Origin of the sequence: Rhodococcus sp. MS13, assembly GCF_013277835.1 — a bacterium.
Lineage (GTDB): Bacteria > Actinomycetota > Actinomycetes > Mycobacteriales > Mycobacteriaceae > Rhodococcus_F > Rhodococcus_F erythropolis.
The window spans coordinates 228,928-286,598 of the sequence record NZ_VBTL01000003.1 but is presented as its reverse complement, the minus strand read 5'-3'; the positions used below and the strand labels follow the sequence as shown (position 1 = coordinate 286,598).

The window sequence follows — 57,671 nt, the reverse complement described above, 5'->3', positions numbered from 1 at the left end:
AAGGTGAACTGATGCCAGACATGTCCACGACCGGACAGTTCGCTCGGCAGGATCAGTCCTTCGACGTCCTTCAGGCCGACACGCAAGGCCTCCGCATTCCGGCGGCGCGCCTCGACCTGCTGCATGTACGTCGCCATCTGGGGCAGAGCCAAGCTCGCCTGGAGGTCAGTCATCCGGTAGTTCTGGCCGACCATCTCGTACTGGTAGCGCGCCCGCATGCCCTGGTTGCGCAGGACCCGAAGTCGATCGGCGATCGCGTCGTCGTCGGTCGTGATCATTCCGCCCTCGGCGGTCGTGAGGTTCTTCGTTGCATAGAACGAGAAGCAACCCACACCGAAACTGCCGGCGCCTCGCCCGTCGTACGTCGCTCCGTGGGCCTGAGCGGCGTCCTCGACGACAGTCAGACCGTTTTTCGATGCCAGCGGCATCAATGCGCCCATATCCGCCGACTGTCCGTACAGATGAACCGGCATCAGAACCTTCGTGCGGTCCCCGATTCGATCGGCAGCGACCGCCGGGTCGATATTGAAATCGGACTCGGAGATATCGGCGAACCTCGCCGTCGCGCCTGCCTCGAGGATCGCGTTGAGCGTGGCCACGAACGTGAACGGCGTGGTCAGAACCTCGTCACCTGGCTGAAGATCCTGGACCTGCAGAGCCGCGATCAACGCCGTCGTGCCGTTGTTCACCGCCACCGCGTGTCGCGTCCCGACCAGCGCCGCGAACTCGTCCTCGAGCCGCTTCACCTTGGGTCCCTGCGCGACGATCCCCGATCGCAGAGTGTCCAGCACCTCGCGCTCGACTTCTTCCCCGAACGAGATACTGGATATCGCGATCACTGAGTTACCTCCGATAGATTCATCCGACCGTCGTCGGAACGAAATACCCCGACAACCCAGGAAGCGTATCGAAACACGATTCGATACTTCGAGAGGATTCCGGAACCCGCATGTCTGAACGAGCCGACTGCCACATCCATCCGACCGCCGTCATCGGCGCCGACGTACTGATCGGGGCAGGGGTCACGGTCGGACCGAACGCCGTGCTGACCGGCCCACTCGAGATCGGCGACGATTGCTGGATCGGCGCGGGAGCGGTCTTGGGAGCTCCCCCCGAGATCCTCGGCGCGCTACACCCGACATCCTGGTCGGTCAGCGCCGGTCTGGGAATTCGAATCGGTGCTCGAACGACGATTCGCGAATTGAGCACCGTCCATCAGGGCAGCGAACGCCGCACCGAGATCGGCGAAGACTGCTTCGTGATGAACAGAGTGGGAATCGAGCACGACGTGCAGATCGGTGACCGATGCGTCGTGTCATCCGGCACGACGCTTGCCGGGCACGTCAGCGTCGGAAACAGCGTCAACCTAGGCATGCACACTGTCGCGCACCAACGCCGCATCATCGGCTCCGGATCCATGATCGGGATGGGAACCGTCGTGGTCAAGGACGTTCCACCCTTCTCGAAGGCATTCGGCAACCCGGTGTCGTTGAACGGTGTCAACCGGATCGGAATGAGCCGATCGGGTATCTCGGACGCGGATATTTCCGAAATCGAAGACCTCTACGCCGCCGGCAGCTTCGGCACGTCACCGGCCATTCCGGACTCACTCTCGGAAGCCTTCACCTGGTGGCGGGAACGCGCCGACAAACCGCTCGTGGTTTAGCGAGACAAATCCTGGTTGGTATCGTCTGCGAAATGACGAACGGGCGGGATGCAGGCGCGTGAGTACCTCTCCCGAATCTGAACAACCGGTCGAAGACGTCGAACCGGCCGCACAGCCGAACGCTCTGCGCGGCCTTCTCGTCAACGGGTTCAAGGTGCTCGTCACCCTCGCGATCGTCGTCGCGATCATCTTCGCGGTGAAGTCCCAATGGTCCGAGGTCAAGAACACGATCACCGAGCTGAACTGGTGGACGCTTGCCGCCTCGTCGGTGTTCATCTTCCTCGGTATGGGTGCCGCAGTGCGGGCCTGGCAGCACGCACTCGGCGCCCTCGAACAACCGATCCCGGCCTTCGACGCCGCTCGCGCTTATCTGGTCGGCCAACTCGGCAAGTACCTTCCCGGCAGTGTCTGGGCCTTCGTTCTGCAAACGGAACTCGTCAGGCGCGCCGGTGTGTCCCGTGCCGCAGGCTTTGTCGCAGTGCTGGTCACGGTGGGGTTGAGCACAACTTCGGCGCTGGTCGTCGGCCTCTTCGGTCTACCTGCCCTGTTCGAGGTCAGCACGGCGGCAGCGGTCGGCGTGATCATCCTCGTACCGATCGCATTGGTCTGCGCCTACCCGCCGGTGCTCACACGCCTGGTGAATCTCGCGCTGAAACTGCTCCGCCGCACGCCGCTGCACAAGCCGCTCACGATGCACAAGATTGCGCTCGCTTTGGGCTGGTGCGCAGCAAGCTGGGTGCTCTACGGCATCCAGTTGTGGCTGCTCGCGTCCAGTTCGGCGGGCTTCGAAATCCGTGGGCTCGTCCAGTGCATCGGCGCTCTCGCCCTCGGTATGTGCGCGGGGGTCCTCGTCTTTGTCGTCCCGTCCGGAATCGGTGTCCGCGAAGCCGTCATCGTCGCAGCGCTTTCACCGTTCATGGATGCCGGCGTCGCGCTCGGCCTCGCACTGGCGTCGAGGCTGCTGTTCACCCTCTGTGAGGTCTTTGCCGGCGTCGTGGCTGCGTTGTCGGGATCACGGGGCCTGCGCAATGCACTCGTGCACGAGCGCTCGCGGGTGCCGGACCCCACCAAAGCCTGACGTTCGGTCAGACCACTTTCTCGGACGCGGAATACTGCGTCTCGACGCCGGCCTTCTGCGGACGCCACCACTGCTCGTTGTCGCGATACCACTCGACGGTGGCTTCCAGTCCGCTTCGGAAATCGCGGTACTGCGGCTTCCACCCAAGTTCCTGCTGCAGTCGCGTCGAGTCGATCGCATACCGCAGATCGTGACCAGGGCGGTCGGTAACGAAGTCGAAATCGTCCGGCTTGCGTCCGAAAATTTCGAGCAGAGCCGCAATCACCGTCCGGTTGTCGGTTTCACCGTCGGCGCCGATCAGATAAGTCTCGCCGGACTTTCCGCGGTCCAGGATGTCCCAGACGGCGCGGTTGTGGTCTTCGACGTGAATCCAGTCGCGGACGTTGCGACCTTCCCCGTACAACCGCGGACGCACCCCGTCGAGCAGATTGGTGATCTGGCGTGGGATGAACTTCTCCACATGCTGGAACGGGCCGTAATTGTTGGAGCAGTTGGAGATGGTGGCCGCGATCCCGAACGAGCGCACCCAGGCACGCACGAACAGATCACTCGACGCCTTGGACGCCGAGTACGGACTCGACGGGTTGTACGGTGTCGTCTCCGTGAACTTCGCCGGATCATCCAGTTCGAGGTCGCCGTACACCTCGTCGGTGGAAATGTGGTGATAACGGACCCCGTGTGAACGCACTGCCTGCAGGAGCGAGAAAGTGCCCATGACGTTGGTGCGCAGAAACGGTTCGGGGTCGGCGAGGGAATTGTCGTTGTGGCTTTCGGCGGCGAAGTGCACGACTGCGTCGGAGCGCGAGACAAGATCGTCGACCAGCGGCTCGTCGGCCACGTTGCCGTGAACAAACGTGATCCGGTCCTCGACGGACGCCAGGGACTCGCGATTTCCGGCGTAGGTCAGAGCGTCGAGAACCGTGACTTCCACGTCGGGACGCGTCGACACCGTCTGATGAACGAAATTGGCACCGATGAAGCCGGCACCCCCGGTGACCAGTAGTCGCACTTCATCTCCTCAGGTTCATCGAACGAACTCCCACTTTAGCGGCAGAATTCGCCATGTCCCGTTTGCATCGGCGGGCAGGAGTGCAGGACACTGCACGCATGCGCGGAATCATTCTGGCCGGTGGCACCGGGTCGCGGTTGCACCCGATCACCCTCGGAGTGAGCAAGCAACTCTTGCCTGTCTACGACAAGCCGATGATCTATTACCCGCTCTCCACTCTCATGCTCGCGGACATTCGCGACATCTTGATCATCACGACTCCACACGACGCCGAGCAATTCCGACGAGTTCTCGGCGACGGCTCACAATTCGGTGTGAATCTCACGTACGCGATCCAGCACGAACCCAACGGCCTCGCAACGGCATTCACCCTCGGCGCGGATCACATCGGATCGGAATCCGTGGCGCTTGTCCTCGGCGACAACATCTTCTACGGCCCCGGCCTCGGAACCCAACTCAGGCGTTTCTCCGACATCGACGGCGGAGCCGTGTTCGCTTACTGGGTCTCGAATCCGACCGCCTATGGCGTTGTCGAATTCGACGACTCGGGTCGAGCAGTGTCCATCGAGGAAAAACCGACGTCACCGAAATCCAATTACGCAGTCCCCGGCCTCTACTTCTACGACAGCGACGTCGTGGACATCGCACGCACGCTGAAGCCCTCTGCGCGTGGCGAATACGAAATCAGCGACATCAATCAGCGCTATCTCGAAGCAGGCAAACTCACCGTCGACGTCCTCCCCCGCGGAACCGCGTGGCTCGACACCGGAACACCCGATTCCCTGCTCGAGGCTGCAAACTACGTGCGGACCATCGAACACCGCCAGGGTCTCAAGATCGGTTCACCCGAAGAGGTCGCGTGGCGTCAGGGATTCATCGACTCCGACCAATTGCGCACTCAGGCAGAAGCATTGGGCAAATCCGGGTATGGCCACTACCTACTCGAACTGATCGAGCACGGCAAGGAATGGTGACGTGGAAATTCGTCCACTGAAGATCGCTGGAGCGTGGGAGATTACGCCGAAGCAGTTCGGCGACCACCGCGGCGTCTTTCTCGAATGGTTCAAAAGCTCTACCTTCACCGCCGCAACCGGCCGCACACTCGATCTGGCCCAGGCCAACTGCTCCGTTTCCGAAGCCGGCAGCCTCCGCGGGATCCACTTCACGGACAATCCGCCCGGACAAGCGAAATACATCACCTGCGTGAAAGGTGCCTTCCTCGACGTCGTCGTAGACCTACGGATCGGATCACCGACCTTCGGCGAGTGGGATGCGGTGGTGATCGACGACGTCGATCGACGAGCAGTCTTCCTGGCGGAAGGCCTCGGCCACGCGATCCTTTCACTCGAAGACGGATCGACAGTGATGTACCTGTGCAGCATCGAATACTCCCCCAACCTGGACCGCGACCTCGATCCCTTCGATCCTGAACTCGCGATCGAATGGCCGAGGACGGACCGTAATGGCGACCCCCTGACCTACGAGCTCTCCGCAAAGGACGCCGCCGCACCGTCCCTGGCGACGCTCCGGACGAACGGCCTGTTGCCCGGTTTTGTGGCCGAAGATTCGCCGAATCGGTAATCTTCACCTTTCACACTCGATGGGATGACGACCGGCGGGACGGACGGCTGGATGACCACACGTGCGGGCAGACGCGGTCTGTGGACGGCCGCCGTTCTCGCAGCCGGACTCGGCGCCCTCGCACTGGTCGCACCGCCTCTGACTCCGGGCACGATCGAGTCCGCCCCCGTCACAGTCATCACCACCACCCCACCGGCGCCGGTTGTTCCGCTCAGCCCGGAGGAACTCTCGGCCCAGGTGGTCCCCACCATCGTCACCATCACCGCGCCGGCCGGATTCACCACCACCGCCGGAACCGGGATCGTGCTCTCCCCTGACGGAGTGGTGCTCACGAATCACCACGTCATCAGCGGAGCCTCGGACGTCACTGCCGTCAGCATGTCCAACGGACTGATCTACGACGCCGAGATCCTCGGGTACGACAGCGTCAGCGACCTTGCCGTCCTTCGACTCGCGGGCGCCACGGATCTGCCGGTGGCTGTGGTCGGCAAATCAGCAGAAGCCACTCGTGGGGATGCCGTCACCGCAATCGGAAATGCGGAAGGCGGCGGAGTACCCGTCCCAGCTCCCGGCGTCATCACCAACCTCGGTGTCACCGTCAACACCCGCAACGTGTCCGACGGATCGCGAAACCAGTTGAAGGGCCTCATCGAGGTGGACGCGGACATCCGGCCTGGCGATTCCGGTGGCCCCCTGGTCAATGCCGTTGGCGAGCTGATCGGCGTCAGCAGCGCGGGCAACGCCGTCACCGACCGCACCGAAACCTCGCCGGCGCCTCAGTCCTACGCGATACCGATCGACACCGCGCTGCCGATCGTCGAGCAGGTACTCGGTGGCCGCTCCTCCGAAACCGTGCGTGTGGGACCGACGCCCGTGCTCGGTGTCGCAGTCAAGGATCACGCGGAGATGCCGGCCGGCGCGGAAGTTGTTGCCGTGAGCTTCGATTCGCCGGCCGAGCGGGTGGGGCTGATCAAAGGTGCGGTCATCACCGAGTTCGGTGGCAGCCGGATCGCGTCGTCCGCTGATCTCAACGCGGCGATGAGCTCGCGCCGCCCCGGCGACACCGTCGCGGTGACGTGGGTGGACGCAACCGGGCAACCCGGGACCGGTTCCCTGGTCCTCGACGAGGGGCCACCTCGCTAGTCGTACAAGGCGCCAGCCGTGAAAGCATCGTGGCATGACCACGGTTCTCCTGCTCACCTGTGACGGCGCCGCCCGCGAGGCGGATGTCGAAAGCAAACTCGTCATGGAAGCTCTCACCTCCTACGGCATCGCGTCGACGATGGCGCCGTGGTCGAGCCGGTCCCTCCTCGATATCGACGCCGACCTGGTTCTGATCCGGTCGACCTGGGACTACACCCAGCGCCTCGACGAATTTCTTGCCGTTCTCGATCAGCTGACCGCCCCGATCGCCAACCCGCTCCCGATCGTCGAGTGGAACGCCCACAAGGGATACCTCACCGAACTTGCCGCGGCCGGCGTACCTATCGTTCCAACCGCTGTGATCGCTGCCGGAAAGCACGAAACACTCACCCTCCCTTCGTTCGAGGGTGCCGAGGTCATCGTCAAGCCTGCAGTGTCCGCCGGCGCTGTCGGAGTGGGAAAGTTTGCCGCCGGGTCCGAACAGGCCCACGCTCACCTCAGCTCAATCCTCGAGAGTGGCAACGACGCGTTGGTCCAGCCCTTCATCTCGGACGTCGTCGACGGCGAGCGCTCGATCATCCACCTCGGCGGACGCTACTCCCACGCCGTCCGGAAGATCCCGGCCACCAACGACTTCCGCGTGCAGGAATTCCACGGCGGAACCAACTACCTCCACGAGCCTTCCGCCGCCGAACTCGCGGTGGCCGACGCGGCACTGGCCGCGACCCCATGCGGCCCCGGCGAATTGCTTTATGCGCGTGTGGACGTCGTGGGGCCGGTGGATCAACCACTGCTCATGGAAGTGGAACTGATCGAGCCCGAACTCTTTCTGCCATTCGCCCCGGGATCTGCCGACGCCCTCGCACGGGCAGTTGTCGCGTCTCTAGGTCTGTGAAGCGCCTCGGAGTGCCTTCTTGTCGACCTTCCCCAAAGCAGTGAGCGGCAACGCTTCCACAATTGAAATCTCCTTGGGCGCCCAGATCGGGCCCTTGTGTGATCTCACGTGTGCGACGAGCTGCTCGGGCGTGACCAACCATCCCGTCTTCAGTACGACTGCCGCGGTAACCGCTTCTCCCCATTGAGGATCGGGGACACCGAATACTGCACAGGCGGCCACTGCGGGATGATGTCCGAGTGAGTCCTCGACTTCGCGCGGGTAGACGTTGAATCCACCACTGATGATCGTGTCCTTGATGCGGTCGACGATCGAGATGAGCCCAGTTTCGTCGATCCGAGCAACGTCGCCGGTGTGCAACCACCCATTCGCGAGCGCTGCAGCGGTTTGTTCAGGTTTGTTCCAATAGCCGTCCATCACGAGCGGACCTCGCACACAAAGCTCGCCGGGTACGCCCGTCGCGGTCTCGTTTCCCTGCTCGTCGAACAACACCACTTCGACACCTGGCATCGCGCGCCCACAACTCCCCAGAACCGCGGGATCGTCCGTGTGCTCACGTGTATCGAGCACCGTCAACGCATTCGGGGCTTCGGCCTGACCGTAGTGCTGGCTCAGGATCGGCCCGAACACCGCCCCTGCCTGCGCGAGCCTGGTGGGGTCGATGGGTGCAGCACCGTAAAGCATCCAGTTCAGCCCGGACAGATTCGCATCCGACAGGCGTGGATGGTCGAGCAAGGCGTAGAGCATCGTAGGAACGACGAATGTGGCTGTGACTCCGTCATTTTCGATTGCGTCGACAACCCTGTCCGGGTCGAACGACCTGTGCAACTCGAAGCTTGCACCTCGCTGCAGACCGGGTGCGACGAGCAGACCGGCAGCATGAGACATCGGCGTGGTGAGCAGCATGGTGGTATCAGCCGGCCACTCCCACGTGGTGCAGGCCCAGGCATTGGCGACCAAAGATCGGTCCCTGAGCATGACGCCCTTCGGCTCACCGGTAGTTCCACCGGTGTAGAAGAGATACAAAGCTCGACCCTGACCGCCGAAGCCTGAACCTGTTCCCGCCGTAGCCAATTCACACGCTGATTCGAGGGCTGACAGTGACATCACTCGAGTCTGCGCCGCTTCGGCGCGCGCCTGGAACTGTCCGTCGGCAACCAACAGGAGATCGGTACCACTGTCTTTCAGCACCATCCTGTCGTTCTCTTCGGTCGCGAGCGGATGGAGGGCCGTGTAGCGCACGCCTGCCAGACACGCCGCGGCCATGACCGTGAATGCTTCAGGACACGGACCCGCAAGCAGGGCTACCCCGCCTCCGTCCGGCAGAGCGAGGCTACTGAGGACACCTGCAATCCGCTCTATCTGTTCAGCGGTCTGCCGATACGTCAGCTCGGCCCGATCACCGTTCCGATCCGTGAATCGAAACGCGATGTGGTCTGGTCGGCGTCGCAGCGCCGACAGAATCAGATCCGCATATCCCGCTTGCTCGTGCAAGCCTGGCGCCATCGGTTCATCGTTCATCATGTCCGCGTTCATCGTGGCCCTCCCAAGATCGTGACCGCGGCGACGGCTTCCTCGATGCCGTAGAGACCTCCGCCGTTCTCTGCGACCGCGATTCGAGCCCCGGGAACCTGTCGCCGCGCTGCTTGTCCACGCAACTGCGTGACAAGTTCGAAGACCTGCGCTAGTCCCGTTGCCGAGACCGGATGACCACGGGATTCGAGCCCACCTGACGGATTGACCGGACGCACGCCTCCCAATGAACTCGCACCGGACGCAGACCACGCGCCGCCCTCACCGATCGGGCAGAACCCCAAATTCTCGACCTGCTGTACTTCACCGAAGGCCGTGGCGTCGTGGACCTCTGCCACATCCACATCGCCTGGCCCGACTCCGGCTTCCTCGTATGCGCTCATTGCCGCTCGGCGACCGATGTGACTCTCCACGTCATCTGCGGCCCGATCCGTGCCTGACACCAAGCTGCAACCGAGTATCCGCGCCGCCCGCCGAGAGGAATCATGCCTTCGCGCAAAGTCTGCAGTGGTCACAACAATTGCCGCCGCACCGTCACTGACGGGCGAACACATCGGAACGGTCAGAGGCCACGCGACTCGCCTCGCGGCAAGCACCTCGTCGACAGTGAAGGGTTTGCGAAAGTGCGACCACGGATTGTGCACGGAATGCGCATGATTTTTGGCTGCTACGGACGCGAGTTCGAACTCGGTCGTTCCGAATCTCTCCATGTGCGCCCGAGCAAGAGAAGCGTAGATCTCCATGAACACCGACCGCTCACCCTGCGATCCGAGTTCACCCGGCACCGGAGCGGAGAGTGAGGCAAGGCCGGCGAGCGTCTCGTCGCGATGCGCAACGTCGAGTGCACCGTCGAACACCTCCAGACTTCGAGCGGGATCCGAGCACACCAGCTTGTCCACCCCGACCGCCAATGCGACCTCGGACAGACCGGCGCGAACGTGGGCGATCGCCAGCCAGAGTGCCGTTGCCCCGCCGGCGCAGGCATTTTCGACATTGACGACCGGGACTCCACCGAAACCGTAAGGCCTCAAGGCAATCTGGCCTGGGATCATGTGCTGCCGGTCGATCGCCTTCTGACTGACGGTCGCGTAGAAGACTGCACCGACGTCACCGCGGGTCAGGCCCGCGTCTTCGACGGCGTCGATCGCTGCACGCCCCGCCAATTCCGAGGCCGAGGTATCCGCGTGCCGCCCGAAGGGAGTCGCGCCGACACCGAGAACCATGACTTCGCCGCTCACGCCACCACTCGATTCCTCAATACACCGAGGCCGGCGACCTCGAGTTCGACTACGTCTCCCGGTTCGAGGAACCGCCCGTGTTCCAAGCCGCATCCACTCGGCACGGTGCCGGAACAGAAGACTTCACCCGGGTACAGCCGCGTGGAAGTCGAGGCGAACGAAATCACGTCCTCGAAACGATGGTCCATGTCGGCGCTGGTTCCTCGGCTCACCTCGTCTCCGTTGATTCTCGCGGTCATCTCGAGCTGGTACGGGTCACCGACTTCGTCGGCCGTCACGATCCAGGGGCCGAGGACATTCGCGTTCGAAAAGTCCTTGCTCTTACTGAGACCGAGTCCGGTGGAGATCTCCTCGAGCTGAGTATCGCGGGCGCTGAAATCGTTGAAGATGGTGTAACCGAAGATATGCGCAGGGGCATCCGCTCGTGAGATGTCGCTTCCACCGCGCCCCAACACACAGGCGAATTCGAGTTCGTAATCGCGCAGGCTCGAGTACTCGGGCCACACGACCTCAGATTCGTGTCCGGTCACCGCCAATCGGTTCGCTATGTAATACAGCGGGCGCTCCAACTGGATCTTCGGCAGTTCGACGTCCTCGAGTGCGACCCCTTGAATTCGGGCGCGAGCGTTGCGGAAGTGATCCATGAAGCAGCCGAAGTCTCGGATCTGGACCGGCTGAGGAAGCGGCGACATCCAGCGCACATCACCCGCGTCGACGATCGCACTTGCCGGCTGCTCGTCTGCGAGCCGATCCAGGATCTCCCGTGCCGCCGGACCACCTTCGATGATGGTTTGCATGGTTTCCAGTTCTGGAGCCGGTTTTCCCGTCACATCATGATGAGCTCGCTCGAGTAACAACAGTTGCTCGCCGCTGCCCGTCACCAGAGCCGTCTGCTGGGTCTTTTCGTACTCGACGGTCGCAAGTTTCATTGTGAATCAATACCTTTCACTGAATTGTTCGTTAGGTGAGGCGGGAATTCTGCTCAGACGAACGCGACCACACGAGCCGGGGCAGCGCTGGCTCGCGCAAGCTTGATCGGGAAAAACGCCACGTGAAATCCCGAGGGCGGAAGCGCGGCGAGGTTCGACAGCTGCTGAACGATGAATACTTCACGTTCGCGTCCGGCCCGGTGCCCGTCCCAGAGAACCGAGTTGTCGCCGGTGTCACGAAATTTCTGCGCCATGACTGCAAAGCTCAAGTCCCAGCCGGCAGCGTCGGTGCCCAGCACCTTTGCGCCTTGCTCGGCGAGAAATAGCGTGCCTTCGCGACTCATCCCTGGATACTGAAAGAACCCTGGATCGGCCAAGGTGAAGCTCTCTTGTCCGGTACGGAGCAACACGGCACCACCCTGGGGAACGGACGCACCGTTTTCCGCCAGGGCAGCCTTCAGCGCGTCCACCGAGATCGGCTGATTCGCCTCGCACCGGCCGCGCAGGTCGAGCACCACTGTCTCGCAGAATAATTCATCCAACGCGATGTCTGTGATCGTGCGAGAAGGCTTACCCTCCGAGGTTGATCCGTAGTGCAACGGCGCGTCGACGTGTGTGCCCAGATGGCTGTTGAACTCACTCAACATCTCCGATCCCCACCCCTCACCGTCCGGAAGATCATGAACTCCGCACTGCAGTGCTGCCGCGAACTCGTCGCGTCCGGCACCTGCGGGGTGCGAGTAGGTCACCGAGGGGGCAACGACGGAAGCCAGTGCCTTCAAACCCTCGGGGAGCAGTTCCCGATCGGCCGGATCGAGAGTTCTAGTCAGATCGATGAGTTCCATGTCCGCCCATTTCCATTAAGTTATTGGACGCTCAGCATAGAACTGGACGATCAACATAGGCAAGAGGGTGTCGCGAGAGGAATACGGCCGTCCGATGACCGGCCTCGTAGCATGAGTGCCGGTGCGCAGGTCTCGGCCCCGACGGGCACGTCGACGTCACCGCGTGCCGGAATTGGCTGCACTCGAGAACGAAAGAAGGCAGGAACACCGAATGGCGTCGACACGCAAGCAGGAGATTTCCGAGGAAACCAGACGGCGACTGGTGAAGGCCGCGGCCGAACTGGCTGCGGAAGGCGGGTCGGCCGCTATGTCCGTACAAGCCGTGGCGGAAAGATCCGGCATCAGCCGAGGGTCTGTGGCCTGGCACTTCGGATCGAAAGACGGGCTTCTACGAGCCGTCGTCGAAGACGCATTCCGGTGGGGCATGGAGAAGTTGCGCGCAGAGTTGGCATCATCCTCGGCGACCGGAATCGAAGCATTGATCGAAGCCAACTTCGTGTTGATGTCGTACCCCGAGGCACGAATTTTCTCGACCATCCTGATCGAAGCCGTGATTCCCGGGTCCACCATCCGCGAGACCTACGCAGAGCAGTACGTCGCAATGCGAACGCTGTACGCGGACTACCTGCGTTCGATCGACACACCGGTCGCCAATCCGGAGTTGGTTGCCGTCACCCTTCTGGCCGGCACTCTCGGGATCAACCTCCAACATCGCCTCGATCCCGACAACGTCGATCGACGTTCGGCGGTAACCGAACTCGAATCGATCTATGCCCGCGCGATGGCATCTACCGCAACGTCAGGGCACGAGAATCCGGCAGCACACGAGAATCCATAGGCGAACCGGAAGTTCAACTTCCCGAACAACTTTCGCCCGCAGCCTGGGGTGGGACCGCATCGAGCCTGGTGCGAATGAACCTGGCGACGTCGCGTAACGCAGCCCGGCTCTCCGGCAAGCCAGGCCACACGGCGGGAAACGCGTGAACCTGGCCGTTCCAGATCTGCAGCGAGCACGGCACCCCCGCGGCGGCGAGCCGTTGCGCCATCACCTCCGAATCGACTCTGAGCACCTCGGATTCGGCGGCAATCAGCAACGACGGCGGCAAAGCTGCAAGATCGCCGTCGACGGGCGAGTTCGTCTGTCCGCCAAGCTTTCCGATCGCCATCAATGCCGACACCGGGGCGATCACGTCGCGTCGAGCGTTGGCATGGACCGATTTGGTGGTGCAATCGAGATCGAGGAGCGGTGAGAGCCCGACCAGGCCGGCCGGAACCTCGAGCCCCGCGGAAACTGCTGCAAGCGCCGTCGCGAAGACCAGGAAACCTCCGGCCGAATCACCAACGAAGACAACCTTTTCCGGCAAGGCTCCCTGTTCGAGGAGCCACCGGTACGCATCCAGGCAGTCGTCGACGGACCCGCTGATGCTCGTGCTCGGCAACTGCCGATATGCGATGTGCAGGACCGGAAGGCCGGTTCGCTTGGCGATGCCGGCAACGACCGGCCGATGCGTGTTGAGCCCGCAGCACATGAACCCGCCGCCGTGCAGGTAGAGAACTACACCCTCGCGCAGATCAGCCGTCGAGCCTGCCGTCCGGACGAGTTCACCGTCGAATCCTGGAAAACGAATCGCTTCCCGATCGATCCCGGACGGAATGCGTACACCCGCGGCCGAGTCCAGAACTGCGGCGCGGCGCATGGCGCCAGGCGTCAGCGGCGCGATCCCAACTACGGGCCGAAGCATCCATCGACACGCGTTGTAGAGGACCTGCGATTCGATACTCGGCCTGCCGTATCGAGTTCCGGTCCTACGACTGACTGTCGGCAACAGAGACATCTGTCCAGATTAGAAGCGATCAGGCACCGAAGAGGTCGACTTCGTCGAGATCGTCGACGATCGTGACCTTTCGTTTCCGCCCGCCGATGACCTTGCCCAGACCACGCAGTCCACCGGACTGAGCTTTCGGGGCGGGCTCGATGCGCTGCGGCGCAACTCTCGTCCGCGCTGCACGCTGTACGGGCTTGGGTGCGGGAGCTGATGCCGGTGCCTCCGGAACGACGGGCGCCGCCGGAACCTCGGGTTCGGGAATCTCTGCTGGAACGACCGCTTCCGGCTCCACGAAGCCCTGAGCAACCGGCGCCTCGGGCGCGACCTCAGCGACCTCAGCCACCTGCTCCACCTGCACCGGTCCGTCGATCACCGGGATGTCCGACGCCCAGCGGACCCGATACTCGAGGCCGCGCGATGCCAGTTCACGCGCGAGATCCGCGTGCCAGACCCCGTCTTCGCCTTCGCCGTATGCCCGTGCGTCGGAACTGACCCAGATGACGTCGACCTCCGGGTTGCGGTCGGCGAGATCGAGCACGGTCAGCCAGTTCAGCGTCGCCGGGTAGCCGTCTCGCTTCTTCTTGTCGGTATAGGGCCGACGCAGCGAGATCGCCCTCTCGGCCACCTCGAGATGCGACACGTCGACTGGATCGACCACTTCGACGCCGATCGCCACGAGGTCTTCGATCACGTCGTCGACATAGCCGTCGGCCTTGTCGTGAGCTGCGTCGACGAATCTGGTGAGGTCGCGCCGCAATCCCAGTCGGTCGTACATGCGCGCCTGGACGCTCAGGGCCGCGATCATCTCCGCCGATTCCTCGCGATAGCGACTCGCAACTTCGAGAACGACCAATCGCGGCACGACGACGCGGTGTCCGAGTGCGCGAGCGTCGGCGATGGCGGCGTCGAACCGTGCGCCCCTGGTCAGGGCCGAAGAATCGAGAACGATGATCATGGGCTCGATTCTCTCCCACGAAACCGGACGAATGCGCTAATCCACCCCGAACCGTTACTTGATCTTGAAGATCACTGCCCGCTGAACGATGAAGTTGATGACCGTCGCGGTGCCCTGTGCGATGACGAAGGCCAGCGGTGTCCGCCACCAATGTTCGTCGAAGACATGGACCATCACTTCGTTGAGTCCGACCTGGACCGCAAAAGTGATCGCATACAACGCGACGACAGCGATGAAGCGGGCGCGAGAAGGCTCGGCCTTGAACGTCCACCGACGATTGATGAGGTACGCCGTCGTGGTGCCCGCGACGAAGCTCAGCGATTTTGCGGCGACGCGCGGCAACCCCAACGCGAGGAGCAGCACATACAGCCCGTAGTCCACGACCGCCGACAGCCCACCCGTCGCGACGAACCGGACGATCTGCGTTTTCAGGTCCAGAGCGTCGTCGGCGATGTCCGTCGTGACAGGAATCTCGACGGGCAGCGGGACGTGGGGTTCGTGCTGGTGACTTGCAGGTGTTTCGGGCACGACGACGAGAGTAACCACTCGAGTCGGAGCCGTCGGCACTACTCCCAGGTAACCTCTACCTTGATGTCCACGACAGCAGAAGAGACGCCGAAGCCGGCTCTCCACACCCAAGCCCGCACCCTCACCGGTTGGGGACGCACCGCCGCCACCACCGCACAGGTGCTGTCCACCCCCGACGTGGAAGTGATCGCGAACGCGGTCGCCCAGGTTGCGGAACAGAACGATTCCAAGCCCTCGCATCTGCGACGCGGCGTCATCGCGCGCGGCCTCGGCCGCTCGTACGGCGACCCGGCGCAGAACGCCGGCGGGCTGGTCATCGACATGAATGCACTCAGCCGCATTCACCGCATCGATCGCGACACCGCCCTGGTGGACGTCGACGCCGGCGTGAATCTGGATCAGCTGATGAAGGCTGCTCTGCCGTTCGGCCTGTGGGTTCCGGTCCTGCCGGGTACTCGCCAGGTCACGATCGGCGGCGCCATCGGATCGGACATCCACGGCAAGAACCACCACAGCGCGGGCAGCTTCGGCAACCACGTCGTGTCGTTGGATCTACTGACGGCCGACGGCAAGGTTCGCACGCTCACCCCCAAGGGCGGGCGCAACGACCCGAAGGCCGCACTGTTCTGGGCCACGATCGGCGGCATGGGCCTGACGGGCATCATCTTGCGGGCAACCATCAAGATGACACCGACCGAGACGGCGTACTTCATCGCCGACGGCGACGTCACCAACAGCCTCGACGAGACCATCGCGCTGCACAGCGACGGCAGCGAGGCCAACTACGAGTACTCGAGCGCCTGGTTCGACGCGATTTCCGCGCCCCCGAAGCTCGGCCGTGCGGCAGTCTCGCGCGGGTCGTTGGCGAAGCTCGACCAGCTTCCGGCCAAGCTGCAGAAGAACCCGCTCGCCTTCGATGCGCCGCAGTTGCTGACGTTCCCCGACGTCTTCCCCAACGGGCTGGCCAACAAGTTCAACTTCACCGCGATCGGTGAGGTCTGGTTCCGCAAGTCCGGCAAGTACCGCGGCAAGGTTCAGAATCTGACGCAGTTCTACCACCCGCTCGACATGTTCGGTGAGTGGAACCGGGCGTACGGATCCAACGGATTCCTGCAGTACCAGTTCGTGGTTCCGCCGGAGGCCGTCGACGAGTTCAAGAAGATCATCGTCGACATCCAGCGCAGCGGGCACTACTCGTTCCTCAACGTGTTCAAGCTCTTCGGCGAAGGCAATCAGGCGCCGCTGAGCTTCCCGATCCCGGGCTGGAACATCTGCGTCGACTTCCGCATCAAGCCGGGCCTGAACGAGTTCGTCACCGAACTCGACAAGCGTGTCCTCGAATTCGGCGGACGCCTGTACACGGCCAAGGACTCGCGGACGTCCGCGGAAACCTTCCACGCCATGTACCCGCGTATCGACGAGTGGATCGCGACGCGCCGCAAGTACGACCCCACAGGCGTTTTCGCCTCCGATATGTCCAGAAGGCTGGAACTGTGATCAACGCTGTAGGTAACCCGCAAACCGTTTTGCTTCTCGGTGGAACCTCCGAGATCGGCCTCGCCATCTGTGAGGAGTACCTGAAGAAGGCGCCGCTCCGCGTCGTTCTGGCGGCACTCCCCGGCGATCCCGGACGCGAAGCTGCGGTCAAGCAGCTCGAAGCCAAGGGCGCCACCTCGGTGGAACTCATCGACTTCGACGCCGTTGATTTCGAATCGCACCCGAAGGTGATCGACCAGGCGTTCTCGAACGGTGACGTCGACGTCGCCATCGTCGCCTTCGCACTGGACGGTGACTCCGAAGAGCTGTGGCAGAACCAGCGCAAGGCCGTTCTGGTGGCAAACGTCAACTACACCGCTTCCGTCTCGGTCGGTGTTCTTCTCGGCGAGAAGATGAAGGCTCAGGGCTTCGGCAAGATCATCGCGATGTCGTCGGTTGCCGGCGAGCGCGTCAAGCGTGCCAACTTCGTCTACGGATCCACCAAGGCGGGCCTCGACGGTTTCTACCTCGGACTCGGCGAGGCTCTCGCGGAATTCGGACCGCAGGTCACCGTCGTTCGCCCCGGCATGGTGCGCACGCAGTTCAGTGCCCACGTCAAGGAAGCTCCGCTGACGGTCAACAAGGACATCGTCGCGAAGCTCGCTGTTGCCGCCTCGGACAAGGGCAAGGAAATCGTCTGGACTCCCGGCCCGTGGCGCTTCGTCATGATGGGTCTTCGCCACGTGCCGCGCCCGATCTTCCGGAAGTTGCCGGTTTAAGCTCCTCCCGTGCCAGAAACAACAACTGCTCCGAGTACAGACCTTTCGACCCCGTCGCCGTGGCGTAATGCCGCGGCGACGGTGGTGGAAATGGCCCTCGGAGCGCTGGTCGCCGCTGTTGTAGCCGCTGTCGGGCTCTTTGCTTTCGGCCGAGTGCAGTGGCCGGCGTTCACCTCTTCCAATGTCACGCAGGCAGTCACGACGGTGCTGCAGGTGCTCTGCATCGCAGTGGTCGGTGTTGCGGTTCTGATGTTCCGCGCCCGCAAGGCCGAGCGGGTCGCAAAACTCCTCTCGTGGGCCGGGCTCTCCGGCTTCGTCACCACGACGCTCGGACTTCCCTTGGCCGCGACGAGTCTGTATCTGCACGGCGTCTCGGTCGATCAGCAGTTCCGGACCGAGTACCTGACCCGGCTGACGGATTCTGCTGCGCTGCAGGACATGACGTACGTGGATCTGCCGCCGTTCTACCCGGCCGGCTGGTTCTGGATCGGTGGACGCGTCGCGAACCTGCTGGGAATGGACGGCTGGGAAGCCTTCAAGCCTTATGCGATCGGCTCGTTGGCTGTCGTCGCCGTCGTTGCACTCGTGTTGTGGACCAAGCTGATTCGACGCGATTGGGCCGTCGTCGCGGCATTGGCCGTCACTGCCGTCGTGTTGGCGTACAACTCCCCCGAGGCGTACGGCGCCGTCATCAACCTCCTGATCCCGCCGGTGCTGATCCTCGCGTGGGGCGCATTGGACCGGCCGGGGGCATCTCGATTTGCCGGAGCCGGCGCAATACTCGGAACCGGCCTGTTCCTCGGTTTCGCCGCAACGGTCTACACGCTCTATCTCGGATTCGCCGCGTTCGCAGTGACTCTGATGGCAGTGGTGGCCGCAGTACTTGCCGCACGCGCCCAGAACACGTGGAAAGCCGCACTGGGCCCCCTCGTCAGGCTCGCCGTGATCGCGGTGATCTCCGGCCTGGTGGCTCTGACCGTCTGGACGCCCTACCTGCTGAAGGCACTCTCCGGTGCCACCGCAGAGTCCGGCACCGCAATGCACTACCTCCCCGATTCCGGTGCGGTACTGCCCTTCCCGATGCTGAGCTTCACCCTTGCCGGTGGACTGTGCCTACTCGGCACGATCTGGCTGATTTCGCGGTTCCTGTTCTCCCGCCGCGCCCGAGCACTCGGTATCGGTGTCATTGCCGTGTACCTGTGGGCACTGCTGTCCATGACGTTCACCGTCGCCGGCAGTACGCTCCTCGGCTTCCGACTGGAGCCGGTCCTGATCGGACTCCTTGCCGCCGCCGGTGTGTTCGGTTTCTTCGAGTTCGCCGGTTGGATCGTGCTGGCCACCAGCGAAAATCCTCGCGTCAAAGCGGTACTGGTTGCACTCGGTGTCATCGGAGCCATCGCTTTCGCGCAGAACATCCCGCAGGTGCTGGCGCCGGATATCGCTGTGGCATACAGCGATACCGACGGTAACGGCGAGCGCGGCGACAAGCGGCCCCCGGGTGCCGAAGCCAATTACGCCGACATCGACCGGATCATTCGCGAGCAGTTGGGACGCGAACCCCATGACACGGTGGTCCTCACTGCCGACATCGGCTTCCTGAGCTTCTACCCGTACTTCGGCTTTCAAGGACTGACGTCGCACTACGCGAACCCGCTCGCCGATTTCCGTGCGCGCGCTGCGCTGATCGAGCAGTGGTCGGAACTGAAGACGCCTGACGAACTGATAGCTGCGCTGGACTCGGCGCCGTGGCGCAGCCCCGACGCCTTCGTCTTCCGCCAGGGCGCCGACGGGTACACGCTGCGGTTGGCAGAGGACGTCTACCCCAACGACCCGAACGTCCGCCGCTACACGGTCACGTTCCCCAAGGAACTGTTCGACGATCCTCGTTTCACCGTGACCGAGCAGGGGCCGTTTGTGGTCGTTACCCGCTCTGACGCAATCTAACCAGGAGATACGTCACAAAAGGCTTACCGTCGGGGTCGTTGACGCGACCCCGACGCACCCCTAACTTCATACCGTGCCCCGAACCGATGCCCGAGCGGCGATGATCGATGCAGCCGAGCGTCTGGTTGCCGAGCGAGGTCTGGCCGCTCTGACTCTTCGTGATGTTCAGACCGAAGCCGGGCAGGCCAACAAATCGGCTGCGCAGTATCACTTCGGGTCACGTGAAGGTTTGCTGGCGGCCGTCGTCGAGTCCAGAATGCGACCTGCCGGTGAGCGTCGTCGTGAGTTGCTCGACACGATCGATCTCGACGCGAATCCACCGACGATGCGTGCCCTCGTCGAGGCTCTCGTCCTGCCGTTGGCGGAACAGACCATCTACCGTGAGGGCACGTTGTACGCACGGTTCCTGGTGCAGTCGATCTTCGACCCGGCGATGTCGTCGACCATCCGTGACCACATGCAGGCCGAGAGTTTCCGCGAAGTTCAGCGGCGGATAGTCGCTGCGTCCTCGTTACCGGCAGAGATCGCCGAACTTCGGGCGGGAACTCTGACCGTGCTCACCGTCGTCACTTTTGCCACGTGGGAAGGCCGCGTCGACAGCCGCGAACGTGCTCACGTGATTGTTGCCGACCTGATCGAAAGTTGCCTCGGAGCACTCTCGGCCCCGGCTGCGCAAATCTGACACGCTGTCCGGCGAGTTTGTTTCCGAAACTGCCGGGGTACTCAGCCCCTCCAAGCGCAGTCGAGCAAACGGCCGCATCAACCACCGGCGGGGTAGGTGATGACAGTGAGCGAACTCGTTGCGCAAAGCCGCGAGCTTGTACCGCATCGTGCAGTTCTCGATTCCGCAGAGCATGTTCTGGTCATTGCGCGCGGCAAACCGTTCGGGCGCGAACAGGCTTTCCATGAAGTGTTGAGCGTCGCGATTCGCAATCGCATCGAAGTACTCACTCTGGCAAGGGCTCTCATCGACGTGTCCGAGTCCCGCGACTACCGCGCGATCCCGACCGACACCGCGCACACTGTTGCGGTGCTCGAATGGGGCGAGCTACTCGAGATCCCCACCGAACACCACGAGAAGTCCAGGGCCGAGTCATCCGAGGACGTCGATGAATCGAGTGAACCCGACGATCCGATCGAACCCGAGTATCTGGTCGAGACCGACGTGGGCGGACGGGTCGTCTTCGTCGCCCTCGCGTTCACGATCGGCGGGATAGTCGGATTCTTCGCGCACGACTGGGCACTTCTGCTTCTGATCACCGCCGTGTACCTCGTGTGGATCGCGGCACGGTTGGTCGCGAAACTCGTCAGTGTTTCCCGTAGTGCCCACTGGGCAGACGCTTCGCCGATTCGTGGCGCCGATTCGACCACACGGAACGCGGAAAACTCCCACCATCACGCTGTTGCAGCGTGACGGCGGGAGCATCCGCTTTCGCTAAAGCCTCTGCGGTACACCGTAAGTGACGACGGTATCGCCATTCGACGTGACAGCCTTCGCGTACGGCCTGATGGTCACCGGACCGATTGCTCCCTGTACATAACCGTGAACTCCGGACAGACGGACAGCGGCTTCGGGACCGTCGAACTCCTGATCTTCGAGCAGTGCGACGTCGGTGATACCGCCCGGCGCCAGATCGACGTCAAGTTCCTGCGAAGGAATGATGTCACCACCGATGACGAACCCGTTCGATATGTCCAGTCCCAGTTCGAAGTCCGGAACCAGGCCGATCCCGAGGTTGGTTCCACTCTCGACAGCCCAGTCGAGACCAGGACTGTTGAGAACGACCGTCGCGCCGGTTAACGCGATCGGGTAACCGATCTGATAACCGATCGTCAGCTTCGTTCCGGTGAAGCTTGCCGCGTCCGGCCCGTCGATCTTCACGCCGGCAACCCCGTCGTGGAAGAACTCGACACTCAGCGGTGAGCTGTCGAGAGGCGGAAAGACATGGATAGCGGTATCAGCCTGGAAGACTTCTATCCGATTCCCTTTGACGTCGGTGATCGAACTGGTGTTGTCAACGCCTGCCGACGCCGTCCCACCCCCCAGGACAACGGCCAACAAGGCCACTGCTCCTACTGCGCTACTACGAACTGCTGTCTTCGACATGCACAAGCACCATCCCATCCGGTATAGGCCCCGGACGTAGGTTCCAACTCTTCGTCGAGGATGGGATTCGTCGGGGCTGCCTGAACAAACGCGAGCAAGATCCTTGTTGCGATACCCCGGTCACGAACCCGTCAAACGGTGCACGAAAACATTACTTTCCGGACAAGTCGGGCGGACCGGTTTGTCCCGCTGACTGCGCCCGCTCGCGGACGCGAACCGTTTTGTTCGTTACTCTGACAGTGGAAGTTATCGAATCGAGACCTAAGTAGGCCACCCCGAACTTCTGAGATCGCCACTTCAGGGATGGGCGCCAGAACCGAAAGGCACCGACTGCATGACCGAGACCTTGCCCGACGTCCAACTGCTCGAAGAAGCACGTCCAGGGCGAGTCCGTTCAGCAGTGCGGCGCTCGGTCGTCCAGCGCGGTCGTCTGGTCGACCTCGCGATCATGGCGACGTTCACCGTCGCGGCGATCTACGTGATGTCCAACCTGTGGAGCGATCTGCAGTCCGGCTATCTGTTCAACGCGGGCCGCGACCAGGCCATGTGGGAATGGTTCTTCGCCGATACCGCTCACGCCCTCGCCCAGTTCCGCAGCCCACTGTTCAGTGACCTGCAGAATTACCCGCTCGGCGTGAACCTGATGGCCAATACCGCGATGTTCGGCATCAGTATCCCGTTGGCCCCGATCACGCTGATCTTCGGACCGACCGCCACGTATGCGATCGGGCTGACCGCCGGCCTCGGCGGCACCGCCATCGCTTGGTACTGGGCATTCTCGCGGCACGTACTGACCGGAGTCTCCGTCCGCTCCAAGGTCGCCGCCGCCGTCGGAGCGGGGTTCTGCGGATTTGCGCCCGCCATGATCTCGCATGCCAACGGCCACCCGAACTTCGTCGCGTTCTTCGTACTTCCGTTCATATTCTTGCAGGTAGTGCGCATTTCGAACGGCAAGCGTCCGGTTCGCGACGGTGTCGTCCTCGGCCTACTCGTCGCCTGGCAGATCTTCCTCGGCGAAGAACCGCTCCTCATCTTCACGATGTCAGCCATGGTGTTCGGCGCCGCCTATGCACTGCCCGGCCTGGCCAAGTCGCGCCAGGCGATCAAGCGCGCGATGCCCGGCCTCGTGATCGGCGGCGCGGTCACACTCCTGATCACCGCGGTGCCGCTGTGGTCGCAGTTCTTCGGCCCAGCGAGCTACGACGGCGTCTCACACGGTCAGGCAGGCAACGACACCGCTGCACTCACCACGTTCCCGACCGAATCGGTTGCGGGCGACCCCGAGGGCGCGGAGTTCCGAATGAACCCGACCGAGGAGAACGCGTACTTCGGATGGCCGCTGGTGCTCCTGCTTCTCGGTGCAACGGTGTGGCTGTGGCGCATCCGCCTGACCCGCGCGGCTGCCGCCGTGATCGTGGTCATGGGTGTGCTCTCACTCGGTTCCGAACTGACCATCGACGGTGACAAGACCGGCATCACTCTGCCGTGGAAACTCCTCGCCGACCTGCCGTTGTTCGAATCGGTGCTCGAATCCCGATTCGCGATGGGCGCGATTCCGGCGATCGGGCTGCTGCTCACCCTCGGCACCTACCGCGCTTTTGTCGAACTTCGTGGACCGCGCCGCACGGCAGCCGGTGTCTGGCTGGTGGCGCTCGCCGTCGCGATGATTCCCCTCATCCCGACCCCCATCGACGCCGATCAGCGATCTGCGACGCCCGAATTCATCACCAGCGGCTCGTGGGAGAACTACGTCAGCGACGGCACCCTGGTTACGGTCCCTGTCGCGAGCGCCGAAGACGCCCGCGCACTGAGCTGGCAGGTCGACGCCGACTTCGGCTTCCCCATCGCCGGCGGGTACTTCGTCGGCCCGGATTCGAAGACCCGCGCCGGGATCTACGGCGCCGAGTCACGGCCCACCTCGACCCTGCTGGTCAATGCCAAACAAACCGGCAAGGTCCCGTTGATCGACGTGGGCACCAGAGCCAACGCACTGACCGACCTGCGGTACTGGCACGCCGATGTACTGGTGCTTCCCCGATTCTCCGGCGACGACGCCCTGCGCCACACGGTCGACGAACTGGTCGGCTTCGACGCCAAGCGCGTCGACGACGTGTGGGTGTGGGACGTACGAGACCTCGTGAGCGGCAAGACATCCAACCAGAGCTAAACGGGTTGATCAGCGGGTCATGATCACCGGACCGTCTTCGGTGATCGCGACCGTGTGCTCACTGTGCGCAGCCCGGGCGCCCGAAACGGTGCGAAGGGTCCACCCGTCGGCGTCGTGCCGGTAGTCGTCGGTTCCGTCGGCGATGAGCATCGGTTCGATGGCGATGACCAGGCCGGGCCGTAACCGGAAGCCTTTGCCTGCTCGGCCTTCGTTGGGCACGTCCGGGCCTTCGTGCATCTCGCGGCCGATGCCGTGCCCACCGTGATCGGCGAGCATGCCGTACCCGCGGCCGCGCGCGTACTGTCCGATCGCGGCACCGATGTCGCCCAATCGGTTTCCGGGTTGGGCGGCGGCAATGCCACGGGCTAGTGCCTCATCGGTCGCGTCGATCAGTGCCTGATCCTCACTACTTCCCTGTCCGACGGTGAAGCTGATGGCGGAGTCGCCGCACCAGCCGTCGAGTCTCGCACCGCAGTCGATACTGATCAGGTCACCGTCACGGAGTCGGTACCCATTCGGGATACCGTGCACCACAGCATCGTTCACGCTGATGCAGGCGACACCGGGAAAGGGTATCGGCGCCGTCGCCGGCCGGTAATTCAAGAACAGCGCCGAGGCGCCGGCAGCCGAAATGACCTCCGCGGCAACGGCGTCCAATTCGAGCAACGTCACTCCGACGCTCGCCGCCTCACGCGCCGCAGCCAGAGCCTGCGCGGTGATTCTCCCCGCCGCCGCCATCGCGTCGATTTCCCCTGCGGTCTTGATTTCGACCATCTCGAACACCTTCCTTGTCGAATAACTATACCGGTATTACTATAAGCACATGGTGCGCGTGCCGCTGACGGCGGAAGAACTCGAACGAGGACTACGACTGGGTGAACTCCTGCGATCGGCGCGGGGGGACCGAAGCATGGTTCAGGTAGCGCTCGACGCCGGTATCTCCGTCGAAACGCTGCGCAAGATCGAAACCGGACGCATCGCGACACCCGCCTTCTTCACCATCAGCGCGGTCGCGGAAGTGTTGGGTATTTCACTCGACACCATCGCCCGAACACTTGAAACACCACAATCCGAACAGGAAGTTGCATCCTGAGTAGTTCTCTCAGGATGTGTGGGCCCGCACTCGCCTAACATCGTTCCTTGTGCCGTCTGAAGTAGTAGTGCCCCCGAAACCCGTGCCCACTGGCCCCGAAGCTCCCCGAGAATCGGATTCCCAGAGAGTCCGGACGGCACGACTCATCGCGATAGTCACCGGCCTTCTTGGCCTGCTTCTTGCACTCGCGACGCCGTTCCTGCCCGTCAAGCAGGAAGCCGCGAGCATCGACTGGCCGCAGGGTGGGACCGTCAACAGCGTCTCGTCGCCGCTGATCTCCTACTCGCCCACATCGCTCGACATCAGCATTCCCTGTTCCACCCTCGGCCAGTTGGGCGGCAGCGACGGCACACTGCTCTCGACCATGCCGAACGGTGCGCCGGACCGAAACGCCCGCGGCCTCACCGTCCGCACCACTGCCGACCGCCTGGAAGCACTCACTCGCGATTCGGTGCTGATCTCGGCTCCGCTCGATCAACTGAGTGGGTGCACGGCGATCACCATCACGACCAACTCCGAGCAGACCGTCGCGGCGGTCACCGGAATCGACGGCGTCGGCACCACCCTGACCGGTGACTACCGCCCACAGGTTGTCGGCATCTTCACCGACCTGCAGGGCGCAGCGCCCGCCGGACTGTCCGCCCACATGGACGTCGACTCGCGGTTCTCGTCCAGCCCCACACTTCTCAAACTGTTCGCGATGATCGTCGCGGCACTCTCGACCATCGTCTCGCTGTACGCACTGCACCGGATCGACGGCGTCGACGGCCGTCGTGCCCGGCGGTTCCTTCCGGCACGGTGGTGGAAGTTCACCGGCATCGACGCCCTGGTGATCGGCACGCTGGCGCTCTGGCATGTGTTCGGCGCCAACACTTCCGACGACGGTTATCTGCTCGGCATGGCCAGAGTCTCGGAGCACTCCGGGTACATGGCCAATTACTTCCGTTGGTTCGGCGTCCCCGAAGCGCCGTTCGGTTGGTACTACGACGTGCTGGCGCTGTTCGCGAAGGTCAGCACCGCGAGCATGTGGATGCGCCTGCCCGCGTTGATCGCCGGCATTCTGTGCTGGATGGTCATCAGCCGCGAGGTGATACCGCGACTCGGTGTTGCGGTGCGCCGCAACAAGGTTGCCATCTGGACGGGCGGGCTCGTGTTCCTGGCCTTCTGGTTGCCGTACAACAACGGCCTGCGTCCCGAGCCCATCATCGCCCTCGGCGCCCTGCTCACGTGGTGCTCCATCGAACGCGCCATCGCCACCGGACGTCTGTTGCCCGCCGCGATGGCCGTGCTGATCGCCGCATTCTCGCTGGCCGCCGGGCCTTCCGGGCTGATCGCCATCGGCGCGCTGATCGCCGGAGCCAGGCCGATCCTGCAGATCCTCATCGCCCGCGGCAAACGCGTCGGCTTCCTGTCCCAGGTCATGCCGATCCTCGCAGCCGGAACCGTGGTTCTTGTCGCAGTCTTCGCAGATCAAACCCTCGCGACAGTTCTCGAATCGACCCGGGTGCGAACCGCCGTCGGGCCGAACGTTCCGTGGTTCGAGGAGCGGTTGCGGTGGGACGCACTGATGACCATCTCCCCTGACGGCTCACTGGCCCGCCGCTTCGGCATGTTCGTCATGATCGTCGGACTCGTCTTCTGCGTCATGATGATCCTGCGCAAGGGCCGGATCCCCGGCACCGCGATCGGGCCCTCGCGCCGAATCCTCGGCATCGTGTTCGCGTCGCTGCTCCTGATGCAGTTCACCCCCACCAAGTGGACTCACCACTTCGGTGTGTACGCCGGTCTGGCCGCTACGGTTGCCGTGCTCGCCGCTGTCGGCGTGAGTGCGTCGAGCATGCGTTCCAAACGAAACCGCGCGCTGTTCGCCGCGGGCATCCTGTTCATCCTCGCTGTGGCGTTCACCAGCTCCAACGGCTGGTGGTATGTCTCGAGTTACGGCGTCCCGTGGTGGGACAAGCCACCGTCAATCGCCGGCAAGGGATTCTCGACGGGTTTCCTCGGCCTCACGATCCTCGCCCTGCTGCTGGCAGCCTGGTACCACGTCATGGAGCCGCGCGAGCGAAACGGCACAGAAGACAGCGTCAAGAAGACAAGGCGACTTCGCCTTCTCGCCCCGTCACCGTTGACCATCGCGGCCGGAGCCGTCGTGCTCTTCGAGGTGCTGTCCCTACTCAAGGGAGCGGTCGCTCAGTACCCCGCGTACTCGATCGGCAAGTCCAACATCGAATCCGTCTTCGGCGGAAGCTGCGGTCTCGCGGGCGAGGTACTCGTGGAGTCCGATCCCAACACCGGCGTCCTGCAATTGGTGGACAGGCCCACCGATCTCGCCGGCGCCGGAGCTTTCGGTGCAAGCGAATCGACCGGATTCTCGCCGGACGGAGTCGCCGGCGACCTCACCGCAGACGCCGAGGACTCGACGGCGGGCAGTGCAAACAGCCTCGACACCACGACCTCTCAGTCCGGCACCACCAGCACGCCCGGAACCGGATCCGGAACCGCTGGCGGCTCGCAGTCGACCTCGGGCGTCAACGGCAGCAACGTCGCGCTCCCGTTCGGGCTCGACCCCGCAAAAACGCCGGTGCTCGGTAGTTACGGAGCGCCCCAGAACGCGTCACTGACCACCGGTTGGTACTCACTGCCCGAGCGCAACGACGCCGCGCCGCTCCTCACCGTCGCCGCGGCCGGACGAATCCGCTACGTCAACTCCGACGGCATCGTCACCCCCGGCGCGGTCTTGCAGGTCGAATACGGCAAGAAGCAGGCCGACGGAAGCGTCGACGCGCTGGGACGAGTCGATCCGATCGACATCGGCCCGTCGCCGTCGTGGCGCAACCTGCGCGTTCCGATGGATCAACTGCCCGCCGACGCCGACACCGTGCGTCTGGTGGCCAGTGACACCGACATCAGTGCCGACCAGTGGCTGGCGGTGACACCGCCGCGAGTGCCGACCATGCGCACGCTGCAGGACGTCGTCGGATCCACCGATCCGGTGCTGATGGACTGGGCCGTCGGTCTCGCCTTCCCGTGTCAACGCCCGGTCGATCATCTGTACGGCGTCGCCGAGATCCCCGAGTGGCGCATTCTGCCCGACCGCATCGGCGCGGAGTCCACCAACGCCTGGCAGGACCACTACGGCGGCGGACCGCTCGGTTGGACCAGCGAACTGCTCTCGGCCAGGGCATTGCCCACCTATCTGGACAACGACTGGGATCGTGACTGGGGTTCGCTCGAGCAGTACACACCGCTCGATCCGGACGCAGTTCCCGCGCAAATGAACGTCACCACCGAGACCCGTTCGGGCACCTGGACACCGGGCCCGATTCGTTACCAGTCGTAACTGTTACGCGTGGACCTACCAACCACCCGGTCACGGTAGGTCCACGCTCAGCCCTGACATACCATCGGTAGCCGTGCCCGACGCCGTGACAGCTTCACCCCAGACTTCGAGTTCGCCGCCTCCTGCTGGTCAGGATGCCCGCGAGCGTTTCCATCGCACTCGATGGGTTGCGATCATCGCCGGCTTGCTCGGCTTCGTACTCGCACTGGCAACTCCTCTGCTTCCTGTCGTGCAGACGACGGCGACGGTCAACTGGCCACAGAACGGCGTGATCGGCGACGTCGAGGCACCGCTGATGGCGCAGGTTCCCATCGACGTCAACGCGTCGATCCCCTGCACCGCGGTCAGCTCACTCCCCGAGGGCGGCGGCATCCTGATGTCGACGGCACCTGCTCAGGGCGACGGTGCCGCGCTCTCGTCGATGTTCGTCCGCGTGTCCGCTACCAGCGTCGACGTGCTCGATCGCAACGTCGTCGTCGCTTCGGCAGCGCGCGAGGACGTCGAGTCGAGTCGCTGCGGCGCCATCGCGTTCAGCTCTGACGTCAACCGGACCTCGGCAGAGTTCGTCGGCCTGACCTATCCCGACGGCAACCCGATTCGTGGCCAGCTCGACGGCGACTTCCGCCCGCAGGTGGTCGGCGTCTTCAGCGACCTGCCCGACGGCGCTGCCCCCGAGGGCCTCGGCTTCTCGATGACGATCGACTCACGTTTCTCGTCGAGCCCCAGCGTCCTGAAGCTGGTCGCGATGATCGTGGCCGTCCTCTCGACCATCGTCGCGCTGGTCGCCCTGGCTCGCCTCGACGGCACCGACGGCCGCAAGCACCGACGCTTCCTGCCCGAACGCTGGTGGAAGTTCTCCGGTATCGACGGAGTTGTGGTCGGCACGCTGGTCGTCTGGCACTTCATCGGCGCGAACACCGCCGACGACGGTTATCTCCTGACCATGGCCCGAGTCTCGCCGGACGCGGGATACATGGCCAACTACTTCCGTTGGTTCGGCGTTCCCGAGGCCCCGTTCGGCTGGTACTACGAAGTCCTGGCCGTGATGGCGAAGATCTCGACGGCGAGCCCGTTCATGCGTCTGCCCGCTCTGCTCGCCGGAATCCTCTGCTGGATGGTGATCAGCCGCGAGGTCGTCCCGCGTCTCGGCCGGGCGGTCCGCCGGAGCAACGTCGCCCTCTGGACCGGCGGTCTGGTATTCCTGTCCTTCTGGCTGGCGTACAACAACGGTCTTCGCCCCGAGCCCATCGTGGCTCTCGGCGCACTGCTCACCTGGTGCTCCATCGAACGCGCCATCGCCACCGGACGTCTGCTGCCCGCGGCCACGGCAATCTTGATCGGCGCCTTCACTCTTGCCGCCGCACCCACCGGATTGATGTGTATCGCAGCCCTTCTCGCCGGTGTGCGCCCGTTGGTGCGCATCGTCGTCAAGCGTCACCGACTGGTCGGCACACTGCCGCTTCTCGCTCCGATCGCCGCTGCCGGAACCATCGTGCTGGTGGTCATCTTCGCCGACCAGACCTTTGCCGGCGTCATGGAAGCCACGCGCGTCCGAACGATCATCGGGCCCAATCTCGAGTGGTACCAGGACTTCCTGCGCTACTACTACCTCTTCGTCCAGACGGTCGACGGCTCGGTTGCCCGACGCTTCGCGTTCTTGACGATGATCCTGTGCCTCTTCACGACGCTCTTCGTGTTGTTGCGCCGCGGCCGCGTCCCCGGCGCGGCAACCGGTCCGTCGTGGCGCCTGGTCGGCGTCGTCTTCGGCACGATGTTCCTGATGATGTTCAACCCCACCAAGTGGACTCACCACTTCGGTGCGTACGCGGGCATCGCCGGTTCTCTCGCCGCGCTGACCGCCGTGGCTGTGTCCGCGTCTGCCCTGCGCTCGCGTCGCAACCGATCGGTGTTCGTGGCCGGGCTGCTCCTGATGCTCGCGTTGACGTTCGCCGGCATCAACGGCTACTGGTACGTCTCGAGTTACGGCGTTCCGTGGTTCGACAAGACCATCTCCTACGACGGCCGTGAATCCAACACACTGTTCCTCGCGCTCTTTGCTCTCGCCTTGGCCTTTGCCGCCTGGCAGTACCTGCGTGAGGGATTTGCAGCCCCGCCCGAGAAGCCGAACACGGCCAAGGGCAGACGAATTCGCAAGTTCGCGGCTGCTCCGCTCACCGTGATCGCCGGTCTGATGGTCCTGTTCGAGGTGCTCTCACTACTCAAGGGGGCGGTGTCGCAGTACCCGGCGTACTCGCTGGGCCGAAGCAACATCGAGGCACTCGCGGGCAAGACCTGCGGCATGGCCGAGGATGTTCTGGTCGAGACCGACGTCAATTCCGGGAATCTGCGGCCTCTGCCCGCTCCCGGATTCAACGCGGAGGATCCGTTGTCCGGAGTTGATTCGAAGGGCTTCTCCCCCAATGGGGTTCCCAGCGATCTGACTGCGGATTACATCGAAGTCAAGCAGGGCATGGGTAATACCGACAGCCAGAGTGTCGGCCCCACCTTCGCCACCGGTTCCGGCGCCGGAACCAGCGGCGGCACCGGTAACCTCGGCGTCAACGGCAGCACGGCCAAGCTCCCCTTCGGCCTCGATCCGTCGAAGACGCCGGTCATGGGTAGCTACCAGCCCGGCGTGCAGGAACCTGCTTCCCTCATCTCGAGTTGGTACGGATTGCCCACTCGCAGTGAAGAATCACCGCTGGTGGTCATGTCCGTAGCGGGCCGCGTGTGGTCCGTCGACAACACCGGTGCGATCACGTACGGCCAGTCGCTTCTGGTCGAGTACGGCAAGACTCAGCCCGACGGAACCGTGCAGGTTCAGGGTTCGTACATGCCGCGAGACATCGGCCCGGCGCCGTCGTGGCGCAACGTCCGTATCCCGATCGACGAACTCGCGCCAGATGCCGATGCCGTTCGGGTGGTCGCGTTCGATCCCAACCTCACGGGCGATCAGTGGATGGCGTTCACGCCGCCGCGCGTGCCCAAGCTCGAGTCCCTGGACTCGTACATCGGCAGCGAGCAGCCGGTCCTCCTGGACTGGGCTGTCGGCCTTCAGTTCCCGTGCCAACGTCCGTTCACACATCAGAACGGTGTGGCCGAGATGCCGAACTTCCGCATCCTCCCGGACCGTCCTCTGGCCGTCAGCTCCACCGATACCTGGCAGTCCGCGGACAACGGTGGACCGCTCGGATTCACCGAGGTCCTCGCCGGTGCTACGACGGTTCCGACGTACCTGAAGGACGACTGGGCACGGGACTGGGGATCACTCGAGCGCTACGACCGGTACTTCCCGAATGCTGTTCCGGCAGAGGTGGAGACGGGCACCGCAACCCGCTCGGGCATGTGGATGCCCGGCGAGATGCGAGTGCACTAGCCTGCGCTACCTACTCGGGTGACTGCTCGGGTGCGACGTACGGAGACGGCCGAGACCGCTCCGACAACGACGACGCACCCGAGTAGTTGCCCAACGCCCGGCCGTTCGCCGAGCAGCACAACCGCCAGCAGCACGGCGAGGACCGGTTGCATGAGCAGGAGCGTCGCGCCCACCTCGGCGGGAAGCCGAGGGAGCGAGTGCCCCATCAGCATCCAGCCGAACACCTGGCCGACCAGCGCCAGTGCCGCGAGCCAGCCGAACGCTTCCCAACCCGGGACGAAATCGATCCGGCCCCACAGCGATCCGATGACGGAGCCGGCGATGCCCGCGGACGTCGTCGAGATCAACACCTGGCTCGCGGCCCGATCCGCCTCGCCCGTACGACCGACCACGAAGATGTAACCGCCGTACGCGATTCCGGAGACGAGCGAGAGCGCCGTTCCCCACAGCAAGTCGTCGCCGGTTCCCCCGCTCCCGAACACGCCGCCCGCCAAGGCGATTCCCGTGAACATGAACGGTAGGGCGAAGACGAAGCGCATCGGAACCCGATTGCCGAATACCAACCAGGACAGTGCGGGCACCACAATCACCTGCACGTTCACGACGACGCTTGCCATACCCGCGCCGATCATCAGAATCGACTGCGACCACAACGCAAAATCCAGTCCGAGCAACAGACCGCCGAGCACCTGCAGAACGACTGCCCGCCGGCTCGGTTTGCCCACCCGGCGGTACTCTCGCCACGCCAACCACAACAGCGGCGGCAAGGCCAGGAAGCAACGGAAGAAAACGGCGGTCGAGGGCCCGACATCAGCCAGCTTGATGAGGAGCGAACTGATCGAGATCGCGGCTGCGCCTCCGACGACCAGCAATCGAGGGTCGATACGCCCCCGAGGAGTTCTGGTGGATGTCGGTGTCTGCGCAGTCACGGAGGTCAGAGTGGTCACCCGACAATGTTCCTGCCGCTAACTATTCAGCACAAGCAAATGTTCAGACCGTATATTCGGTAGCATTACTACTGTGTTGAATCTCGAAAGACTCCGCGCCCTGCACGCTGTCGCCGAGAACGGATCAGTAGCGGCTGCCGCCCGCACCTTGCATGTCACACCCTCCGGAATTTCGCAGCAGTTGAACAAGCTCGAGCGAGAGGTCGGTGTTCCGCTCCTCGAACCGCAGGGCCGCGGTGTGCGACTCACAGAAGCGGGCCGGATCCTCGCGCGCCGAACCGCAGAGGTTCTCTCGACGCTCGCCCAGGCCGAGGCGGAAATCGCGTCGCTGCAGAGCGAGGTGACGGGCCGCGTACGCATCGGGGCCCTGGTCTCCCCCAGCAGGACAGTGCTGCCGCGAGCCATCGCCGAGATCAGGCACGCGCACCCCCAGCTCGAAATCACCTTCAACGAAGGCGAATCCGAAGAACTGCTCCCCGCACTGATTCGCCGCGACCTCGACGTCGTGGTGGTCGACAGTTGGAGCACTCTGCCCGTCGAACTTCCCGACGGAGTCTCCTTCACGCCCGTGTACGACGACGTGGCGCTGCTCGCTCTCCCCGCGTCACATCCGCTGGCGGAGAACAAGGTCGTCGCGCTCAGCGAGCTGTCCGAGCATGCCTGGGCTACGTGGACCCGGGGAACGGACTTTCACACCTTCACCGTCAGGACCCTGCGCGCGCAGGGGTTCGACCCACGAATCGAGTACGAGGTCGCCGAGTTTCCCACCCAGGTCGAATTCGTAGCTCAGGGCCTCGCCGTCGCTTTGATCCCGCGCCTGGCGAGAGTTGTACCACCGGAAGGTGTTCGAATGCTCGACACGATTCCGCCGCTCGGCCGAGACATCTACCTCGCCTGGCGGACCGACAGCGAGAGGCCCGCCGTTCTGGCGGCGATAGAAGCGCTGCGCCGCCAGTTCGATCTTCTGGGATGAACCTCAGTGATCACTTCGCCAACCCGTTCCGTCGAATGACGGACACCGCTGGCCAACAGCATGATGTTTGGGGGCCAACCGACCGATACCCTTTGTCATACATGCCTTTTAGGCTCGGAGTTATACACCCCTTCGAGCACCAGGAGCATCATGATCGATCTGACCGGCAAAGTTGCACTCGTAACGGGGGGCTCTTCGGGTATCGGCAGGGCTATCGCTGAAACGCTGTCGGCAGCGGGTGCGCGAATCGTGGTCGCCGATCTTTCCGAACAACCGCGAGAGGGTGGACCCACGACTACGGAGTTGCTCGAATCGCGTGGAGGAGTGTCCGAACACGTCCACCTCGACGTCTCGGACAGCACAGAAGTGACAACCGTCTTCGCCGAGACCTCTCAGCGACACAACGGAATAGACATACTCGTAAATAACGCCGGCATTCTCGTCGCCGGAACTGTCCTCGAAACCGACGACGACCTGTGGCGTCGACAGATGTCGATCAATCTTGACGGCACGTTCTATTGCACCAGGGAGATGATCCGACAGCTTCGCGCAATCAATCGAGGTGGAAAGATCGTGAACATCAGTTCCATCAGCGGGTTTCGAGGAAACCCCGGCTTCGCGGCCTACTGCGCCTCGAAGGGCGCGATCGTCAACTTCACACGACAGGTAGCGCTCGACTACGCACCTTTCGGCATCAACGTCAACGCTGTAGCCCCAGGATTCGTGACGACTGCGATGACGGATTCCTACGACCAACCAACACGCGAGATATTGACCGGCCAAACCCCGAGGGGGCAGTGGGCCACTCCGAAAGATATTGCAAACGCTACTTTGTTCCTGGCATCCGATCTCTCCGATCATGTAGTCGGAGAGAATATCCTGGTCGACGGGGGTTGGACCATCGGCACTCCGACGGGCGGACAGTAGCAAAATCGTCGGGCGGTCTCGGTGTCGAGCGACGCCGAGACCGGTGCGTTGTCACCGCAGCGGCAGGACAATACCTTCAGCTGTCGCGATTCCCGCGGCCGCCACTCGTGAGTGGCAGTCGAGTTTGTCAAGTATGCGTTCGACATGTGTTGCAACAGTGCGATGACTCGCATGTAATTCTCTGCCAATTTCGGCGTTACTGAGCCCGCGGGCGAGATACGTGAGTACCTCGAGTTCACGAGCCGTCAGATTCCGGGGCGCCTTCTCGCGACGAAGCGTCACCAGCGATCCTGCAGCTACGGGCGTAACCGACATACGCATCGTATGTCCGTCGGGCGAAACCCAATAGAGACTTCGAGGGCCGCCGAGGGCAACTGCAATACGCATTTGTTGGTACAGCGCACCATCCTCGTGGAGATGTTCTCCACGCGCCGTGCCCTGAACATCGGACACCGATCCTTCGTCGGTCAAGAATGCAGTTTCTTCCGAACCATCGACCAACAGTTCCCAACTGCCCCCATCGTTTGCCCGCAAACCGTCGGTCAGCGTCGCGATGAGGGGCTGAACAGCGAGCAAACAGTCGACGGCCGCGTCACTCAACGGAACCGGAAACGTTGTGCTCAGATGAAGTGAGCCTGTATATCGACCGTCCCGTGTGAACAGACAAGTCGTGACTCCTTCGTTGAAACCGGAAGGTTGAAAGACCTCTCGCGCACTGAAGTTGTCAGCATAATTCGGAATATCGCACCAGCGCAGCGGCCGCGAACGTCGAAATCGCATAGCGAGAAAGGCGGGGTCGTCGACGGTGAACCCCTGATTGAGATACGAACTCACTTCTCCCGGGTAATCCGATGCTGCAACGGTGAAGTGACGCTGCTTTCCCATGTCGTAACTCGCGATCGATGCGGCCTCGAACGGTATCTCCTCGTTCAGCCGATCCATGACCGCGGATGCCCTCTGGCTGACAGGTGCATTTTCTATGCATATCGACGCGATGTCCGCCACAGTGGCGAGCGTGTGATGAGTGAGCGCCATGTCGTCATCCTCACTTCGATCGATGCGCGCCAAGTGACGACAATCGACCAGTCGGTTTCTCGTGCACAATCCCAGCGAAAGTTGAAGCGCATCAGGACTTTTCCACGGGATTCAACCGAAGATTTATCGGCTGATAGCACCGTAGGATACCGCGGAACCACGCTTTTCGGGTGACAATGACCGCCTTACCAAGACAGTGGGCCGCCTCGCAGGGCGATCATCATCAGATCACTCGCACTCGGCCGGAGCCGCTGCCCGAGGATTCCGCGAAACGGACCCCGAACAGCGACTCCGACCGAATAGTGAGAACTAGGCGATGGGTGTGAACGTCATGCAGTCAGGACGCTCGCAGTGCGCCGTCCTGTCGCACACGCACCGGGCTCCGACCGGCCTCGAAAAGGGTGTCGACGCGACGACGATCTGCGTCGGTCCGACCGGTGATCGCCGAGACCGACAGGAAGACAACGAGGTTCACTGCCATTCCGACTATACCGGCGGTGAGCCCACCGAGGCCCGCAATGTCGTCAGGGTAGATCCATGTCAAGATCACCGCGACGCTGAACCCGGAGAGCATGCCGGCAACTGCACCGTGCTTGTTACCACCGCGCCAGAAGAGTCCCAGAAACAGAGGAATCGACAATTGCACGATCCCCTGGTAGGAGATCTGAGCAAGGAGCTGCAAACGCGCCATGTCGAACGTGAGATACGCGACGACACCGGCGACCGCCATGAATACGACCATGCTGGACTTTGCAACTGCCGTCAGCTGTCGATCCGAGAGCGGACGCTGTTCCGAATTGATGATGTCGTTCGCAATCTGCAGACCGCACACCTGGACGCTGCCGTCGATATGCCCCATCGATGCTGCGAAAACAATCGTGACCGCCAGTCCCAGCATCCATGTTCCACCATATTGGTACATCAGGGTGAACCAACCATTCTGCGGCGCCTCGTGCACTTCTGCAATTGTCGACGCCGCGAGTCCCACAAGCATCAACAAGCTGTAGAAGACCCCCGAGATCAAGACGGTGCGGATAGTACCCGCCTTGACTGCTCGCACTCCGGATGCTGTGTAGATACGCTGGAAACTTGTTGGCCAACAAAGTGATCCGACAACACCGGTGAAGATCAATGCAAACAGGTAGAAGGGCCCGTATGCGTCGCCGTCGCCTGGTACCCGCAGCATCTCCACCGGCAGTTCCGCCAACGCCCCGAAGCTGATGGGTGATCCACCAAATCCGACGAGCATGAGCAGACACACCAATCCGGCAACCACGTAAGCGACTATCCCCTGGAACAGGTCGGTCATGATAAGCCCGCGCATGCCCATCTTGACTGTCCAGATCTGGCGAACGACGATGAGTGCCAAGCCGACCAACAGGCAGGTTGTGACGGACCATTTGCCTTCGCTGGCAACTTCGAGGAGTTGCCCCAGCGCTTGCATTCCGAGCACCACCCACGGAAACAACGACACCACACCGATCACACTGGCAACCTTCTTGACCAATGTCGAGTCGAACCGCAGCCCGAGAAGGTCTGGTTGTGAACGTAATTCGTATCGAGCTCCCCATCGCCAGGCCTTTGTGGCCATGAAATACATCATCGCAACGCCTAGCCCCGAGTAGGCCAGTCCGTAGAATCCGAATACTCCGGCACCCGCCGCCAAACCGAAGAAGGCGATGAAAACCGCACCCGGCCACCAAGAATTGACGTAGGACATCGCGACGAACCATGGACCATAGCTACGACCACCCACCGAATACTCGGTGAAGGACGGCGCTTCGCTGCGCTTGGTGGCGTAGAGGATATAGACGACGACAGCATAGAAGACTGTCAACATTCCGAGCATGATCAACATGTCATTCTCCAGTCGGCGAACTCGGTGACCCAACGGAGGGGCCGGATACCACAGCGAAGTCCTCGTCCAACTCGCCCCTGATGCCTTCGACCAGATAGAGCGCCCACAGACTCAGCCCGACCAACAACCCGTCGAAGAGCCAGTAGAAGATACTGAACGGCAGCCCCAAGATTCGTGTCGAGACGCCACTTGCTGCGAGATACAACGGAGGAAACAGCGCAAGCAGAAGGCTTATGCCGTACAGGAAACCGAATGTCACATGAATTGTTCGCGGCTCGAGTTGCCGAATGAACTTTTTCATTCTGCCTGCTCCTCTAGTCCGCACCAGTCGATTGCAAGGGCGGCAAAAGTTCTTGCAGCAGTATGAACTTCGTCGATCAGACAGTACTCGTCATCTGCATGAGACACCCGCAGGTCCCCGGGGCCATAACTGATCGCGGGAACGCCTGCCATCGTGAGAAAGGAAGTATCCTCAACCGCACAGAAGCCGGCAACGGTTGGCGCACCGGCAAACCGTGTCCCACCTGCGGCAGCGATGTGGGCCTGGGAGATCGCTTGGGTGATCTCAGCTGCCGACTCTCCCGGGTCGTTCGCCGGCCAACTGAGTTTCCATTCGACGGTCGGCGGATTGTCCCGCAGCCAGCCGTCGGTCCGCGCTATCGATTCGATTTGCGCCTCGATCTCCTGCTTGACTGTTTCAGGGTCGTCCTGAGGTGGATACCAAACGCAGTACTCGATGGTCATGTATTCCGACAGGATGAACGGCACAAGCACTCCGTGTGGACCGCCCGTCACCACACCGGGATGAATCGAGAAATGCCCAGGAGCGAAGAGCGGGTGCGTCTTCGTGAATGCCCATTCTTCCTCGAGGCGTTGAAGTGCCTGAAAGACGAGAAACCCCTTGTCGATTGCGTTGACGCCAACCTTGGATCCGCCACCGCCGGCTCTGATCGTCTGACCACGCATTGACGAGTGAGTAGCTTTACCCGCTACTGTCACCGAGAACCAGAGCAGACCTGGGGTCACCGGGATTACTCCGAGTTGAGTCGGACCGCTCGGTTCGGCCACGACAGCAGCATCAGCCCGATACCCGCGTTCAAGGGTCGACGAGATCCCGCACTCGTGGTCCATGACCTCTTCCCCGACAACCGCCTGAATGATCAGATCGCCACGAAGCGAGATGCCGGCACGTTGCAGAGCCTTGACCGCGAAAGCCTGTGCGACCAGCCCTGCTTTCATATCGCTTGCGCCGCGCCCCCACACTCGGTCACCGTCAATTCGGCCAGAGAACGGGTCTCCAGATTCCCACCGCGCAACATTTCCCGGGGGTACGACGTCGACGTGCCCGTTGTAGATCAACGAACGCCCACCACCGGAGCCGGAAACAGTCCCCACAGCGTTGGTCCGCTTGGCCTCGACTTCCCATCTCTCCACATCGGCGCCACTGTCCTGATAGATCTCGGACAGCACGTTACTGACTTTGCCTTCCAGACCTACGACTTGGTCGTAGCTCTGGCCGGGATATTTCGGATTCACGCTGGGAATAGCGATGATCTCCGACAACACTGTGACCATGTCCTCAGCCAACGCATCGACAGCGTCGAACGCGCGACGTTTCGCTGCCAGTTCGGATGAGGGTCCGGACAACTCCGTGGGATTGCTCACCATGTGCTCCTGGAATGTAAGTGAATCGACTTGAACCAGAAAGAGTCCCGTGCATTCGTGGACGGAATACTTACTGCGGCAGCAGATTCGCCGCGAGTAGACAAAGACTAGATGTGAACAAGGTCACGCAACATCAGCAACTCGACCCCAGATGTGCACCTACGGGGACACGTTCATCCGTCAACCAACGGATCCCTGGATTGTCCGACACACAGCCCACACTCTGATCCACCAAGGCTTCGGCACCGACTGGCAGCCGGATCACACAATCTGACGCTATCTCGTTCTATTACAAGAGAACTCAGGATTCGGAGTCGGTTCGAACTTCCAGGACGGTGGTTGTTGCCTCTCTTCGTCCAACCGATCCCCGGGCAGTGACCGAGATTCGAGTTCGATCAGCGCGAAACAGGTCACGTGAGTATTCGAACGGAATGCCCGACTGGTCTCGGGTGGTACGCGTGATCAACAACAGAGCAGCATCGACGCGGGTCCCGAGAACCGACGCCTCAGTCGTGGTGGCGTTGACAGCTTCGATCTGCTCCTCGGCGGCACCGGGAACCAAACCGTATGCCTGCTCCATCAATTCGTAGAGCGAGCCGCCGAGAGGACGCTCCAGCAGGCCCGGAAACCTACCAGCCGGGAGTTGTACGTGTTCCAACGAGATGGGAGACCCGTCGGCGAGCCGAATGCGTCGAATATCGATCACGAACTCGCCCTCGCCCAAACCCAGCGCATCTTGCGCGCTTCGGTCGGGAACGGTCATTTGAGTGGACAGGATCCTGCTCCCGGCCACGTATCCTTGGCTCGCCAGATACGCGGGCAACCCGATGACACCGGAGAGATCTCGCTCGACCGTTGCATGACTGATGAACGTGCCGCCGGAACGCCCGATCGCTCGACGAACGACCCCGGCTTCCTCCAATGCAGCAAGAACCTGCCGCAGACTCGAGCGGCTGACTCCGTAGTGTTCTGCCAGTTCCCGCTCGCTCCCGAGCCGCGACCCGGGAGGCAATGCTCCGGAATTGATCTCGGCCACGATTCGCCGCCGGACCTCCTCAGTTTGCGCACCCATGGGGCAGCCTCCTGAACATGGCGGGTATTCGGTCTGACCAAATAATAGCCGTGCGCGGCGACGACGGATTCACTGGGGACAGGTGAATCCGTCGTCGCTTGTCTTACATTTCGCCGAGCGCCATCGCCGACTCCGGAAGGACCTGTCCCCCATCCACGATCAACGACTGACCGGTGATGTACGCGGCTTCGTCCAGGGCAAAGAACAGTGCGGCATTGGCGATATCCTCGACGCTGCCCAGACTGCCGGCCGGGACACTGGACGCCATTTCGTCCAGATACTGCTGTCCCAAACCGTCGAGCCCCTCGGTGATCACATTGCCGGGCAAGACGGCGTTGATCGTGATCTTCTTCGGGGCCAACTCAATGGCGGCAGTTCGGATGAAGCCCATCTGCGCGGCCTTGCTTGCCCCGTAGTGCGACCAACCCGGATACCCGGTCACAGGTCCGGTGATCGACGATGTCACGACGACCCTTCCATGCCCGGAAGTTTCGAGCCATGGCATGCACGCTTGCACGGCGTGGATGGTGCCCTTGACGTTGACGCCGAATACGCAGTCCATGTCCTCCGAGGTCATCTCCCCCAGCCGCTTCGACGGGAAGATCCCAGCATTCGCGCACAACACGTCGATTCCTCCGTGTCGCTCGGCCGCAACTTCCGCCATACCGGCCAAGGAGTCAGGATTCGTGACGTCGACTTGAAGTGTGGAGACAGTGCCAGGAAGATCATTCAAACCCTCCGCGGCACGTTCGAGAGTCAGAGCGTCTCTCGCGGTCATGAGCACATTGGCCCCTGCGCGCGCGAATACCCGAACCATTCCCAAGCCGATGCCCTTGCTACCGCCGGTGACGACGACCGAACGACCTTCAATGGAGTTGAACATTTGGACCTCATCAGAGTTGATTGATCGGGACTAGTCGGTCAGCGAACAGAACCTGTTCGCTCGAGTGAGGAACCGGCGGAATCGAGGTACCTGGTCGCCAGATCGCACGTTCCCGCTGCATAACTCGAACTCTTCGTGCGCGACTCGTGGGAATGCGAATGGGAACCCATCCATGCCACCAAGAGCATCCTGCGCAACATGACGAATGTAGCGAGCATGTCTTCGTCCTCGTCGGACAATTCCGCGACGGTTCGGTACCCGGACAACCACGCTTCCTGCCAACGCGGCAATGCCGGATCGTGCTCGATGAAAGACACGGCGGTACCGAAGTCGTACAGGAACCAGCCGAACCCACAATCGTCGAAATCGATCACGTTGACCTGATCTGCATCAACGAGAAGATTCGCCAGTCGGAGGTCTGCGTGCACCAGACCGAATCGGTCCGGGCCCTGCCCGTATCGTTCCAACCTCCGGCGAATCAAATCCACGGCAGGCTCCAACGTCGCAATCTCGTTGGTCCCGATGCCGACAGCATCCTGCCAGCGTCCCCACCTCGGTGCCTCGCCGAGTGTATTGGTCCAATCCCACGAGAAGCGAGCGAAACCAGTCGGCTTGCGCCAACGCTTCGAATGAGAGTGAAGCCTCGCTGTCACCGCTCCGAGTGTATGAAAGTCGTTCGCACAAATTCCCGCTTCATCCGGCTCCAAGCCCCCCATCGTCTCGAAAAGGACTGCGTGCCGCGTACGTCCGGAAACTTCCGTCGTTACGATTCGACGCCCGTCTGCTGTCCGAATCACTGTGGAGGCATCGACGATGTTCTCCTCATGGAGGGCATCGAGCCAATCCAGTTCTGACTCGATCGCCTGCGCATCGTGGTATCCCTCCCGATGCACGCGGAGGATTCCACCCGAGCCTGTCCCCGGGTCTTCGACCAGATAGGTCGCATTTTCCGACAAATTGATCATGCGCCACTGCGCATCTCGCGAGAACGTGTACTCCTTGATCGCACGATCTGCGACCAGATCCTCGGCCGATCCCGCACCTTCGACAAACATCAGGTGGTCCTCCTCTCCTCTCAAGAAACTGACTCAGCCGTGTTCGCGGCCTTCGATACCTGCCAAGACGTCCGTGATCCTGTCTCGGGCCGACGTGACCTCTTCGGTCGATCCTGCGATATACAGCCGTCCGGCTGCACCGATCATCTGCACGTCCACGAGAGTGATTCCCGGAGCTGCGCGTTCGGCCTCGTTGGCAGCCACCGTCGCGAACAGCGCCGGGGTCATTTCGTACACGAGCAGCGACTGCCCAGGCATTACCATGGATGCCTGTCTGTTCCGATTGATGATCACCGCATGCTGATCCGTGATGTCCTCGATCACGTCGTGGTAAAGCACCTTCGGTCGCAGCTGATCAGCTGCCTCGCTACCAGTGCCGTCCAAGATCGCCTGACCCGCACGTTCCACATCGGCGAGGTTGTTCGCATGAATCTCGAGAACCCCGAATTGCCTTTCCACGTAAAGTATCCCGGGCTCGACGGAAGGAACCGCCCTCAGCGCGAGGTCCATCACACGTTCGATCGCGAGAGCTGGTGACACCTCGACGATGAGTGCGTAATCGTGCTCATACGGCGGGTACCCACGCGCGCGAGTGGGTGTACCCATGTACGCCGCAAACTGACGTTGCAGGTCATGCACCATCAGGTAGACACGGATATCCGTTGTTGATTGCACTTGTGCGGACACCGAGGTGCCTCCTCCTCAGATTTTGATCCCGCCAGGACGTTGATCCTGCTGGGCCTAACCGATGCGAGCGAGCTACTTGGAGACCACCGAGAAGTGCGCACCGAGTTCGGCATGCGGACGCGGAATCACATGGACGCTTACCAATTCGCCTACCTGAGAAGCTGTTTCAGCACCGGCCTCCGTGGCGGCCTTCACCGCCCCCACTTCACCGGTGACGATGACCGCCACCAATCCGTCCCCGACCTCTTGCCGATCCGTGATGGTGACGTTGGCTGCCTTGACCATTGCATCGGCGGCCGCCAACGCTGCAACGAATCCCTTGGTCTCGATCATTCCGATTGCTGTGCTGGACATTTGTCGACTCCTTTATTGACGGTTCTGTCGCGAGGTACGCAGACAGGAGGATCACGATCCGGTCAGAGACCGGAGTTCGGGGGAACTTCGGGGGTGGCGTCTCGATCGATCGATCCGATGACGAGAGCGTCCACAGGTGGTGGTGTACCGGGAAACCAGTTGGATGCGACGGAGCCCTGCGCAACGAGGACGTGCTCGCCGACACCCGAACCCAGAACATCGAACGCGATGAATCGGTCGCCCGACTCCAGAGCCTCGACGCGCAGAAGCGCGCCGTTCGGCAGTCCGTCGATGCGTCGCGACGACCAGACGCTTCCCGTGACAACTGCGGCAATCATCAGCGCTCCTTTTCGAATGAGACCCCGAGAGCGCGTGCCTTCTCGCGAGCCAGCGGGGTTATCACTGCTTTGCGCCCGAGAACAAGGCGCGCACCGGATTCTGCAAAGCGAGCTATGTGCCGCTCGGTCACCACACCCTCGTCGATACGGTGAACTGCCGATGTTGGTCCTGCCGCCTTGGGGCCGGGGGCGAGTGTGAATTTCAATCGGCCGGCACGCAGGTCTTGCCGCGATTTCGGATTCTCGAACAATTCCAGCAGCTTGAACACGAAGGTCTGCAGTTCGGCGCTGGTGCTCAGCCGCACTGCTTCGGTCTTGTTTCGACGAGAGACAGCCATCGGACCAGTCGGCGCCGGAGCGAGCTGAGGTGAGGGGGGCTTGCTCGGGGCGGGTTTATCCGGAGTGAGTTTATTCGGGACCTCAGGTGCGACTTCCCGGATGATCTCTCGAATCATAGTCCGAAGCTCTTCGGGCGGAGGCAATTTCATCAGAATTCACCTCCCAGAGCACTCTGAGCTGCCTCGGCGGCCTGCCGCACATCTGCTTCGCTACCCGATAGATACACTCGACCAGTTGCACCCATCATGCGAAAGTCGACCACCTTGACGTCGGCTGCCTTCTCCGCCTCGTTCGTGGCCAGGATCGCATATGAGGCAGGCTGAACTTCCAGAACGAACAGCGAATCTCCAGCCAGCACCATCGATCCGATCTTGTTGCGATTGATCAGGAACGCATGCTGCGGTTCGATACTGGAAATGATCTTCGAAGCGAGAATAGTCGGCGAGATCGCAGAAGATCTGGTCGCCTCGAGTGCGTCCAGCGCCGCGTCTGCGGCAGATGTCACCGCCCCTGTTTCACCGTGAAATTCCAAGTACCCGAATTGCCTTTCGACAACCAACACGCCAGCCTGCACATCAGCGTGTTTGAGGGCAACGTCGGTAATGCCTTCGATATCGAGTCCTGGCGCAACCTCGATAATCTGAGCGGCAGAATCGGCCCGAGGAAGCGTTCCACGAATGAAGGTACCCAGATAGGACATCGTCTGTGGTTGCAGCCTGTCAATGAAAATGAACGATCGAAGTTCAGCCATGGGTCACCTCTTGTTCAGTTGGGAGAGTTCTTCGACGACTATCCGACGGAGCTCTGCGCGGAGCCGATCCGCATCTGTCGACGAGCCTCGAACAGGCGAGTCAGCGCGGATTGTCCGCGGAACCGATTTCGGCACAGCCACTCCCGACCCGGGGGCAGCATTCGAGGCGATGGGGTAAACCGGCACGGCGCCGACCGGCACCTGCCAGATTTCGACACCCGAAAGATTCGCCATGCGGACACTTTCGTCCGAGTTGTAGGCGACGCGAGCCCAGTTCAGTAGATGCTTCGGCTCGAGATTGTCACCGATCGAACTGCGCCCGGCGAATCCGGTACCGATCGTCATTGATGGAGCCAGATTCGTGTCGAGTCCCGCGCTACCCGTACTGTTTCCGACGTTCACCGAAATACGCAGCACCGGCACCAGCGCCGCATAGTTCATGATCGTGTGCGAATTCTCGCTGTGAATCGCCGCAGAATGACCGGCGCCGGCGATACGGACCACTGCCCGCGCAGCTCGTACACCTCGATCAGCGTCAGGGACCCGCACCATCCCGATCACCGGTGACAGTTTCTCGTGCGCCAGAACCTCTTCCGAGCGAACAACATCGAACGGAGCTACGAGCAGTCTGGTTTTCGCGGTCAGTCGCAGTCCGATCTTGTCCGCGATCCACACTGCATCCTTGCCGACGACGTCCGTGTTGAGGTGACCCTCGGGAAACATGTACTCGCGCAGTCGATTCACATCGTCGACATCCAGCAAGTGAGCCCCCGCACGCTGCATCTCGCGCGTCAAGCCATCCGCAACTGAATCCTCGGCGATGAGTACGGATTCGTTGGTGCACAGAAGAGAATTGTCGAAAGCCTTGCTGTCGACGATTCGTTGTGCGGCCAAACGCACATCCGCAGTGGCGTCCACGAACACAGGGACATTGCCGGGGCCCACTCCTAGAGCCGGATTGCCCGACGAGTAAGCCGCGCGGACAACGCTGGACCCACCCGTTGCCACGATGACGTCGGTTCGATCGTCCGACATCAGCGCTTCCATCAACGGAATCGTCGGCTCGTCGACCACCTGAATGATGCCGTCCGGTGCGCCCGCTGCCACCGCTGCAGCACTGAGCATGTGCGCCGCATCCGCACACGACAGCTTTGCCCTCGGATGTGGTGCAACCACGATGGCATTTCGGGTCAACATCGCGATCAATACTTTGAAGTACACCGACGAAACAGGATTGGTAGTAGGAGTGAGGGCAAGCACGACACCGGCAGGGCGTGGAATCTCGACTATCTTGTCGAGCTCGTCCACCCTGGGGCTGACAAAATCTTGCCCACGGTAGAACTCGAGGATTCCGCGTGAGCAGGCCTGATTCTTCCGAACCTTGTCTGCAACCACGCCCATCCCCGTCTCGCGAACCGCCCATTCGGCATAGTGCCCAGACGCTTCGTACGCCGCGTCGGCTACCGCCTGCGCAATTCGACCCACAGAGTCGGCGTCGTAGGTGGCGAATGACTCGGCGGCCCAAACGGCGCGTTCGAGCATATGCCCGGCAAAAGCCGTACTCATCAGATTGCCCTCCGGTCAGAGTTGTGAACGTCGTCGCGTGCTCGTCCGACAGCAACTTCAACGCGATCGAGGACGTCTTCGCATAGCTCACGCGACATCAGAATGCCTGGTTTGAACTGCAGCACACGCGGATCCAAAGTCGAAAAGATCGCCCATACCCCCAGTTCGTACAACTGGCGCATCACGAACTTCGCCCCTTCGGGGTGGTCGAATCGCAAACCGAGGATCACTCCGTTCTGACGAATCTCGGCGAACCACCCGGGGTATTGATCTTGAATTCTGCGAAGCCCGGCACCCATGAGTTCGGATATGTAATGCACCATCGATCTCACCTGTGGGCGGGTGGTGATCTCGAGTGTCTTGAGCGCTGCGACACAACCGAGTTCGGCGCCACCGAACGTCGAGATGTGGCCGAAACCATCCTGCTCGAGCCACTGCCCCGCCCGATCGCTGAGCAGCACAGCCGCGATCGGATAGATACCGCCTGAAATTCCCTTACCGGTCACCATGATGTCGGGATCGATCCCGTGCTTGGTGATACCCCACAGTTCACCGGTACGCATCAGTCCTGTCTGCACCTCGTCTGCGATGTACAGAGCGTCGTACGCTTCTGTCATCGCTTTGACCGCTTCGAGGTAGCCCGGCTCCGGTAGTGGAAATCCGTACGTCGCCGGAATCGTTTCCATGATCACCGCCGCAACGTCACGGCCAGACAAGGCCTTGTCCATTGCATCCAGATCACCGAACGGCACTTGAATGAACTCGTCCGGTCGATCCGCGAGGAAGAGCTTCGCGAACCGATCGTCACCGGTGCCTACCGCAAGTCCGGTATGACCGTGATAAGCCTTCACGATCGATACGATCTTTCTCTTCTGCGTTGCATGCCGAGCACTTTTGAGCGCGATATCGATCGCCTCTCCACCTCCGGACGCGAACGCAACCTTCGTCAGACCTGCAGGAGCCGTCTGGACCAATGCTTCAGCGAGTGCGGTGCGCGCGACCGAGGGAAAGTGGTGGTTTCCGATGTCGAACAGCTCGAGCCCCTCGGCAACTGCCGCCACTACCTCCGGATTTCGATGCCCGAGGTTGTAGGTGCCGCCATTCAAATGAAGGTCGATGAGGCGGCGGCCCTCCATATCCCACAGCACGTAACCCTCGCGTCGGCCGATGACCAGATCGATGCCACTGTCGGTCCAGAACTGAGTCTTGTCGGGGTTCCAGTACCGTTTGGCCTTCTCCAGCACTTCGCTCTTGGAATCGAAGCTGAATGAGCCGTAGTCGTACATATCCCACCTGTCCTGACTCGGGCCCGATTCGTTCGGGCTTTCGACTCTCTGCGTACATGTAAATCATTAATGGTCCGACCAATAAAGTCAATGGCACGGGTAGGAAAATGTTGAATTATCTGATCGTACGACTCAATAATGCTGCACACCATCGCTATTCGAACGCCAACCGGCTTTCTCGCAACGAGACATGCCCTCCATATCATGATTGGTCATACCAAATGAAAATCACTTGATCGAAGGTTCAGCTTCCGGTTCCGATTCGGGTGTGTCGTCCAAGACGATGCGTCCGATTCGGGCGTATCGCTCGGGAGCCCGGTACCTGTACCAAACAGCGACGAGCATTCCGAAAAGAAACAGTCCGCCCACGATGTACGGACTCAAGCGGAACAGCAGGGTATCCGCAGCAGCACCCGCCGCGAAACTGCGGTTCTCCCATAAGAGGTACACCACGTACAGCATTCCCAACCCGCCGAGGAGGGGAGCCAGAAGAGTTCGAAACCAGTTGGCCGTTTCCGGATGGTTCCTGGAAACATGGAAATAGCCGATGACTGCAAAAGCGCAGAGCGACTGAACAATCAGGATTGCCATCGTACCGAGAATCGCCAACAACCCGAATAGGTGGATGTACGGATCCATCCCGGCAACCGCGAAGGCGATCACAATCGCAGTGGCCATGACCGTCTGGACGAACGACGCGATGTGTGGCGACCCGTGCACGGGGTGGGTTCGACCGACGGAGCCTTCGGAACCGGGAATCAGCCCCTCACGCCCCAGCGCATAGATATATCGAGATGCGCACTGATGGAAGGCCATTCCGCACGCGAATGACCCTGAAATGAGTAGTACCTCGAAGACACTAACGGCCCAGCCGCCGACGAAATCACGTGTCGGACCGAAGAATATCTCACTGGAAGTCGAGGAATCCTGCGCCAGCTCGATGGCCCGGGCCGGACCGGTGCCGGCGATGGCCATCCAGGAAACGAATACGTAGAACAGTCCAATTCCCAGAACTGACAGGAGAATTGCGCGCGGAATGATTCGTTTGGGGTCGCGCGACTCCTCGCCGTACATTGCAGTCGACTCGAAGCCTACCCACGACCAGAAGGCGAAGAACAGTCCGATACCTGCCACTGCACCGCCGACGCCTGCCGCAGGCTCGAATGCATTCACCGGGTTGATCGAAGACACTGCGAAGCCGTCCGGACCACCACCGTGAACGAGCACTGCAACGGCCATCAGTCCCAACATCAAGATTTCTGTTACCAGAAAAGCTCCCAAAACCTTTGCAGCCAAATTGATATCAAAGTAGGAGAGGATCGCGTTGGCCGCGAGCATCACCAAAGCGAACACGATCCACGGAACGGATATGCCGGTGTACTTCTCCACCGTGCTGTGCGAGAAGAAGCTGAAGATGCCGACGAGGGATGCCTCGAACACCACGTACGCCATCGTGATGATCGTCCCCGAGGCCATCCCGAGTACCCGTCCCAGCCCATGACTGATGAATCCGTAAAAGGCCCCGGTTGCGGTGATATGGCGTGCCATCGCTGCATATCCGACTCCGAAGAGGCCAAGCACGATGGTCGCCACCAGGTACCCCGCCGGAGCGCCACTGCCGTTGCCGAAGCCGATAGCAATCGGAACGTTCCCGACCATGGCAGTAATCGGCGCAGCGGTCGCCACAGCCATGAAAACCACACCTGCGAGGCCGACTGAATTCTTCTTCAGACGTTGGACCGGCTGACCAGACTTGTTCTCACCGGCGGCGGCCGCACCGTCGGCCTCGGATACATCGGTCACGACGAAGGTCCTCTCAGTATTTGCCGAACAGATTCGACGACTCGAACTGCGACCTGCTGCCGCAGCGCACCTTGCGATCGACTGAGTGTGACACACCTAACATACCAAAACAAGACTTGTTTGAACCTTTTATATGGCTATGTACTGCGGTTATATCAATTGGATTGAATTTTGGTATGGCTGTTGGTTGAGGAAAATCAGTGTTTGGTCCAACTTTCACAAGGCTCACCTGGAAGGGGCAACCGCTCGGCCCCCGCCAAGACGCAAGAAGCTCCGATCAACCGCCCACCATGCGATAAGCTGCCGAAACAGACCGCAGCGGCTCCAGCAGTGTGCGGGATTGGCGAATGGGTGATGGACGTGCCGCACTCCGGCGCCGGGGCGGGAGGCGATTCCGATGACGACTGGTATGGGCGGGCCGGTAGCCGAGCAGGTTCGCCGAAAGATACTGAGCGACATTAGTTCCGGGATTCTCAAACCCGGGGATCGTCTCCCGAGCGAGCGAGAACTGGCCGAGCACTTCCAAGTGAGCCGATCCACATTGCGGGGCGTTCTGACAGGTCTGTGCCAGGCAGGAATCACGCATCGCATACCAGGTCGGGCGGGAGGCACCTTCATCGCGCAGCGGAAATTCGAGCGCGACCTTGATCGAGTCGACGGGTTGCCGTCCTATCTCGCTAGACAGGGGATGACATCCGGTTCACAGGTGCTGTCGGCTGTCCTACAAAACCCTGAACAGTCGATTCGAATCCGACTCGGCCTCGACGACGAAAGCTCACTGGCGTTCAGCATCCTCCGATTGCGATTTGCCGACGGAACTCCATTGTCGATAGAGCAGGCATGGCTCCCCGCTCAACGCTTCCCCGGGCTACTGGAGCGGCCATTGGGTGGCTCCGTCTACGAGCTTCTACGAAGTGAGTACGAAGTCGAGGTCGTGAGCAGCGAGGAAAGACTCGAAGTAGCCTCGGCGACACCGGAAGAGGCTCGATTGCTTTCCGTTCACACCGACGCGCCACTCATTTCGATTCAGCGAACCGCGCGGGACGCGGCCGGCGCAATCATCGAATGTTCGAACGACCTGTTCCGAGCCGACCGCACCCAGATCCTCGTTCGCTCGGCCGGTCACGGGATACGTGCCGAATCGGACAATCCTGATTCGGGGGTAGAACTCAACCTTATCTATTGAGCCAACCCCCGACCGAACCCTCGAGGCCGTACCCCTCAGGTACTAAAGCGGCATCAAGTTGTGCTTGCGCGGGTTCTTGAAGATCGTCTTGTCCTTGAGCAACTTCAGCGCCTTGCGGATTTCGAGACGCGTCTGCGAAGGCTCGATCACCGCGTCGATGTATCCGCGCTCGGCCGCGATGTACGGCGTCGCGACGAACTCGTTGTAGAAGTTGATCAACTGAGCACGCACCGCGGGTGCGTTCTCTCCCGCCTCGGCGAGCTGACGACGTCCCATGATGTTGACGGCACCCTCGGCACCCATCACGGCGATACGAGCGGTCGGCCACGCGAGGTTGATGTCGGCACCGAGCTGCTTGCAACCCATGACGGCATAACCGCCGCCGTACGCCTTACGAACCACCACCGTCACCTTCGGGACAGTGGCTTCGATGTACGCGAACAGGAAACGCCCGCCGCGCTTGATGACACCGACCTTTTCCTGATCGACGCCGGGAAGAAAGCCTGGTGTGTCGACGACAAAAACGAGCGGGATACTGAAAGCGTCGCACAGGCGCACAAAATGGGCAGCCTTGTCGGAGCTGTCCGCATCGAGGGCGCCACTGAGGTACGTGGGCTGGTTGGCCACGACACCGACGGGCAGGCCGTCGACGCGGGAGAACCCGGTTATCACGTTGTGCGCGACCTGGGCTCCGATTTCATGGAAGGTTCCGTCGTCGAAGATCCGCAGAATGATGTCGTGCATGTCGTAGCCGGCATTGTCGGCATCCGGCATGAAGGCGTTGAGTTCGAGATCCGACTCGGTGATCTCGGGTTCGAGACCCGGGTTGATCAGCGGCGCCTTCTCCGTGCACGAGGACGGCATGAAGCTCAGGTACTCACGCACCCAGTCGAATGCAGCCTTCTCGTCGGGAGCGACGTGATGGATGTTTCCGTACTCCGCCTGCTTGCGCGCCCCGCCCAGATCCTCGAGACTGACCTCTTCGCCGGTGACCGACTTGATGACGTCGGGTCCGGTGACGAACATGTACGACTCTTCGGTCGCGACCACGACGTCGGTGTTGATCGGTGCGTACACGGCACCGCCGGCGCACTTACCGAGGATGACCGAGATCTGCGGGCAGACGCCGGACAAGGGCTCCTGACGTGAACCCATGTTGGCGTACCAGGCCAATGAGGAAACGGCATCCTGGATTCGAGCTCCACCGGAATCGTTGATACCGACGACCGGGCAGCCCACCTTCAGTGCAAAATCGTTGACGGCGGCGACCTTACGGCCGAACATCTCTCCGGCGGCACCGCCGAACACAGTCTGATCGTGCGCGAACACGGCAACCGGACGCCCGTCGACAGTTCCGTGACCGGTCATGACGCCGTCGCTGTACGGGTTGTCCTCGCCCGCCATCTTCACCAGGGCGCCGACCTCGACGAAGCTACCGGGATCGAGCAACATGTCGATGCGCTGGCGCGGCGTACTGTGCCCTGCTGCATCGCGCTTCGCAATGGCCCGAGCCGAGCCGGGTTCCTTTGCCTTCTCCAACTTTTCGCGGAGTTCAGCGAGCTTCTCCGCGGTGGTTGTCGTCACTTCTGAACTCCGGTTTCCGCTGCTTTGGTCTGAGCTGTCTCGATCTGGGCCAGCTTGGTGGTGAGGTCTGCCGCAACCTTCGCGATGTACGGCTCGTCGACGATCTGCAGGTGGTCCCCGCCGATGTAGACGACCTCGAGGTTCTTCACGTAGTCACCCCAACCACCATCTGCCTTGCGGGTCTTGAATGCAGGCTCGAGCGTCATCAACTCGTCGTGGTACTTGTCGGCCATGTAGAGCACGACGTCGCCGTCGTAGCTGCTGAACTCGGCCGTCTGGATGGCGCGGTTGTCCAACCACGACGTCCGCTGATGCTCGATGATGCCGCCGGGAATCTTGGCGCCGCTCATCTTGATCATGTCCATCAAGATCTGGATCTGATCTTCGTCCGCTTCGGTGGAGGCCAGAACGTCAAGCGGCAGCGGAACATCCAGGTTGTAGGTGCGCTTGGCGAACTTGCCGTAGCGCTCCCAACGCTTGCGTCGTTCCGCCTCGGTGTCCGGCACTACCTCGCCGGCCATGACGGTGTCGAGCAGTCCGACCACACGCACGTCAGCGCCCTGCTCACGCAGCAACTTCGCGACCGCATACGACATCACGCCGCCGAACGACCAGCCACACAGTACGTACGGTCCGTCGCCCTGGATCTCACGCAGCAGCGGAACGTAAGCAGCAGCACGGGTTTCGATCGAGCCCTCGACCCGCTCGAACCCGTACATCGGCGTGCCGGCGGGCAGGCGCTTGAGCAAAGGCTCGTACGTCACCGTCGAACCACCGGCAGCATGGAAGACGAATACCGGTACGGCAGTGGAGCCTTCGGGACGAGCACGCAGAGTGCGTACGAGTCCGTCGATCTTGCCGTCGTCCTCGAGGTACTGGCGCACGACGTCCGCGAGCTCTTCGATGGTGGTGGAATCGAGAACGTCGTCGAGAGTGATCTCGCCGCCCGCACGCTCGGAAAGCCGAGCAGCAAGCTTCTCGGCGACCTCGTCACCGACGATCGGCAGATCGTTGAAAATACCCTTGGCGGACTTCCCGGCGACGACGGCCCACGTCGCAAACGTCAAGCGCTCGGCCGCATCTCGCGGCGGAACATCGGAGCCGGCATCGTCGGCAGTTCCGGCTCGAGAAGGATCGGAAGGCGCAGCAGCAACCGGAGCAGTCGCCGGCAGTTCCACCGACTCCTCAGCGGGAGCAGCGTCCTCGTCAGCCGCATCGGCTGCCAACTTCTCGGCAGCCTGCTTGTCGGCCATCGCCTGAACCTCTTCGCGATTGTCGATCGCGTAGCGCAGGTACTTGTTGACCTCGTTGAGGCTCGCGTCCTTGACTGCCTGGAGCTGGAGCTGCGGAATGTCGAACTCGTACTCGACGCGGTTCTTGATACGCATCGCCATGAGCGAATCGAGACCCAGTTCGATGAGCGGAACCTCGGCCGGAAGATCTTCCGGCGAGTACCCCATCGACTCGGCCACAACGATCTTGAGGCGGTCGTCGAGGCTCTGCGAACCGTTCGGATCCCACTTGTCTCCGGCGTCTTCGACGACCTCGGCCAGGGTTTCCATCGGCGCACTGGTCTTGACCGGCGCGCTAATGACCAGCTCGGGCAGCGGCTCACCGGACGTGACGACGGCATCGAACAGCAAACGGAACGTAGCGCCCTCGCGTGCGTGCACCTGCACCGACGCTCCACCCGGATGCGGGTTGAGGGTTGTCGTCAGGGTCGCAGCGCCGGTCAGCTCACCGTGCGGAACGGCAGCGGTGAGAGCGACATCCGAGAGCACCTGTCCGGCAGCAGCGCTCACGAGCACAGCCAGATCGGTGACGGCGGATGCGTCGACCTCCCACACGTGGCGGCCGTCGGGCAGAGCGACGTGCGAACCGGGTACGCGAGCCGAACCGCCGGCACTGACGCGAATGTCGAGCCAGTACGGCTTACGCAGGAATGCAGTACGCGGAACCAAGGCGAAATCGCCTGCAGGAAGCAAGGACTCGAGGTTCACGGCATGGCCGTGCACGTACAGCTGCGCGAGAGCGGCAAGCACACCCGCGGACTCGTCTTCCTTACGCTTGAGCGTCTGGATGAGTTCCATGTCGTGCAGGCCCGAATCGAACGCGGTAGCCGCCACCGACATCAGCGTCACCGGGTTGGGTGCAAGCTCGACAAAAGTGGTGTGGCCGTGGGCAACTGCACCGCGTACCGCATTGGTGAAGTACACGCTGTGGCGAAGACCCTTGACCCAGTACGCCTCTTGATGGATCGGCTCGTGACCGGGACGGTAGAAGGTGTCCTTGTCGACGGACGAGTAGACGCCGAGCTTCAACGTGGTCGGCTCGATACCGGCCAACTCCGCGGCAAGCTCGCCGAGCAACGGATCGACCTGTGAGGTGTGGCTGGCGCCCTTGGTCTGCAGGACACGCGCCATCTTGCCGTCGGCCTCGGCGGCCGCGACGATCGCCTCGATGTCCGGCTGCGGTCCACCGATCACCGTGTGCGTCGGAGCTGCGTAAACGCAGACCTCGAGCTTGGGATACGTGGGCAGCAGCGCCTCGATCTCGGATGCGCTGTACTCGAGCAGTGCCATCAGACGGATGTCGTCACCGACGAGTGCGCCCTCGGCCTCACCCATCAGCCGTGAACGTGAACAGATCACGCGCACAGCGTCTTCCAGGTTCAGACCACCGGACACGTATGCGGCAGCGGCCTCACCCATCGAGTGCGGAACCACGGCTTCGGCCTCAGCGCCGTGGTGACGCAGCAATGCGGCCAGACCGACCTGGATGGTGAAGATTCCCACCTGTGCGGTCTCGACGTTGTACTCGATCGAATCGTCGAGGAACATCTCGACCATCGAGTAGCCGGCCTCGTCCTGGATCAGCGCATCGACCTCGTCGACGGCTGCCTTGAAGGCCAAGTTCTCCGTGTAGAGCTGCTTGGCCATCTTGCGGTGCTGCGAGCCGAAGCCCGAGAACACCCACACCGCGCCCTTGGGCGACGGCGAGTCGGCCGAGAAGACTCCCTGAGCCGGCTTGCCTGCGGCGACGGCGCGCAGCGAGCTGATGGCCTCGGACCGCGTCTTCGCCAGAACAGCGGCGCGCGAGCGTCCGTGGTTGCGACGCGCGAGTGTGCGGGCAACGTCGGCGAGGGGCGTCTTGCTTCCCTCTTCGGTTTCGAGCCAGTCGGCCAGATCTGCAGCTGCGCGGCGACGACGCGAAGGCAGCGCACCGGACACAGCCAGCACAACGGTGCTCTCGTCTTCCACAGGTGCATCGGCGACAGGGGCATCCACTACCGTCTCGGCAGGCACGTATTCCTTGACCACGACGTGCGCGTTGGTTCCGCCGAAACCGAAACCGGAAACACCGGCGACAGCCTTGCCGGTGTAGCGCGGCCAGTCGGTGGCCTCGGGCGTCACCTGCAGGTGCGCCTTCTCGAAGTCGATGTGCGGGTTCGGGCCCAGGTAGTTGATCGTCGCGGGAATCTTGTTTTCCTGCATCGCCAGAACGACCTTGATCAGGCCGGCGGCGCCCGCAGCTGCTTCCAGGTGCCCGAAGTTGGTCTTCGCACTACCGAGCAGAGCCGGCTTGTCGTCGTCACGGCCACGACCGACGACACGACTGAGCGCGTCGGCCTCGATGGGATCACCGAGATCGGTACCCGTTCCGTGCGCCTCGATGTAGTCGACTGTGGTCGGCACGATGCCGGCGTCGCGGTACGCAAAACGCAACACGTCGGCCTGGGCGTCCGGGTTGGGCGCGAGCAATCCGTTGGAACGGCCGTCCTGGTTGACCGCGGATCCGGCGATCACCGCGAGGATGGAATCGCCGTCACGCTCGGCGTCTTCGAGACGCTTGAGCACGACGAGTCCGCCGCCCTCACTGCGAACGATGCCCTGAGCGTGTGCGGAAAATGCACGCAGTTTGCCGTCGGGAGCGAGCATCCCGGTCTGGTCGAATCCGAGGGTTCCGGGAGGGGCCAGCAGCATGTTGACGCCACCGGCCAGCGCGATGTTGGAATCACCACTGCGCAGCGAACGCACAGCCTCGTGAACGGCAACCAGCGAAGACGAGCACGCGGTGTCCAGAGCGATGGACGGTCCACGGAAGTCGAAGAAGTACGAAACCCGGTTCGCGACGATGGCCGTCGACGTTCCGGTCAGTGCGTACGGGTGCGCCGTCGTCGGATCACTGACCGCGAGCAGCTGGTAGTCGTTGGCGGAACTGCCGATGAAAACACCGACCTGCTTGCCCTTGAGCCCGCTGGCCGGAATGCGCGCGTGCTCGAGCGCTTCCCACGCGAGTTCCAGGGCGAGGCGCTGCTGCGGATCGACGTTGACGACCTCGAGCGGAGACATCGCGAAGAACTCGGCGTCGAAGCCCTTGACGTCGTCGAGGTACCCGCCCTTGGTGTTGGCGTTCTCGACCGCGGCCTTGATGGCGGGATCCGACATGAACTCGGCCCAGCGGTCCTCGGGGAGGTCGCTGATGCCGTCGCGTCCGGCCGCCAGCATTTCCCACATGTCCGAAGGCGTGTGCCCGGCACCGGGGAATCGTGTGGACAGACCGACGATGGCGATGTCGTGGGCGTCCGTCGTGGCGCCTGAGACGTAGTACGACGCGTCGACGGTCTCCTCCGGCGCCTCGGGCTCACCTTCGATGATCCGAGTAGCCAGCGAAGCGATGGTGGGGTGTTGATAGGCAACCGTGGCGTTCAGCGTGACGCCGAGCAGATCCTCGATGTCTCCGCTCAGAGCGACTGCGTCCCGCGAGGCGAGCCCGAACTCTTCCATCGGGCGATCGTCGGTGATCGACCCAGCCGGCTGACCGGTCGCATTCGCGATCCAATTGCGAAGCCACTCACGCAGCTGCGCAACACTCATCTCGCTCACAACGTCTTTGCTCTGCACACCATCTTGTTCAACCATCAACTCACCAAGCCACCGATCATGAAGGGACTGCTCCTCAAACGCTATCGGGGAATGCGGTCTGCTGATAGCCGCCTCGCAACGTTCCCTCGATATAACTCGCCTTACACGCGCGGCGAGCGATCTTGCCGCTGGACGTACGCGGAATCGAACCCGCGGGGACGAGCAGGATGTCTCGGGCCGTAACACCGTGACGGGAAGAAATCGCCGCACGCACAGTGTCCGCGATCGGCTGCGGATCGGCCTTGCCTGCGCCGGGAGCACGCTCGGCCACGATGACCAACTGCTCCGAGGAATCGTCGTCGTCGAACTTCAGACCGGAGTGCGTGTTGGAGAACACGACAGAAGGCAGCTGGTTGGCCGGTACGGCAAACGCAGCGATGAAGCCGGGGCGCAGGGCGGGGCTGGCTTCCTGAGCCGAAGCCTCGAGGTCCTGCGGGTAATGATTGCGACCGTCGACGATCACGAGGTCCTTGACGCGACCGGTGATGTACAGCTCGCCGTCGACGTAGACACCGAAGTCGCCGGTACGCATCCAGTTGGCATCCGTCGGCGTGCCCTCGGTGTGGCTGTCTTCGCTCAACCGATTGTCCAGCTTGTTGTGGAAGGTCTCCGCCGTCTCGTCGGGGCGACCCCAGTAGCCGATGCCGATGTTCTCGCCGTGCAACCAGATCTCGCCGACGTGATTGTCGGGGACCTCGGTCAGAGTTTCGGGATCGACGATCGCCGCCCACTGACTGCGCGAGACGTACCCACAGGAGACCTGTGCGATGGCGTTCTCGGAGTACTGGTCGACGATGACCATGCGGCCCTTGTTGAGTTCCGTGCGGTCGACGTAGATGACCTTGGCCTCGTCGGAATGCTTGGTCGAGGAGACGAAGAGCGTCGCTTCGGCCATGCCGTACGACGGCTTGATCGCAGTCTTGGGCAGA

The 57,671-nt window shown here is 62.2% G+C and carries 49 protein-coding genes (2 of these 49 only partly in view); 19 read left to right on the top strand and 30 right to left on the bottom strand.

Annotation, left to right across the window (positions count from 1 at the left end; all coding sequences use genetic code 11):
- Positions 1–839: the 5' portion of a DegT/DnrJ/EryC1/StrS family aminotransferase gene (locus FEZ59_RS07005; RefSeq protein ID WP_042950324.1), read on the bottom strand. The gene continues 262 nt to the left of window position 1, outside the view; 839 of the gene's 1,101 nt are visible here — the first part of the coding sequence; the start codon lies at positions 837–839; its stop codon lies beyond the left edge, outside the window.
- 110 nt (positions 840–949) lie between these two features.
- On the opposite strand from FEZ59_RS07005, the gene FEZ59_RS07000 reads away from it, so the two are divergent.
- Positions 950–1,666 carry a DapH/DapD/GlmU-related protein gene (locus tag FEZ59_RS07000; RefSeq protein ID WP_019746436.1) on the top strand — a complete coding sequence of 239 codons (717 nt, stop codon included), beginning with the start codon at positions 950–952 and terminating at the stop codon, positions 1,664–1,666.
- Between the two features lie 124 nt (positions 1,667–1,790).
- Positions 1,791–2,744, top strand: a complete 954-nt coding sequence (locus tag FEZ59_RS06995; protein ID WP_153211149.1) for a lysylphosphatidylglycerol synthase transmembrane domain-containing protein — start codon at positions 1,791–1,793, stop codon at positions 2,742–2,744.
- Positions 2,745–2,751: 7 nt separating this feature from the next.
- Here the strand turns inward: FEZ59_RS06995 and rfbB are convergent, their stop codons facing one another.
- Positions 2,752–3,753: a dTDP-glucose 4,6-dehydratase gene (gene rfbB, locus FEZ59_RS06990; RefSeq protein ID WP_019746435.1), complete on the bottom strand. Its 1,002-nt coding sequence runs from the start codon at positions 3,751–3,753 to the stop codon at positions 2,752–2,754.
- Between the two features lie 98 nt (positions 3,754–3,851).
- Between rfbB and rfbA the strand changes: the two genes are divergently transcribed.
- Genes rfbA through FEZ59_RS06970 form a run of 4 tightly spaced genes read left to right on the top strand, consistent with a single transcriptional unit; the run spans position 3,852 to position 7,372 of the window.
- Positions 3,852–4,727 (top strand): glucose-1-phosphate thymidylyltransferase RfbA, encoded by an 876-nt coding sequence (rfbA, locus tag FEZ59_RS06985; protein WP_031332684.1) that lies wholly within the window; start codon positions 3,852–3,854, stop codon positions 4,725–4,727.
- 1 nt (position 4,728) lies between these two features.
- Positions 4,729–5,334 (top strand): dTDP-4-dehydrorhamnose 3,5-epimerase, encoded by a 606-nt coding sequence (rfbC, locus tag FEZ59_RS06980; RefSeq protein ID WP_021342484.1) that lies wholly within the window; start codon positions 4,729–4,731, stop codon positions 5,332–5,334.
- A 51-nt stretch (positions 5,335–5,385) separates the two neighbouring features.
- Positions 5,386–6,477: a trypsin-like peptidase domain-containing protein gene (locus FEZ59_RS06975; RefSeq protein ID WP_031332682.1), complete on the top strand. Its 1,092-nt coding sequence runs from the start codon at positions 5,386–5,388 to the stop codon at positions 6,475–6,477.
- Between the two features lie 34 nt (positions 6,478–6,511).
- The gene (locus tag FEZ59_RS06970) at positions 6,512–7,372 is read left to right on the top strand and encodes a hypothetical protein (protein ID WP_141487956.1); all 861 of its coding nucleotides are present in this window, start codon (positions 6,512–6,514) and stop codon (positions 7,370–7,372) included.
- Here the strand turns inward: FEZ59_RS06970 and FEZ59_RS06965 are convergent.
- From FEZ59_RS06965 to FEZ59_RS06950, 4 genes are read right to left on the bottom strand one after another with little or no spacing between them, the layout of a single operon-like run.
- A complete protein-coding gene (locus FEZ59_RS06965; protein ID WP_228117879.1) occupies positions 7,361–8,896 on the bottom strand; it encodes an AMP-binding protein in 1,536 nt (511 codons plus the stop codon). The two genes, FEZ59_RS06970 and FEZ59_RS06965, sit on opposite strands and share 12 nt — an antisense overlap.
- An 8-nt stretch (positions 8,897–8,904) precedes the next feature.
- On the bottom strand, positions 8,905–10,143 hold the full coding sequence (locus tag FEZ59_RS06960) for a thiolase family protein (RefSeq protein WP_133728293.1): 1,239 nt from the start codon (positions 10,141–10,143) through the stop codon (positions 8,905–8,907).
- A complete protein-coding gene (locus tag FEZ59_RS06955) occupies positions 10,140–11,072 on the bottom strand; it encodes a fumarylacetoacetate hydrolase family protein (protein ID WP_019746428.1) in 933 nt (310 codons plus the stop codon). The genes FEZ59_RS06960 and FEZ59_RS06955 overlap by 4 nt, the downstream gene beginning before the upstream one ends.
- A gap of 53 nt (positions 11,073–11,125) precedes the next feature.
- Positions 11,126–11,917, bottom strand: coding sequence for a cyclase family protein (locus FEZ59_RS06950; protein ID WP_021342480.1), 792 nt, complete (start codon positions 11,915–11,917; stop codon positions 11,126–11,128).
- A gap of 211 nt (positions 11,918–12,128) precedes the next feature.
- On the opposite strand from FEZ59_RS06950, the gene FEZ59_RS06945 reads away from it, so the two are divergent.
- Entirely contained in the window at positions 12,129–12,755 is a 627-nt protein-coding gene (locus FEZ59_RS06945; protein ID WP_124566830.1) for a TetR/AcrR family transcriptional regulator, read from the top strand.
- A 13-nt stretch (positions 12,756–12,768) separates the two neighbouring features.
- Here FEZ59_RS06945 and FEZ59_RS06940 read toward each other — a convergent pair whose 3' ends face one another.
- The 3 genes from FEZ59_RS06940 to FEZ59_RS06930 are packed head-to-tail and all read right to left on the bottom strand — an operon-like array spanning position 12,769 to position 15,226.
- Entirely contained in the window at positions 12,769–13,752 is a 984-nt protein-coding gene (locus tag FEZ59_RS06940; RefSeq protein ID WP_070385940.1) for an alpha/beta hydrolase, read from the bottom strand.
- Positions 13,753–13,771: 19 nt separating this feature from the next.
- Positions 13,772–14,698, bottom strand: a complete 927-nt coding sequence (locus FEZ59_RS06935) for a PIN domain-containing protein (protein ID WP_047888759.1) — start codon at positions 14,696–14,698, stop codon at positions 13,772–13,774.
- 54 nt (positions 14,699–14,752) lie between these two features.
- Positions 14,753–15,226, bottom strand: coding sequence for a GtrA family protein (locus tag FEZ59_RS06930; RefSeq protein WP_134998585.1), 474 nt, complete (start codon positions 15,224–15,226; stop codon positions 14,753–14,755).
- A 63-nt stretch (positions 15,227–15,289) separates the two neighbouring features.
- On the opposite strand from FEZ59_RS06930, the gene FEZ59_RS06925 reads away from it, so the two are divergent.
- From FEZ59_RS06925 to FEZ59_RS06905, 5 genes are all read left to right on the top strand, one after another.
- Positions 15,290–16,723: an FAD-binding oxidoreductase gene (locus tag FEZ59_RS06925; RefSeq protein WP_047888758.1), complete on the top strand. Its 1,434-nt coding sequence runs from the start codon at positions 15,290–15,292 to the stop codon at positions 16,721–16,723.
- On the top strand, positions 16,720–17,481 hold the full coding sequence (locus tag FEZ59_RS06920) for a decaprenylphospho-beta-D-erythro-pentofuranosid-2-ulose 2-reductase (RefSeq protein ID WP_007731800.1): 762 nt from the start codon (positions 16,720–16,722) through the stop codon (positions 17,479–17,481). The genes FEZ59_RS06925 and FEZ59_RS06920 overlap by 4 nt, the downstream gene beginning before the upstream one ends.
- A 90-nt stretch (positions 17,482–17,571) precedes the next feature.
- Positions 17,572–19,425 carry a galactan 5-O-arabinofuranosyltransferase gene (locus FEZ59_RS06915; protein ID WP_202022679.1) on the top strand — a complete coding sequence of 618 codons (1,854 nt, stop codon included), beginning with the start codon at positions 17,572–17,574 and terminating at the stop codon, positions 19,423–19,425.
- A 73-nt stretch (positions 19,426–19,498) separates the two neighbouring features.
- The gene (locus tag FEZ59_RS06910) at positions 19,499–20,107 is read left to right on the top strand and encodes a TetR/AcrR family transcriptional regulator (RefSeq protein WP_003943927.1); all 609 of its coding nucleotides are present in this window, start codon (positions 19,499–19,501) and stop codon (positions 20,105–20,107) included.
- A 99-nt stretch (positions 20,108–20,206) separates the two neighbouring features.
- Positions 20,207–20,839, top strand: coding sequence for a hypothetical protein (locus tag FEZ59_RS06905; protein WP_202022615.1), 633 nt, complete (start codon positions 20,207–20,209; stop codon positions 20,837–20,839).
- Between the two features lie 21 nt (positions 20,840–20,860).
- Here the strand turns inward: FEZ59_RS06905 and FEZ59_RS06900 are convergent, their stop codons facing one another.
- On the bottom strand, positions 20,861–21,550 hold the full coding sequence (locus FEZ59_RS06900; RefSeq protein ID WP_037126068.1) for an MspA family porin: 690 nt from the start codon (positions 21,548–21,550) through the stop codon (positions 20,861–20,863).
- A gap of 316 nt (positions 21,551–21,866) precedes the next feature.
- Between FEZ59_RS06900 and FEZ59_RS06895 the strand changes: the two genes are divergently transcribed.
- Complete coding sequence (locus FEZ59_RS06895) at positions 21,867–23,699, top strand: hypothetical protein (protein WP_042921226.1); 1,833 nt, start codon at positions 21,867–21,869, stop codon at positions 23,697–23,699.
- Between the two features lie 9 nt (positions 23,700–23,708).
- Here the strand turns inward: FEZ59_RS06895 and map are convergent, their stop codons facing one another.
- Positions 23,709–24,473, bottom strand: a complete 765-nt coding sequence (gene map / locus FEZ59_RS06890; RefSeq protein WP_070796571.1) for a type I methionyl aminopeptidase — start codon at positions 24,471–24,473, stop codon at positions 23,709–23,711.
- 49 nt (positions 24,474–24,522) lie between these two features.
- Here map and FEZ59_RS06885 point away from each other — a divergent pair, with 49 nt between their 5' ends.
- From FEZ59_RS06885 to FEZ59_RS06875, 3 genes are all read left to right on the top strand, one after another.
- Positions 24,523–24,792: a helix-turn-helix transcriptional regulator gene (locus FEZ59_RS06885; RefSeq protein ID WP_003943854.1), complete on the top strand. Its 270-nt coding sequence runs from the start codon at positions 24,523–24,525 to the stop codon at positions 24,790–24,792.
- 82 nt (positions 24,793–24,874) lie between these two features.
- Positions 24,875–28,132: an arabinosyltransferase domain-containing protein gene (locus FEZ59_RS06880; protein WP_172932541.1), complete on the top strand. Its 3,258-nt coding sequence runs from the start codon at positions 24,875–24,877 to the stop codon at positions 28,130–28,132.
- Between the two features lie 73 nt (positions 28,133–28,205).
- A complete protein-coding gene (locus FEZ59_RS06875; protein ID WP_020968115.1) occupies positions 28,206–31,508 on the top strand; it encodes an arabinosyltransferase domain-containing protein in 3,303 nt (1,100 codons plus the stop codon).
- Here FEZ59_RS06875 and FEZ59_RS06870 read toward each other — a convergent pair.
- Complete coding sequence (locus FEZ59_RS06870; RefSeq protein ID WP_172932457.1) at positions 31,505–32,455, bottom strand: DMT family transporter; 951 nt, start codon at positions 32,453–32,455, stop codon at positions 31,505–31,507. The two genes, FEZ59_RS06875 and FEZ59_RS06870, sit on opposite strands and share 4 nt — an antisense overlap.
- A gap of 73 nt (positions 32,456–32,528) precedes the next feature.
- On the opposite strand from FEZ59_RS06870, the gene FEZ59_RS06865 reads away from it, so the two are divergent.
- Both FEZ59_RS06865 and FEZ59_RS06860 read left to right on the top strand, forming a co-directional pair.
- Positions 32,529–33,428, top strand: coding sequence for a LysR family transcriptional regulator (locus tag FEZ59_RS06865; protein ID WP_141487962.1), 900 nt, complete (start codon positions 32,529–32,531; stop codon positions 33,426–33,428).
- A 150-nt stretch (positions 33,429–33,578) separates the two neighbouring features.
- Entirely contained in the window at positions 33,579–34,355 is a 777-nt protein-coding gene (locus FEZ59_RS06860; RefSeq protein WP_134998587.1) for a 3-oxoacyl-ACP reductase family protein, read from the top strand.
- 51 nt (positions 34,356–34,406) lie between these two features.
- Here the strand turns inward: FEZ59_RS06860 and FEZ59_RS30245 are convergent, their stop codons facing one another.
- The 15 genes from FEZ59_RS30245 to FEZ59_RS06785 form a co-directional block, all read right to left on the bottom strand.
- A complete protein-coding gene (locus FEZ59_RS30245; RefSeq protein WP_134998588.1) occupies positions 34,407–35,390 on the bottom strand; it encodes a response regulator transcription factor in 984 nt (327 codons plus the stop codon).
- Between the two features lie 337 nt (positions 35,391–35,727).
- Positions 35,728–37,248 carry a sodium:solute symporter family protein gene (locus tag FEZ59_RS06850; RefSeq protein ID WP_134998589.1) on the bottom strand — a complete coding sequence of 507 codons (1,521 nt, stop codon included), beginning with the start codon at positions 37,246–37,248 and terminating at the stop codon, positions 35,728–35,730.
- Between the two features lies 1 nt (position 37,249).
- Complete coding sequence (locus tag FEZ59_RS06845; protein WP_134998590.1) at positions 37,250–37,549, bottom strand: hypothetical protein; 300 nt, start codon at positions 37,547–37,549, stop codon at positions 37,250–37,252.
- Positions 37,546–38,916: an ArgE/DapE family deacylase gene (locus FEZ59_RS06840; RefSeq protein ID WP_134998591.1), complete on the bottom strand. Its 1,371-nt coding sequence runs from the start codon at positions 38,914–38,916 to the stop codon at positions 37,546–37,548. Before FEZ59_RS06840 ends, FEZ59_RS06845 begins: the two co-directional genes overlap by 4 nt.
- 298 nt (positions 38,917–39,214) lie before the next feature.
- Entirely contained in the window at positions 39,215–39,985 is a 771-nt protein-coding gene (locus tag FEZ59_RS06835) for a GntR family transcriptional regulator (RefSeq protein WP_042950310.1), read from the bottom strand.
- Positions 39,986–40,088: 103 nt separating this feature from the next.
- A complete protein-coding gene (gene fabG, locus FEZ59_RS06830; RefSeq protein ID WP_042950308.1) occupies positions 40,089–40,868 on the bottom strand; it encodes a 3-oxoacyl-ACP reductase FabG in 780 nt (259 codons plus the stop codon).
- A 38-nt stretch (positions 40,869–40,906) separates the two neighbouring features.
- Positions 40,907–41,923, bottom strand: a complete 1,017-nt coding sequence (locus FEZ59_RS06825) for a phosphotransferase (protein WP_134998592.1) — start codon at positions 41,921–41,923, stop codon at positions 40,907–40,909.
- Between the two features lie 33 nt (positions 41,924–41,956).
- Positions 41,957–42,565, bottom strand: coding sequence for a microcompartment protein (locus tag FEZ59_RS06820; RefSeq protein ID WP_050794046.1), 609 nt, complete (start codon positions 42,563–42,565; stop codon positions 41,957–41,959).
- Between the two features lie 117 nt (positions 42,566–42,682).
- Positions 42,683–42,964 (bottom strand): BMC domain-containing protein, encoded by a 282-nt coding sequence (locus FEZ59_RS06815; protein WP_124566847.1) that lies wholly within the window; start codon positions 42,962–42,964, stop codon positions 42,683–42,685.
- Between the two features lie 62 nt (positions 42,965–43,026).
- Complete coding sequence (locus FEZ59_RS06810; protein WP_134998593.1) at positions 43,027–43,302, bottom strand: EutN/CcmL family microcompartment protein; 276 nt, start codon at positions 43,300–43,302, stop codon at positions 43,027–43,029.
- Positions 43,302–43,640: a hypothetical protein gene (locus FEZ59_RS06805; protein ID WP_308115616.1), complete on the bottom strand. Its 339-nt coding sequence runs from the start codon at positions 43,638–43,640 to the stop codon at positions 43,302–43,304. Before FEZ59_RS06805 ends, FEZ59_RS06810 begins: the two co-directional genes overlap by 1 nt.
- Positions 43,641–43,789: 149 nt before the next feature.
- Positions 43,790–44,392, bottom strand: coding sequence for a BMC domain-containing protein (locus FEZ59_RS06800; RefSeq protein ID WP_003943811.1), 603 nt, complete (start codon positions 44,390–44,392; stop codon positions 43,790–43,792).
- Between the two features lie 3 nt (positions 44,393–44,395).
- Positions 44,396–45,958, bottom strand: a complete 1,563-nt coding sequence (locus FEZ59_RS06795; protein WP_134998595.1) for an aldehyde dehydrogenase family protein — start codon at positions 45,956–45,958, stop codon at positions 44,396–44,398.
- A complete protein-coding gene (locus FEZ59_RS06790; protein ID WP_003943881.1) occupies positions 45,958–47,244 on the bottom strand; it encodes an aminotransferase class III-fold pyridoxal phosphate-dependent enzyme in 1,287 nt (428 codons plus the stop codon). Before FEZ59_RS06790 ends, FEZ59_RS06795 begins: the two co-directional genes overlap by 1 nt.
- A gap of 228 nt (positions 47,245–47,472) precedes the next feature.
- A complete protein-coding gene (locus FEZ59_RS06785; protein ID WP_242459755.1) occupies positions 47,473–48,936 on the bottom strand; it encodes an APC family permease in 1,464 nt (487 codons plus the stop codon).
- A 508-nt stretch (positions 48,937–49,444) separates the two neighbouring features.
- Here FEZ59_RS06785 and FEZ59_RS06780 point away from each other — a divergent pair.
- Positions 49,445–50,233 carry a GntR family transcriptional regulator gene (locus FEZ59_RS06780; RefSeq protein WP_134998596.1) on the top strand — a complete coding sequence of 263 codons (789 nt, stop codon included), beginning with the start codon at positions 49,445–49,447 and terminating at the stop codon, positions 50,231–50,233.
- Between the two features lie 42 nt (positions 50,234–50,275).
- On the opposite strand, the gene FEZ59_RS06775 is transcribed toward FEZ59_RS06780, so the two are convergent.
- The 3 genes in view from FEZ59_RS06775 to fadD32 are tightly spaced (at most 37 nt apart) and all read right to left on the bottom strand, a layout consistent with a single transcriptional unit that may run on beyond the window.
- A complete protein-coding gene (locus tag FEZ59_RS06775; RefSeq protein WP_019746413.1) occupies positions 50,276–51,817 on the bottom strand; it encodes an acyl-CoA carboxylase subunit beta in 1,542 nt (513 codons plus the stop codon).
- Positions 51,814–56,739 (bottom strand): polyketide synthase Pks13, encoded by a 4,926-nt coding sequence (pks13, locus tag FEZ59_RS06770; RefSeq protein WP_172932455.1) that lies wholly within the window; start codon positions 56,737–56,739, stop codon positions 51,814–51,816. Before pks13 ends, FEZ59_RS06775 begins: the two co-directional genes overlap by 4 nt.
- 37 nt (positions 56,740–56,776) lie before the next feature.
- Positions 56,777–57,671, bottom strand: the 3' portion of a protein-coding gene (gene fadD32 / locus FEZ59_RS06765; protein ID WP_064073591.1) for a long-chain-fatty-acid--AMP ligase FadD32. The gene runs 995 nt beyond the window's last position; 895 of the gene's 1,890 nt are visible here — the last part of the coding sequence; its start codon lies off the right edge, out of view; its stop codon occupies positions 56,777–56,779.

What these genes read in the sequence shown, in the direction of transcription:
- FEZ59_RS06795 (WP_134998595.1), bottom strand. Translation starts at nt 45,958, where the DNA reads ATGAGTACGGCTTTTGCCGGGCATATGCTCGAACGCGCCGTTTGGGCC.
- FEZ59_RS06815 (WP_124566847.1), bottom strand. Translation starts at nt 42,964, where the DNA reads ATGTCCAGCACAGCAATCGGAATGATCGAGACCAAGGGATTCGTTGCA.
- FEZ59_RS06845 (WP_134998590.1), bottom strand. Translation starts at nt 37,549, where the DNA reads ATGAAAAAGTTCATTCGGCAACTCGAGCCGCGAACAATTCATGTGACA.
- FEZ59_RS06835 (WP_042950310.1), bottom strand. Translation starts at nt 39,985, where the DNA reads ATGGGTGCGCAAACTGAGGAGGTCCGGCGGCGAATCGTGGCCGAGATC.
- FEZ59_RS06805 (WP_308115616.1), bottom strand. Translation starts at nt 43,640, where the DNA reads ATGGCTGTCTCTCGTCGAAACAAGACCGAAGCAGTGCGGCTGAGCACC.
- FEZ59_RS06790 (WP_003943881.1), bottom strand. Translation starts at nt 47,244, where the DNA reads ATGTACGACTACGGCTCATTCAGCTTCGATTCCAAGAGCGAAGTGCTG.
- FEZ59_RS06810 (WP_134998593.1), bottom strand. Translation starts at nt 43,302, where the DNA reads ATGATTGCCGCAGTTGTCACGGGAAGCGTCTGGTCGTCGCGACGCATC.
- fabG (WP_042950308.1), bottom strand. Translation starts at nt 40,868, where the DNA reads ATGTTCAACTCCATTGAAGGTCGTTCGGTCGTCGTCACCGGCGGTAGC.
- FEZ59_RS06820 (WP_050794046.1), bottom strand. Translation starts at nt 42,565, where the DNA reads ATGGTGCATGACCTGCAACGTCAGTTTGCGGCGTACATGGGTACACCC.
- FEZ59_RS06935 (WP_047888759.1), bottom strand. Translation starts at nt 14,698, where the DNA reads ATGATCATCGTTCTCGATTCTTCGGCCCTGACCAGGGGCGCACGGTTC.
- FEZ59_RS06785 (WP_242459755.1), bottom strand. Translation starts at nt 48,936, where the DNA reads ATGGCTGTGGCGACCGCTGCGCCGATTACTGCCATGGTCGGGAACGTT.
- FEZ59_RS06915 (WP_202022679.1), top strand. Translation starts at nt 17,572, where the DNA reads ATGGCCCTCGGAGCGCTGGTCGCCGCTGTTGTAGCCGCTGTCGGGCTC.
- FEZ59_RS06860 (WP_134998587.1), top strand. Translation starts at nt 33,579, where the DNA reads ATGATCGATCTGACCGGCAAAGTTGCACTCGTAACGGGGGGCTCTTCG.
- FEZ59_RS06895 (WP_042921226.1), top strand. Translation starts at nt 21,867, where the DNA reads ATGACCGAGACCTTGCCCGACGTCCAACTGCTCGAAGAAGCACGTCCA.
- map (WP_070796571.1), bottom strand. Translation starts at nt 24,473, where the DNA reads ATGGTCGAAATCAAGACCGCAGGGGAAATCGACGCGATGGCGGCGGCG.
- FEZ59_RS06780 (WP_134998596.1), top strand. Translation starts at nt 49,445, where the DNA reads ATGACGACTGGTATGGGCGGGCCGGTAGCCGAGCAGGTTCGCCGAAAG.
- FEZ59_RS06965 (WP_228117879.1), bottom strand. Translation starts at nt 8,896, where the DNA reads ATGATGAACGATGAACCGATGGCGCCAGGCTTGCACGAGCAAGCGGGA.
- FEZ59_RS06825 (WP_134998592.1), bottom strand. Translation starts at nt 41,923, where the DNA reads ATGTTTGTCGAAGGTGCGGGATCGGCCGAGGATCTGGTCGCAGATCGT.
- FEZ59_RS06945 (WP_124566830.1), top strand. Translation starts at nt 12,129, where the DNA reads ATGGCGTCGACACGCAAGCAGGAGATTTCCGAGGAAACCAGACGGCGA.
- FEZ59_RS06900 (WP_037126068.1), bottom strand. Translation starts at nt 21,550, where the DNA reads ATGGGATGGTGCTTGTGCATGTCGAAGACAGCAGTTCGTAGTAGCGCA.
- FEZ59_RS06975 (WP_031332682.1), top strand. Translation starts at nt 5,386, where the DNA reads ATGACCACACGTGCGGGCAGACGCGGTCTGTGGACGGCCGCCGTTCTC.
- FEZ59_RS06940 (WP_070385940.1), bottom strand. Translation starts at nt 13,752, where the DNA reads ATGTCTCTGTTGCCGACAGTCAGTCGTAGGACCGGAACTCGATACGGC.
- FEZ59_RS07000 (WP_019746436.1), top strand. Translation starts at nt 950, where the DNA reads ATGTCTGAACGAGCCGACTGCCACATCCATCCGACCGCCGTCATCGGC.
- rfbA (WP_031332684.1), top strand. Translation starts at nt 3,852, where the DNA reads ATGCGCGGAATCATTCTGGCCGGTGGCACCGGGTCGCGGTTGCACCCG.
- FEZ59_RS06840 (WP_134998591.1), bottom strand. Translation starts at nt 38,916, where the DNA reads ATGGTGAGCAATCCCACGGAGTTGTCCGGACCCTCATCCGAACTGGCA.
- FEZ59_RS06905 (WP_202022615.1), top strand. Translation starts at nt 20,207, where the DNA reads ATGACAGTGAGCGAACTCGTTGCGCAAAGCCGCGAGCTTGTACCGCAT.
- FEZ59_RS30245 (WP_134998588.1), bottom strand. Translation starts at nt 35,390, where the DNA reads ATGGCGCTCACTCATCACACGCTCGCCACTGTGGCGGACATCGCGTCG.
- FEZ59_RS06925 (WP_047888758.1), top strand. Translation starts at nt 15,290, where the DNA reads ATGTCCACGACAGCAGAAGAGACGCCGAAGCCGGCTCTCCACACCCAA.
- FEZ59_RS06970 (WP_141487956.1), top strand. Translation starts at nt 6,512, where the DNA reads ATGACCACGGTTCTCCTGCTCACCTGTGACGGCGCCGCCCGCGAGGCG.
- pks13 (WP_172932455.1), bottom strand. Translation starts at nt 56,739, where the DNA reads ATGGTTGAACAAGATGGTGTGCAGAGCAAAGACGTTGTGAGCGAGATG.
- FEZ59_RS06800 (WP_003943811.1), bottom strand. Translation starts at nt 44,392, where the DNA reads ATGGCTGAACTTCGATCGTTCATTTTCATTGACAGGCTGCAACCACAG.
- FEZ59_RS06950 (WP_021342480.1), bottom strand. Translation starts at nt 11,917, where the DNA reads ATGGAACTCATCGATCTGACTAGAACTCTCGATCCGGCCGATCGGGAA.
- FEZ59_RS06955 (WP_019746428.1), bottom strand. Translation starts at nt 11,072, where the DNA reads ATGAAACTTGCGACCGTCGAGTACGAAAAGACCCAGCAGACGGCTCTG.
- FEZ59_RS06885 (WP_003943854.1), top strand. Translation starts at nt 24,523, where the DNA reads ATGGTGCGCGTGCCGCTGACGGCGGAAGAACTCGAACGAGGACTACGA.
- FEZ59_RS06850 (WP_134998589.1), bottom strand. Translation starts at nt 37,248, where the DNA reads ATGTTGATCATGCTCGGAATGTTGACAGTCTTCTATGCTGTCGTCGTC.